This window comes from Corallococcus sp. AB045, from assembly GCF_003668895.1.
Lineage (GTDB): Bacteria > Myxococcota > Myxococcia > Myxococcales > Myxococcaceae > Corallococcus > Corallococcus coralloides.
On the sequence record NZ_RAWN01000061.1, the window covers coordinates 1 to 48,830 of the forward strand.

The 48,830-nt window shown below is 70.4% G+C and carries 27 protein-coding genes; 16 read left to right on the forward strand and 11 right to left on the reverse strand.

Annotated elements, in window-relative coordinates; genetic code table 11:
- Nucleotides 1–188: 188 nt before the first annotated feature.
- The 10 genes from D7Y21_RS16830 to D7Y21_RS16875 all read left to right on the forward strand — a co-directional run bounded on the left by D7Y21_RS16830 (nt 189) and on the right by D7Y21_RS16875 (nt 19,447).
- Nucleotides 189–3,980, forward strand: a complete 3,792-nt coding sequence (locus tag D7Y21_RS16830) for a phage tail protein (protein ID WP_121714346.1) — start codon at nt 189–191, stop codon at nt 3,978–3,980.
- Nucleotides 3,977–11,590 (forward strand): hypothetical protein, encoded by a 7,614-nt coding sequence (locus D7Y21_RS41795; protein WP_158627301.1) that lies wholly within the window; start codon nt 3,977–3,979, stop codon nt 11,588–11,590. Before D7Y21_RS16830 ends, D7Y21_RS41795 begins: the two co-directional genes overlap by 4 nt.
- A 31-nt stretch (nt 11,591–11,621) precedes the next feature.
- The gene (locus tag D7Y21_RS16840; protein ID WP_121714348.1) at nt 11,622–11,963 is read left to right on the forward strand and encodes a hypothetical protein; all 342 of its coding nucleotides are present in this window, start codon (nt 11,622–11,624) and stop codon (nt 11,961–11,963) included.
- On the forward strand, nt 11,963–12,172 hold the full coding sequence (locus D7Y21_RS16845) for a hypothetical protein (protein ID WP_120565664.1): 210 nt from the start codon (nt 11,963–11,965) through the stop codon (nt 12,170–12,172). The genes D7Y21_RS16840 and D7Y21_RS16845 overlap by 1 nt, the downstream gene beginning before the upstream one ends.
- Nucleotides 12,169–13,356, forward strand: a complete 1,188-nt coding sequence (locus tag D7Y21_RS16850) for a phage baseplate assembly protein V (RefSeq protein WP_121714350.1) — start codon at nt 12,169–12,171, stop codon at nt 13,354–13,356. Before D7Y21_RS16845 ends, D7Y21_RS16850 begins: the two co-directional genes overlap by 4 nt.
- A 4-nt stretch (nt 13,357–13,360) precedes the next feature.
- Complete coding sequence (locus D7Y21_RS41800; RefSeq protein WP_120565662.1) at nt 13,361–13,555, forward strand: hypothetical protein; 195 nt, start codon at nt 13,361–13,363, stop codon at nt 13,553–13,555.
- Nucleotides 13,524–15,134, forward strand: a complete 1,611-nt coding sequence (locus D7Y21_RS16860) for a hypothetical protein (protein ID WP_147469309.1) — start codon at nt 13,524–13,526, stop codon at nt 15,132–15,134. Before D7Y21_RS41800 ends, D7Y21_RS16860 begins: the two co-directional genes overlap by 32 nt.
- Nucleotides 15,131–17,293 (forward strand): hypothetical protein, encoded by a 2,163-nt coding sequence (locus tag D7Y21_RS16865; protein WP_121714356.1) that lies wholly within the window; start codon nt 15,131–15,133, stop codon nt 17,291–17,293. The genes D7Y21_RS16860 and D7Y21_RS16865 overlap by 4 nt, the downstream gene beginning before the upstream one ends.
- 1,204 nt (nt 17,294–18,497) lie before the next feature.
- Nucleotides 18,498–19,229 (forward strand): hypothetical protein, encoded by a 732-nt coding sequence (locus tag D7Y21_RS16870; protein WP_147469310.1) that lies wholly within the window; start codon nt 18,498–18,500, stop codon nt 19,227–19,229.
- Nucleotides 19,226–19,447, forward strand: a complete 222-nt coding sequence (locus D7Y21_RS16875) for a hypothetical protein (protein ID WP_120565658.1) — start codon at nt 19,226–19,228, stop codon at nt 19,445–19,447. The genes D7Y21_RS16870 and D7Y21_RS16875 overlap by 4 nt, the downstream gene beginning before the upstream one ends.
- A 431-nt stretch (nt 19,448–19,878) precedes the next feature.
- Here the strand turns inward: D7Y21_RS16875 and D7Y21_RS43475 are convergent, their stop codons facing one another.
- Genes D7Y21_RS43475 through D7Y21_RS16900 form a run of 5 tightly spaced genes read right to left on the reverse strand, consistent with a single transcriptional unit; the run spans nt 19,879 to nt 33,236 of the window.
- Complete coding sequence (locus D7Y21_RS43475) at nt 19,879–21,393, reverse strand: formylglycine-generating enzyme family protein (protein ID WP_199735430.1); 1,515 nt, start codon at nt 21,391–21,393, stop codon at nt 19,879–19,881.
- Nucleotides 21,393–22,178: a hypothetical protein gene (locus D7Y21_RS16885; protein ID WP_121714360.1), complete on the reverse strand. Its 786-nt coding sequence runs from the start codon at nt 22,176–22,178 to the stop codon at nt 21,393–21,395. Before D7Y21_RS16885 ends, D7Y21_RS43475 begins: the two co-directional genes overlap by 1 nt.
- Nucleotides 22,175–22,702 (reverse strand): hypothetical protein, encoded by a 528-nt coding sequence (locus tag D7Y21_RS16890; RefSeq protein ID WP_120565657.1) that lies wholly within the window; start codon nt 22,700–22,702, stop codon nt 22,175–22,177. The genes D7Y21_RS16885 and D7Y21_RS16890 overlap by 4 nt, the downstream gene beginning before the upstream one ends.
- Before the next feature lie 12 nt (nt 22,703–22,714).
- Nucleotides 22,715–30,856 (reverse strand): hypothetical protein, encoded by an 8,142-nt coding sequence (locus D7Y21_RS16895; RefSeq protein ID WP_121714364.1) that lies wholly within the window; start codon nt 30,854–30,856, stop codon nt 22,715–22,717.
- A 31-nt stretch (nt 30,857–30,887) separates the two neighbouring features.
- Nucleotides 30,888–33,236, reverse strand: coding sequence for an AAA family ATPase (locus D7Y21_RS16900; RefSeq protein ID WP_121714366.1), 2,349 nt, complete (start codon nt 33,234–33,236; stop codon nt 30,888–30,890).
- Nucleotides 33,237–33,382: 146 nt separating this feature from the next.
- On the opposite strand from D7Y21_RS16900, the gene D7Y21_RS16905 reads away from it, so the two are divergent.
- Together D7Y21_RS16905 and D7Y21_RS16910 are read left to right on the forward strand one after the other, a co-directional pair.
- Nucleotides 33,383–33,883: a flavin reductase family protein gene (locus D7Y21_RS16905; protein WP_121714368.1), complete on the forward strand. Its 501-nt coding sequence runs from the start codon at nt 33,383–33,385 to the stop codon at nt 33,881–33,883.
- Between the two features lie 45 nt (nt 33,884–33,928).
- Nucleotides 33,929–34,513 carry a superoxide dismutase gene (locus tag D7Y21_RS16910; protein ID WP_120565653.1) on the forward strand — a complete coding sequence of 195 codons (585 nt, stop codon included), beginning with the start codon at nt 33,929–33,931 and terminating at the stop codon, nt 34,511–34,513.
- 72 nt (nt 34,514–34,585) lie between these two features.
- Here the strand turns inward: D7Y21_RS16910 and D7Y21_RS16915 are convergent, their stop codons facing one another.
- The 3 genes from D7Y21_RS16915 to D7Y21_RS16925 all read right to left on the reverse strand — a co-directional run bounded on the left by D7Y21_RS16915 (nt 34,586) and on the right by D7Y21_RS16925 (nt 39,285).
- Nucleotides 34,586–37,309 carry a serine/threonine-protein kinase gene (locus tag D7Y21_RS16915; RefSeq protein ID WP_121714370.1) on the reverse strand — a complete coding sequence of 908 codons (2,724 nt, stop codon included), beginning with the start codon at nt 37,307–37,309 and terminating at the stop codon, nt 34,586–34,588.
- A 30-nt stretch (nt 37,310–37,339) separates the two neighbouring features.
- On the reverse strand, nt 37,340–38,302 hold the full coding sequence (locus D7Y21_RS16920) for an SMP-30/gluconolactonase/LRE family protein (RefSeq protein ID WP_121714372.1): 963 nt from the start codon (nt 38,300–38,302) through the stop codon (nt 37,340–37,342).
- A gap of 77 nt (nt 38,303–38,379) precedes the next feature.
- Nucleotides 38,380–39,285: a sigma-70 family RNA polymerase sigma factor gene (locus tag D7Y21_RS16925; protein ID WP_158619381.1), complete on the reverse strand. Its 906-nt coding sequence runs from the start codon at nt 39,283–39,285 to the stop codon at nt 38,380–38,382.
- A 127-nt stretch (nt 39,286–39,412) separates the two neighbouring features.
- Here D7Y21_RS16925 and serC point away from each other — a divergent pair, with 127 nt between their 5' ends.
- On the forward strand, nt 39,413–40,501 hold the full coding sequence (gene serC, locus D7Y21_RS16930) for a 3-phosphoserine/phosphohydroxythreonine transaminase (protein ID WP_121714374.1): 1,089 nt from the start codon (nt 39,413–39,415) through the stop codon (nt 40,499–40,501).
- A gap of 239 nt (nt 40,502–40,740) precedes the next feature.
- Here serC and D7Y21_RS16935 read toward each other — a convergent pair whose 3' ends face one another.
- Complete coding sequence (locus D7Y21_RS16935) at nt 40,741–40,971, reverse strand: hypothetical protein (RefSeq protein ID WP_120565648.1); 231 nt, start codon at nt 40,969–40,971, stop codon at nt 40,741–40,743.
- Nucleotides 40,972–41,213: 242 nt separating this feature from the next.
- On the opposite strand from D7Y21_RS16935, the gene D7Y21_RS16940 reads away from it, so the two are divergent.
- Both D7Y21_RS16940 and D7Y21_RS43660 read left to right on the forward strand, forming a co-directional pair.
- On the forward strand, nt 41,214–43,490 hold the full coding sequence (locus D7Y21_RS16940) for a hypothetical protein (RefSeq protein ID WP_121714376.1): 2,277 nt from the start codon (nt 41,214–41,216) through the stop codon (nt 43,488–43,490).
- 94 nt (nt 43,491–43,584) lie between these two features.
- The gene (locus D7Y21_RS43660; RefSeq protein WP_199735431.1) at nt 43,585–44,061 is read left to right on the forward strand and encodes a hypothetical protein; all 477 of its coding nucleotides are present in this window, start codon (nt 43,585–43,587) and stop codon (nt 44,059–44,061) included.
- On the opposite strand, the gene D7Y21_RS16950 is transcribed toward D7Y21_RS43660, so the two are convergent.
- A complete protein-coding gene (locus tag D7Y21_RS16950) occupies nt 44,058–45,062 on the reverse strand; it encodes a hypothetical protein (RefSeq protein ID WP_233591786.1) in 1,005 nt (334 codons plus the stop codon). The two genes, D7Y21_RS43660 and D7Y21_RS16950, sit on opposite strands and share 4 nt — an antisense overlap.
- Nucleotides 45,063–45,285: 223 nt before the next feature.
- Here D7Y21_RS16950 and D7Y21_RS16955 point away from each other — a divergent pair, with 223 nt between their 5' ends.
- On the forward strand, nt 45,286–46,887 hold the full coding sequence (locus D7Y21_RS16955) for a LysM peptidoglycan-binding domain-containing protein (protein WP_121714380.1): 1,602 nt from the start codon (nt 45,286–45,288) through the stop codon (nt 46,885–46,887).
- A 103-nt stretch (nt 46,888–46,990) separates the two neighbouring features.
- Here the strand turns inward: D7Y21_RS16955 and D7Y21_RS16960 are convergent, their stop codons facing one another.
- Nucleotides 46,991–48,586, reverse strand: a complete 1,596-nt coding sequence (locus D7Y21_RS16960; protein WP_121714384.1) for an aromatic amino acid hydroxylase — start codon at nt 48,584–48,586, stop codon at nt 46,991–46,993.
- Between the last annotated feature and the right edge of the window lie 244 nt (nt 48,587–48,830).

Below are 48,830 nucleotides of genomic sequence, written 5' to 3' on the forward strand. Positions count from 1 at the left end.
GAGGGGGACCGCCTTGAGGTCCGGGGGCTTGGCGCGGGACGCCATGGCGGGGATGACGCGCTGAGCTGTCCGACAGGAAGTTCGGGACCTCCGAGCCATGCCTCGCCGTGGTGGGCCGACGGCCACCGCGTCAGGGCGGGCTCCCGTGGCCGCGACGCAAGGCTGTTCCTCGTGGAGGTGCGGACCCCATGAGCCGGCCCTCCCAGCGACTGATCCAGCTCCTCCCCGGCCTCTACACGGCGCGGGACTCCACGCTCGCGGACCAGCCGCTCCTCAAGCTGCTCGCCGTGCTGGGCATGGAACTGGACGCGTTCGCGAGCGCGGTGGACCAGCTCTGGGATGATCACTTCGTGGAGCGTGCGGGCCCGCAGGCGCTGCCGTTGCTCGCGGAGTTGATGGGCGCACGGCTGATCACCGACGACCCTCGCGTGCAGCGCGGCGTGGTGGCTCGCGCGGTGGCGTGGCGCAGACGGAAGGGCACGCTCGCGTCGCTGGAGGAGGTGCTCTCCGTCACCAGCCTCTGGGACGCGGAGGTCGACGAGTCCTTCCGTTCGCTGCTGGAGACCCAGGACCTCAATGACCTGCTGCCCTGGCGCGGTCGCAGCGCGGTGATGTGGGATCCCATCGGCCTCGCGGATCCGCTCACCCGCCGCTCACCTGGCATCGAGCGTCCCCGCGACGGTGTCCCGGAGCGTGGCCCCTTCATTGGCATCGCGCCGGGAGAGACGCTGGATCAGGCCTTGCGCCGGTTGGGGAGCGCGGATGCGGGCCGTGTCGCCGCGACGCCGCGCACGCTGGACCTGCTGGGCTGGGCACGTCCGGACGTCGCCCTCATCCGCACCGCGCGCCTGACGCCCGTGGAGTTGGAGGACGTCACCCCAGCCACCGTGCAAGCGCTGCCCAACGGCTACCGGGGTTTCCGCGTGGATCCCCTGGACCGCGATGGTCCCCTGGTGTGGCTCAAGCCCCTGGAGCGCGCGGACCTCACCGGAGGCCTCACCGCGCGCCATGAGCCCGCGCCTCCGTCGCTCGCCACGGGACGCACGGCGGCGATGCTGCTCACCCCCACCGCGCTGGCCGAGGACGCCGACGCCGCCGAACGCGCGGATGCCATCACCGTCTCCGTCGACGGCATTCCGCTGGTGGGGCCGGAAGCCCTGCCGCTCCTGCGCGGACCGCTGCCCACCGCGCCCGTGGGGCCCGCGCCCACGCTGCGGTTCGCGGACCGGGGCAGGCCTTCGCCCGGAGACACCTGGCGACTGACGCTGCTCGCCGCGCGTGAGAACTCGGACACGGTGCTCCTGTCCACCGAGCTGGTGTCGGACGCCCTGAACACCGTCACCGTCACGCCGGAGGCGAACCAGCTCCTGGGCGGCACCACGGCGGCGCTGCTCGTCGAACGCGTGAGCGGTGAGCCGCGCCTGCGCGATGTGGACGGTACGTGGCGCACCCTCGCCGTGGGCCTGCGCCAGGGGCCTCCTCGCAGCAACGCCGTCCGTGTGGACCTGGCCGGTGCGCCATGGGTCGCGCGCATCGAGCAACACCTCGCGGACGGCAGCCTGCGCCTTGCCCGCTTCGACGCGAGCGCCGACGGTGCGCCATGGCAGGTGGTGGAGCTCAGCGGCGCGTTGCCTCCGGAGGGTCCCGGCATGTCCCTGGCCGCGGCTGGCGACTCGCTGTTGCTGGTGGCACCTGACGGTACGGGGAAGCTGGGCGTGTGGTCGGTGACAGGCGTGGACACCGCGACTCCGACGGGGACGCGGCTGGACACCGCGAGCCCTCGGCAGCCCGCGGCGCGACTGGCCCCCAGCCTGTGCGTGCGCGGCGGCCGGCTCTTCGTCTTCGGCGGTGACCTGGGTGGCGCGCCCACCGGAGACCTCTGGTCGCTGCCGGTCACGGGCGGACCGTGGCGTCCCCATGCGGTGCGCAACCGCCAGGAGCGCAAGGCCGCGACGCTGCTGAGCACGGCGCAAGGACTGATGCTCCTGGGCGGCGAGGCCGTGACGGGAGAACTGGCCGTGCCGGTGATGTCCTGCGACCCGGCCTCCGCGAGCCCTGTCTGGCGTTCCCTGGCCCCGCTGCCCATCACCGCGAACCTGCCCGGCACGCTCGTGGCCACCACCACCGCCGACGGCGTGGAGGCGCTCGTCTGGGCGGACACGACGCGTCCTCAATGGATGACGCTGAAGGCAGGCGAGGGTGCCTGGGTCGCGGGACTGCTGGAGCCCTCGGGCTCGAACCCGCCGGTTCCGGGTGAAGCGCTGTACGTCGATGGTCGCGTGCTCCTCGTGGATCCGGCGCCGCTGCCCGCGTCGGAGGTCGTCTTCTCACTGGGTGGGCGCGGCTACCTGGCGTTCCTGCCAGAGCTGGCCCTGCTCCCGGATGAGCTCCTGCGCTTCAACGTCGCCAACGACGGCGCCGCGTTCATCGAGCCTCGCGAGGGCCAGCCGCTCCCGCTCGATTCCCGGCCCGGTGGCGCGTACCACTCGCGGGATGCCTCCGTCGCAGGTGGCGCGCGGCGCTACTCGGTGCCAGGACGGCTGCGGCGCCATCCGTTCCAGTTGCGCCAGCGAAGCCTGGGCCCGTGGACGACGCTCGCTCCGAGCATCGCCTCCGGCATCGTCGCGGTGGATCCGCGCCTGGGCCGCGTCGTGCTCCAGGACGACGCGCCCGTGGGCCGCGTCACCCTCTCCGCGCGGGTAGGGCGGGGCGCCTCATTGGGAGCGGGGCTGCTTCCGCCGGACCGCCGTCCGCCCGCGGCGTGGGCGGAGCCGGACTTCCCATTCATCGACCCACCGGACCGTCCTGGCGACCGCTCCAGCACCGGCCTTCCTGTCACCGCGTGGATCTCCCCGGAGCGCGCGGGCGGAGTGCTGGCGGCCGGAGGCCAGGAGCGGCCCATCGTCGCGACCATCGAGCAAGGTCTCGACTCCGGCGCGTCCGTGGTGCTGGCGACTGGAGGCCAGGCGCGACCCATCGGCTCGGTCGGCGCACAAGGTCTCGACTCCGGCGCGTCCGTGGTGCTGGCGACTGAAGGTCAGGTGCCGCCGGATATCGCGAACCTCGCAGAAGAGAGCCCATCCGGATCGCCGCCGATTCTGGGCCTCATCGGTTCGCCGCGTCTGGCTCCGGAGCGCCTGTCACAGGGGCTGGACTACGGGCTGTCCCTCTTCGCCGCGGACACGGGCGCGGTGCCCTGCATCGGCGCGGACGAGCACGGCCTCTCGCTGGCGCTCTACCCGGGCTTCGGAGGCAGCGCGGCCACGCGTGTGTGGCTCGCGGGCCTGTGGCTCGCGGGACGGCTGGACCTGGTGCTCGCTCGGGGACAAGCGGACCTGCGCTGGTGCAACCTGGGCGCGCCCGGACAGGTGGGACTGTGGATGCCCGGCGGTGGGCACCAGGACATCAGCGCGCGGCGCTCCCTGCCTCCCGCTGATGTGGAGCTGCGCCTCTACGGCTGCATGGTGGGCGCCATCGAGCTGCCGCCCTGGGTGCACCTCATCGCCGCGGGCTGCACCTTCGACGCGGGGGACCGTGACGCCGTCGCCATCCGCGCGGCGGGCGCGAGCGTTCGGCTGCGGCACTGCACGGTGCTGGGCGCCACGGAGGCGGGCGTGCTGGAGGCGTCCTCCTGCGCCTTCGCGGGCGAGGTGCGCACGGACAGGCCGGACCTGGGCTGGCTGCGCTACAGCCTTCTCGCGCGCGGTGGACAGCCTCCGGTGTCGCACCAGTCGCGGGTGCACACCGTGTCCTTCCAGTCGAACCGCCAGACGGACCCGAGCTACCTCGTCCTGGGCGACAACAACGGCCCCGAAGCGCTCCACGCCTCCGAGCGCGGCGGAGTCCCCGGTGCCCACGACGAGCGCTCCAACCACGAGCGCGAACTCCAGGCGCGCACCGACGACAGCATGCCCATTGGCATCACGCCCTTCCACGCCGACCGCAGCCAGGACGACCTCGTCCGGATGAGCCGACCATGACCGTGAAAGCGTACACCTCCAGGTCCCGCTTCGACGAAGCCCGGCGATTCTCCGGCGTCTATCAGCAGATGGGGCGCATGAGCCTCGACGCCGACTGGAACGAGGAGGTGCGGCTGCGCACCGTGGACGCGCGCCGCCGCTCCGCCGATGTCGCCGAGGGCTCGCCTGATGACGGCTTCCGCATCGTCGACACGTACCTCGTGGACCCCATCCGCAACGTGCTCGGCTGGACAGGGCAGGGCCTGCCCGCGGACGACGAGCGCACCATCCCGCGCGAGCTGCGCCTGGACCGCTACGACACGGAGACGCTGCCCTTCGTGGTGCGCAGCCGGGGCCACGTCGCGCTGCGCCGCACGCTGCCCGCGCCGTTGGATCTCACGGCCGTGCCGCGCTCGGACGGCACCGCCTTCACCGCCTCCGCGCTCGTCATCAGCTTGCGCTTCGAACGGCCGCCCACCGACGATGAGTTCATCGACCTGCAAGTGGTCGTCGCGGACACGGAAGGGAACGAGACGGTCCTCTCCGCCGGTCTGGGCCAGCGACCCACGGGCTGGAACGACGTGCGCTTCCCCGTCGCCGCGTTCGCGAGCGTGGACCCGGCGAAGCTGAGCTCCTGGGGAGTGCTGGGCCTGCCGCCCGTGGCCCGCACGTGGGTGGCCGCGCTGCGCGTGGAGGACGCGGCGCTGGGCGCCGATATCATTATAAGAGGCGGTGACGGGACGCTGCCGGGCGCGGGCCGCATGCTGCTCGACGGCGTGCGCGTCTTCCTGGAGCAGGACCTGCGCTACTCCGCGCAGCCGGACCTGCCAGAGGCGCCTCCGCTGGCGGCGCTGCCCACGGACGGCTCGCGGCACCACTTCTTCTTCCTCGACTGCTGGGAGCAGACCACCACCCAGTACGACGACGCGTTCCTGGAGGAGCCCGCGCTGGACGGCCAGGACACCACCGTACGCCTGCGGCTCGTCACCCAGGTGCGCGCGCTCCAGGGGCTGGCCGCAACCGACGCGGAAGACCTGCCCACGCCCACCAGCGGCGCACGCCTCACCACCAACATCCCGAAGGGCGCGCTACCGGACCGCTTCCCACCGGAGCCGCTGGACCCCTGCCGCGACCGCTGCCTGTCCACGGAGAACGCCTCCACGGGCGAGGGCTACACGGGCTCCGACAACCTCCACTTCCGCGTGGAGTTCTTCCGGGGCGGCGCGCAGCCGGTGGTGCTGTGGTCGCGAGACAACGGCTCCATGGTGCTCCCGCTCACCGCAGCCGCGGCGGCGGACGCGATGACGCTCCAGGTCTCCCCCGCGAGCGCCGCGAAGCTGCGCGCGGGTGACCTCGTCGTCATCGAGGACAGCGTCACCCGACTCCAGCCGGAAGGCCCATCACTGCCAGTGCTGCGGAGGCTGCGAGGCGTCCAGGCGGACACGGGCACGCTGGAGCTGGCGGACGCGAGCGCCGTGCTCACCACCGACCCCGTGCCGCTCCCCGTGGGAGGCACGCTGGGCCGGGCCTTCAGTCCGGAGCAGGGCGCGGTGGTGCGCCGGTGGGACGGCGGCGACCTGCTGGTGCCCGGCGTGCGCTACCGCTTCGACGACGGCATCACCCTGGCCTTCGCCAACACGGAAGGGCGCGCGACCGAATACTGGTCCTTCACCGTGCGAGTGCGCGCGGCGGACGGCGCGGCCCGGGGGGAAGTCGAGCAGCTCACGGACGCGCCCGTGCACGGCCCGGTGCACCATTGCGTGCCACTGGCGCGCGTAACAGGCGGCGCGACGCGGAGCTTCGAGGACCTGCGCCCGCGCTACCTGCCGCTCGCCCAGGTGCGAGACAGATTGGTGGAGCTCTCCGAGCGTGTCATCGGCCCGGGTGTCTTCACGGTGGTGGTGGGCGACGGCGTGCGCAGCTTCGGCGACGTGGACCAGGACCTGCTCGAAGGCATCACCGGCGACGAGGCGCTCCAGGCCGCGGTGGACAGCATGGGCGGGCAGGGCGGCTCCATCTTCGTGCGAGCCGGCCGCTACAAGTTGGAGCACCCGGTGCTGCTGCGCAACCTGTCCTCCGTGCACCTCCTGGGCGACGGCGAGGCCACCGAGCTGCGCACCCAGGGCTCCGGCGGAGCCTTCTTCGTGGACCGCTGCGGCCTGGAAGGCGACCTGCGCATCGAGGACTTCAAGCTGGTGGAGGCGCCCTTCGAGGACGTGGTGATTGGCGGCGGCCTCCAGCCCGTGGTGAAGGCCGTGAAGGCGAGCGTGGCCTTGACGAACGGCCAGCGCTTCGTGCCGCTGGCGGAGGTGGACGACGACCGGGTGCTGGAGGAGGACGACGTGAAACACCCGTCCGCCGAAGCCGACTTCGTGGACGTGGTCGTCGACCGCATCAAGGCCATCGTCCCGGGCCAGGGCCGCGCGGCGGGCTCCGTGGTGGCCACGCTGGTGCAGTTGCGCAAGCTTCAACGCCAGCATCCAGGCCAGCCACTGGAGGACGTGCCGGAGGCGAAGCCGCTGCTCGACGCGCTGGCGGCGCTGCCGCACGGCGTGGTGACGCTGGCGGACTCCAGCGGCGTGACGCTGCGCCGCTGCCACATCCAGGCGAACCAGGCCGGCTCGGAGGCGACAGGCGTGCTGGTGACGGGCACCTGCGAGCGCATCGTCATCGACGAGAACCGCGTCGGCGCGGCGACAGGCATCGCGGTGGCGCCGTATGCCCCGTATCTCGCGGAGCGCTTCCTCGCGTCCTTCCCGCGCGCGGGCCTGTTCGTGGACGCGCTGGCCATCACCAACAACCGGCTTGAGCCGCTGGGAGACGCGACCACGGGCATCCACGTGGCGGACGGGCTCCTCGCGGGCGTGGAGGTGCGCGGCAACCGCATCCAGGGCTTCCTCGTGGGCATCCTGGTGCAGGACCTGGCGGAAGGGGGGCTCGCGGGGCCGGTGGACCGCGTGGTGGTGGCGGAGAATCAGATCCTCGGCTCCGCGGCCGTGGGCATCCAGGTCGCGGGCGACGGCGTGGACATCGTGGGCAACGAGATCCGCAACGCCGTGTCGGACAGCCTGTTCCAGGTGGGCATCCAGCTGGCGGGCCGGGCGCTGCGCGTGCGCGAGTCGTGGATCTCCCTGCCGGCCGTGCCCGCCGCGTCCGTGCTGGGCGTGGTGGCCGGCATCGTCGTGGGCGACGGCCTGGATGACGGCGCGTCCAACGGCCGCCCCGCCTCGGACGTGGAGGTGGTGGACAACCGCATCGAGGGAGACGGCGAGTCCACACCGGGCTTTGGCATCCTGCTGGGCGGTCCGCAGCCGGTGTTCGACGTGCGCATCCGAGGCAACGTGGTGCGCGCGCTGGGGGACTCGGCCGTGCGCACCTGGGGCACGGGCGGCGCGGTGGGGCGCCTGCGCGTGGAGGACAACCGCTTCGAACAGGTGGCGCTCGCGGACGTGCCGTCGCAGGAGGACAACACGCTGGCGCTGTCCCGCCTGGACCCGGGCCTGGAGGCAGTGCTGAGCGCGGACGCGAAGGCCCGTCCCCGCCCACTCGTGGAAGCGCTCCTCGCCAACGCCACGACCCGCGTGCGCGCCCCCCTGGACGCTGCGCTGCGCTGGCTGGAGAGGCTGACGCTCCGGGGCGCGGTGGTGCTCTCGGGCGTGGACGAGGCGCAGGTGCGCGGCAACCGGCTGCTCCAGGTGGGGCGGACGGAGGCCTACGGCGCGCCCGGGCTCCCGGACGCGGAGGTGCGCGCGGCGGGCATCGCGGTGGTGTCCGGCTCCGGCATCACCGTGGAGGGCAACGAGGTGGACGGCGTGCACGCGCCGGTGACGACGACGCAGCCGCCGCCGGTGCCAGGGCCCGTGAAGCTGCCGCCCATCACCGTGGTGCTCCAGCAACTCAGTGTCACGAGCACCACCGTCCGCCCGGAGCGCGCGGACGTGCACGGCGCCGTGGTGGGCATGTACGGCACCCTCTTGCAGTACACGGGCGCGAACGTGGACGGGCGCCAGAAGATCGGCCGGGGCCTGTACGGCCCGCTCGACACCCTGGTGGTGGAGCTGGAGGACCTGGGGACCGTGCCCGACTCCGTCCTCAATGCGCTGGTGACGGACGTGGCGGATCTGCGTACCGCCCAGGGCTTCAACGATCACACCCAGACCTCGCACGCGGTGCGCTCGTCGCTGGCGCGCGCCTCCAGCTTCACCGCCCCGGAGCCTGTGTCCCAGGAGGCGTGGGACATGGTGGCGCAGTTCGACCTGGCCACCGTGTCCGGCAAGGACGCCGTGGCGAGCACCGCGGACCGCATCAAGGGCGCCTTCGACTCGCTGGTGCAGGGGCTGCCCTCCGACACGCAGGATTTCCTCCTCAAGGCCCTGGCCCGGGTGCAGGGCGGGCCGGGTGACCTGGCCGCGATCGTCATGCTGGCGGGGGCGTTGAGCCAGGTGGCTCTGCTGCGCGAGGCGCAGGCGCAGCGCGCGCGGCAGCCCGTCATCGGCCAGGCGGTGGGCCCCAAGAAGACCATCATCGGCACCTTCGCCCAGGCCGCGTTGCAACAGCTGCCGCTCCAGCCGGGCACCCGGGGCGCGACGGCCAACACGGACGTGCTCGTGCAGCTGCGCACGTCCAAGGACGCCCTGACGGATCAACTCCAGGAGCTCCACCCCGCGCTGGCCTCGCAGGTGGAGGCGGACTACCGCGACGTGGAGCGCACGGGCGGCCAGCTGCAGCCGGTGGTGGACCGCATGCGCGCCACGCTCCAGCAGGTGCTGGACTTCACCACCGGCGTCCTGCCCTCGTCGGACGTCACGCCGGAGGACGGCGCGCGCGTCGCGGCGCAGGGGCTCACCGCCACCATCGGCCTGTACGCCACGAATCTGGACCGGCAGGCGGCGGGCCTCGTCACCGAGTCCGACGACACGGTGGAGAAGCAGCTGCGCGCCTTCGGCACCGCGGTGGGACAGCTGGGCGAGCTGGTGAGCGGCGACGCGGAGCTGTCCGCGCTCTCGTTGCAGGCGCACCAGGCGGTGATCAACGCCATCGCCCAGCCGCAGAATCGGTTGGAGCAGGTGTCCATCGCCCGGGGACTGCTGGACCGCATCCGGGTGCAGACGCTGGACGTGCTCCCGGTGCCCACGCCCCTGCCGCCCGTGCCGGTGCAGGCGGAGCCGCTGGAGCGCTGGGTCTCCGCCCTGGGCGCGTTGGTGCTGGCGGTGCGCGGCATGGCGCCGGGGCCGGTGCTCAGCGGCTCGTTGCAGCTCTACCTCTCCCAGTACGACCGCGTGCTGGACATCGCGGGCGTCCAGGGGAAGCTCCGCACGCTGGCGCTCCAGCGCGTGAACGACGCCATCACCGCGCTCACCAGCGGCAACGGCGACGTGCCCGCGCGTCAGGCCCTGCACCTGCTGGTGGACGAGCCCGCCACCACCGCCGCGGAGGCCGTCGCCAGATCCAGCGCGGTGACGGCCGAACTGGACGCCGCCGCGGTCCTGCTGCGCGCCGTGGAGCAGGCCCTGGACCCCGCCGAGGACGACGCGTCGCGAGTCGCGAGGCTCCAGGAGTACCTGCGCCAGCGCGCCGACAAGGTCTCCGCGTCGCTCGTCGCCGTCGTCACCGGCATGCAGGCGCTGGACGCCATCCTGGACATGCTGCGCAAGTCGCTGGAGCAGCTGGCGCGCGGCGAGGCGCCGGACCCCGGAGACCTGGTGGACCCCGTCTTCGACACCTTCCCGTCGCCCGCGGACGGCCTCTTCGTGTCCGGCGTGCAGGGCCGCGTGCGGCTGGCGGACAACACCGTGCGCGACACCGCCACCGGCATCACCGCCCTGGGCGCGGCGGGCCACCTGCTGACGGAGGCACCGACGGATCCTGGCTCGCTGCTGGACGTGGATGGCAACCGGCTGGAGGGCTGCGCGGTGGCGGGCCTGCGGCTCTTGCCGGACCTGTCCGTGACGGTGGTCTCCGACAACCACCTCTTCGCCTGCGCGGGCCTGCCCACGGCGGGCGAGCCCGGACTGGGCCAGGCGGTGGCCTCCTTCGTGGGCTCCGGCGAGCTGGTGGTGAAGGGCAACGTCTTCCTGGAGAGCGGCAACACGCTGCCGCAGGCGGTGCTCCACGAGGTGGCCATCGACTGGCGAGGCGAGACGGTGGTGCGCGGCAACACCGTGCGCCACGCGGGCGGCGGGGGCGGAGGCGCGGGCGTCCTCGTCGTCACGGACACGCTGCCTCCGGGCCTGGTGGCGAAGCTGTCGCGCGTGCCCTTCCTCGCCACGGATCCGGTGCCCAAGCCGAGCACGGACGGCCGCGCGGTCCTCGGTAAGCCCGCGCCGTCCGCCGTGGCCACGCTGGCCTCGGTGCCTCGCGTGGAGGACCTGGTGCAGCTGGGTTCGCTGAAGCAGAAGTTCGCCTCGGGGCCGGTGCTCAACCGCGCGCTCACGGTGACGGCCGCGGACTTCGCGCCCAGCCTGAGCGCCAGCGCGGCGGCCTCGCGCTACCTCTCGGCGACGACGGCGCTGGTGCAGCCCGCGCTGGTGGACTTCCTCGTCAAGCCCATCCCCATCCTCCCGAGCCCGGTGGTGAAGGAGAAGAGGGGCGTGCAGGTGGAGGGCAACGACATCACCGCGCGAGGCCCGGCGCTGCTCCTGCTGGGCAACGGCGGCGCGGTCATCTCCGCCGCCGTGTCCGGCAACGAGCTGCGCAGCGAGGGCGCCGTGGGCGCGGTGTACCTGCGCCGCGCGGACTCCACCGTCTTCAGCGGCAACCGGTGCCAGTGCCTGGACGCGGTGAACGTCGTCGTCCTGCGCGTGGAGCGCGCGCCGGTGACCTTCACCGGCAACGTGGTGCTGGGCGCGGAGACGGTGACGCCGCCCCGCCCGGTGCTGCGCCCCCAGTGGCTGATGCCCTCGGACACGCTCACGCTCCAGATTCCCGTGGGCGGAGGCTCCACCCTGGGCGTGCCCCTGGACCAGGAGCTGCTCCTGGGCGGCCTCCAGCGCCGCCGCGACGTGGCGAGCGATGCCTTCTCCACGCTGCTCGCGGAGCTCGTCACCCAACCCGTTCCCCTCCCGCCCCAGGCCGGGCCGGAGTTCCCCTCCAAGGGCGTGCTGGACCTCCCCACCATGCAAGACGTCCGCTCGAAGCTGCCCGCGACCATGGACGTGACCATGGCGGCCCGGACGCTCTACGGCATCGCGGTGACGAAGGACGACTCACCCACGAGCGCGCTGCGGGACCTGGTGGACCGCGTCGCGATGCACGCGGACAGGCCCGAGGACGTGCAGGGCCAGGTGCGCTCCGTGCTGGCCGCGGCGGAGGGCGACCCGAAGAAGGCGCTCCAGTTGGTGGACAAGAGCGTGCTCGGCATCGACTCGGCGGCGTCCACGGTGAAGGAGAGCATCCTCAACGTCTCCGTGCTGCACGAGGTGCTGGCGGACTCGTTCTACACGGGCGACACCTCCGGCCCCAAGCCGGTGCAGGACGCGGGCATCCGGCCCCTCCCGCCGGAGCCGCCGCCGGATCCGTATGCCCACTCCGTCATCATCCTGGGCGGCTCGCGCGTGGCCGCCGTCGGCAACGCGACCACCTCCGGCGTGCACGTCCAGGAAGCCGACGCCGTGGTGGAGCTCAACCCGTAGCGCTGGAAGCCCCTTTCGCGAGGACACCCCCATGCCCGACCCCTTCGCCCTCAGTGGCCGCGTCGCCCTCCAGCGCACAGCGCTGCCCGAAGTCACGCTCTCCGCCACGCCGGACGCGCCCGACGCGAAGGCCGCGGCGCTGGAGAACCTGTCCGGCACGCGCGCGAAGCTGGACCTGGACACCACGGTGCTCCGAGCGCTGGACGTGCGCATCTCCCGCCTGCCGCCGGTGCCCGCGGTGCCCGTGACGCTCCAGGACCTGGTGCGCGCCGCGCGCCGCAGGCTCGCCTCCGAGCGCCAGCGCGACGTGGGCGTCTGGGTGGACACGCGCGTGAAGCTGGCCACGCGGCTGGTGCAGAAGCTGGAGGAGTGATGCGCAAGCTGCTCGAAGCCAGCATGGGGCAGCGCTGCTACCTCTTCACCACGCTGGGCCAGGTGTACGTGGGCCTGGTGGTGGAGCTCATCGACGACGTCGTCCACCTCACCGGGCCGGATGGCGCCACACCCGTCTACATCAACCTGTCGGACGTCTCTGGCGTGCGCCAGTACGACGAGGACGACGACCTGGGGAGCGCGCGATGATCGAACAACTGCTGCAGCAGCTCATCGAACGCACAGAGAGCCGCTACTTCGGCAAGTACCGGGGCTACGTGACGAACGTCTCGGATCCCCTCAACCTGGGGCGCATCCAGTGCGTGGTGCCGCGCCTGATGGGAGACGTGGCCACGGGCTGGGCCATGCCGTGCACGCCGTACGCGGGGCCGGATCAGGGTCTCTTCGTGGTGCCGGACGTGGGCGCGGGTGTCTGGGTGGAGTTCGAGGGCGGAGACCTGACCCAGCCCATCTGGAGCGGCATGTGGTGGGGGCAGCCCGCGCTCGCGGACCTGGGCCAGCCGGACTCCACCGCGCGCGTGGCCCCGGACGTCAGTGAGATTCCCAAGCACGACTATCCGCCCCAGTCCGCGGTGCCGGGCGTGCGGATGCTCAAGTCCGCCACGGGCCACTACATCGTCCTGGACGACCGGCCGGAGACAGCACGCGTGGAGATCCACGACCGGCAGGGCAACCGCGTCATCCTGTCCGCGGAAGGCCTGGACCGGCTCATCAGCAACGAGCGCACGGTGAACGAGGGCAACCGCTCCGCGGAGGTGGACGGCGACGACCACCTGGAGGTGGCGGGCAACCAGGACGAGACGGTGGACGGCAGCCACACCCGCGACGTGGGCGGGGACGTGTCGCTGCACGTGACGGGGTCGCTGACGGAGAAGGTGGACGTGGCGGGCTACTCGCGCACGGTGGGCGGCAGTGGCCTGAAGGAGATCGTCGGCGGTCCGCGTGAGGACCGCATCCAGGGCAGCCACACGCGCATCGTCTCCGGCGCGTCGCAGGAGACGGCGGTAGGGGGCTTTGGCGTCACGTCCGGGGGCAACATGAACCTGGCAGCGGGCAAGGCGGTGAAGGTGGCCGCGGCGATGCCGGACCTGCCGGGACCGTCGCTCAACGCCGTCTCCATTGACGCGCTGGCGGGCAACGTGTCCATCAACACGATGCTGGGCGTGTGCCAGGTGGGAGGCCTCTCCGCCATCTCGCCCATGGTGCTGGGGGACGGGCTGGCCATCCACTTCACGATGCTGGCGCAGATCCTCAAGGCGGTGAACCCGCTGACGGTGGCCGCGTACGGGCCGCTCCTGGATGTCTGGGCGGCGATGACGCCGATGCTGGACTGGTCCTACTTCGGCTTCGTCAAGCGCATGCCGGTGGGGTGACGCGATGAAGGAGCCCGGCTGGAAGCCACTGGAAGCTTCGGTGCTGCGCGAGCGGCTGGAAGAGGTGAAGGCCTTGCTGCTCCAGGCGGCGGCGGTGGGCGTGGCCCAGGACGCCGAGCGGCTGGAGAAGCTGATGGAGCTGGAACAACGCACCCGGGAGGACGCGCGTGGCCGAGTTCAACGACGCCGCTATCGCTGAGCTCCACGGCGCGCTGGAGGTCTGCTGCGAGGAGCTGGCGAAGGCGCTGGAGGATGCGGAAGGCACGGACACCACCGGCGCTGACGCCGGGGCCGGGCCTGCGTGGCGGCCGCTGCTGATCGGCGTGCCGCCGGGGCTGGAGCAGCTGGTGGGCATCGTCAAGCCGCCGCTGCAGATCATCATCGCGGTGCTCCAGTTCGTGCAGGCGCTGCTCCAGGCGCTGGCGGCCATCCTCCTGGGGCTGCCGGATCCGTTCCGGGCGCTCATCCTCGCGGCCTACGAACTGCTCAAGGACATCATCAACGACCTGCTCAACGCGGGTGCGTACCTCTACGCGGACGCGCCGGGCATCAGTCCCACGGAGACGAACCTGGCGGAGACGGGCTTCATCCCGAACATCCCCAAGGACTTCAAGGCGGGCTTCGCGCTGGAGCGCCCGCCGGTGACGCCGGATGGCTTCGCGCGCTGGGCGGGGCGGTTCGTCGCGTCCTTCGATGATCCGGGGGACGACTCGCGCCCGACGGTGACGGATGGCGCGCCGGTGCAGGCGGTGTTCATCGTGATGGCGGCGCCGTCGCTGGATGCGCTCCGGCAGGCGCTGTACCTGCTGGGCAAGCTGCTCAACATCAGCGCGTTCAAGAAGGCGTTCGAGAAGTACCCCAAGGGCGCGTTGGATCCGCGCCGCAGCCGGGCGCGTGGCCGGCCGGTGAAGCCGGATTGGAAGTCCGCGCGCATGCGCGACCTGTTCCCGGACCTGGAGAAGCTGCTCATCCTCCCGGAGGCGCTCAGGGCGCTGCTCCTGTCGGTGGACAACCTGGCGACGCTCCTGCGGAGCCTCGCCGCCGCGATGCAGGACAAGGTGCAGGTGTTGATGAAGCTGGCGCAGGCGGTGCAAGCCATCATCGACCTGCTGAACGCGCTCAAGTCCGCGGGCATGTACGCGCTGCCGGTGTCCACGACGGGCGGCGTGGCGGGGTTGAAGCAGGCCTTCCTCACTGCGACGAACCGGCCGCCGGGCGGCTACGTGGGAGGCATCTGCCTGCTGGCGGCGGGGCCCAACCTGGCGAAGGCCGCGATGCTCTGGGAGCTGCTGGGCCTGTCCGCCGCGATGGAGCTGGCGTCGGGAGACCTCACGCTCCAGGACGTGAAGAAGGCCCTGGAGGAGAGCCAGGCGGCGCAGGTGCTGGAGGCGAACACGGACGAGGTGAAGGACGCCTGGGGCAACCTGAAGACGACGGCCCAGAAGCAGGCGGACAAGTTCGTGAACGCGGTGGAGAAGGCGCCTGAGAGGTTCGTGAAGGCGGTGGGGCGCACGCCAGATGAACTGAAGGCCGCCGCCGAGCGAGGCCGCTCCACGCTGGTGGAGGTGCTGGACCAGTCGAAGGAGCACGTGGAGGAACAGAAGGAGATCCTGGAGGGCATGCTGTCCACGAAGCACTCCCAGCGTCGGGGAGGGCGTTCGCTGGCGATCGGCTTCGGAGGTCCCGGCGCGTCCGAGCGCCCGCCGAGTCCGCAGCCCCCCGCGGCTGACACGTCCACGCCGACACCGACCCCGCCGAAGAAGGGAAGCGGCCCGTGAGCGCGGTGACACGCCTGAGCATGGAGCTGGACGGCTGGCAGGCGGCCTGGAAGCAGCTGGAGGCGTTCCTGGACCGCATGGACGGGGTGGCGGAGCAGGACGCGCCGCACGTCCAGACCGTGTGCGCGCTCCTGCCCGTGTTCAATGTCATCGAACGGGCCCGCCGACGCGCGGTGGGCATCGCGTTAGCGCCAGCCCTGGCCGCCGCGCCTCGGGGTGAAGGACTGCCGACGGTGTCCGCCGGTTCGCTCGTGGGGAGTGAGAGCCGGCTGCCGGGAGTGGAGGAGCTGGAGTTCGCGGTGGGCACCATCGGAGCGGATGGAGACGGAAAGCTCACGGGGTCGGCGTTGCTCGCGGGCACGGTGACGCTGTTCGCGTTCCGCGACGAGAAGCACGGCGGCGAAGTGGCGGTGCGCGTGCCCACGTATGACTTCGGGCCCCTGTCGGAGAGCGGCAGCGTGGAGGACGCCATCGACGCGGGGCTCTTCACCACGGGCCAGCGGAAGGACGCGGCGGAGAGCGGAGTCGCGGAGCTGGGGACCTGGACGGGCCTGCGCACCACGAGGCGTGCGGAGCTGAAGACGACGTCGGAGACGGTGTCCCTGAGCAGCGTGCTGGATGGGTTGAGCGTCTCGTCGGCGTCCAGCGCGTTCGGCCCCGTGGCGTCAGGCGCCGCGACGCGCCAGGGGGAGTGCCTGGCGGACCGGAACGTGCTGCTCCAGGCGAAGGCCACGTTGGAGGAGCAGGGTGCGGCCCCGGAGCTGACGGATGCGCTCCAGCGCGCGGCGGATTCTCTACAGGCGTCGGCAACGGACTACGGAGCGGTGGCCACGGCGCTCCAGCCGCCACGCACGGTGATTGCGTCCGTGCCGGGGCTGGCGTCGTTGAAGACCACGCTGAGGCGGGCGGATTCACCCGGCATCCCCGGGCAGCTGTCCAACGAGCTGACGACGTTGGACATCGAGGCGGGGAAGGGAATGGACGAAGCGGTGGCGTCGCGGCTGGCGTATCCGGACGGTTCGTTGCGGATGCTCCGGACGCTGGAGTGGTCGCTGCGCTTCCACTGGGTGTTCCGTCAGCGATGGTTCGACGCACGCAACCGGGCCGCGCTGGCACCGCTGCTGAAGCTCGTGCTCAAGCCGTTCTGCGACAGCCTGACGCGGCTGCTCGCGGGACAGTCCACGGGAATCCCGCTGGTGGGAGCGGTGGCCCTGGTGAAGGACACGCTCACGCAAGCGACGGCGCTGTCAGTGACGCCCACGGTGGACCTGGGACAGGTGCAGCCGGGCCACGTGGCGCACGTGGGAGGGGACCGGCCCACGCTGGCGCTCGTGCTGGGCTGGGAGGTGAAAGGGGCCGAGAAGCGTCTGCGAATCGCACCGCTGAATGTGTCCATCGCGACGGACGCGAAGCTGCCGGGTGTCGCCGGACTGGTGAGGAGTGGCTCGCCCGTGGACGGGAGCGCGGTGTCGGTGTCGTCACAGGAGCTGATGGACGGGCACGCGGCGGCAGGGCCGCAAGCGGACGGCGTGGTGCAGGAGATCATCGCCCTGGGCGCGAAGCTGAACCTGATCCTGGGGCAAGGCGGAGGCGCGCTGGGATTGGTGCCTCCGGCGGTGGCCGCGCCGTATGCAGGCCAGACGTTCCAGTTGCTGCCGCCGGTGGAGGTGGGAGCGACACGACTGTTCCTGGATGGCATCCCGCTGACGAGTACGTCTGGAACGAGCAAGCCGGTGCAGGTGGCGAGGCCGGGGGAACTGCTGCTCGTGCGCGGAGCGGACGACGAAGGCACCTGGTGGCAGGGCGTGGCCACCGTGGACACGGTGGACGTGCGCACAGGCGCGGCGGCCCGAGCGGACGACGAGGTAACGGCGACGCCCACGCCACTGTGCTGCGAGGACGACGAGGAGGTCGTGGTCATCACGCTGCGCGACCTGCAGCTGCCCAAGGCGCTGGTGCGCGACGTAACGCTGCGGCGCGACTTCAAGGGCTTCGGAGGCCCGAGCCTCGCCACGGGAGTGATGCTCCCCATCGAGCTGGACTCAGGCACGGCGAACCTCACGGTGCAGGACGGCGGCGTGACGAAGACGGTGCTGAGGGACCCGGAGTTGAGGGCCGCGACCACGGTCCTCAAGTCCTGGCTGGGAGTGCCGACATGAGCGAAGCAAGAGACGACCTCTTCGTGGTGGCCGCGCTGCTCACGGAGCTGGACCGGGTGCTCCATCCCCTGGAGCGGGGAGAGCGCGGAGACTTCAAGGTGGATCCGCCGCTGCCACCGTCCCTGCCAACGCCGGGTGCGCGGAGGCGGGAAGGGGAGTCAGGCCGAGCGGTGAAGACCGCGTCGCCCCCGTCGGGCCCCAGGTCCATGGGGTTCACCGAGCCAGAGGACGTGACGCCACCCGTGCTCAAGCGCCCTGTGCGGGTCGAAGCCCCGGCCGTAACGGACCCCATCGCCCCCATCCGCCGTCGCGTTCCCCGGCCTGGCGGTACGTCGGCGCAGCCAGGGGAATCACGGCCGTCGGTCGAACCCGTGACCCGGATCCAGGACGGGCAACCGCCTCCCACACTCGCGCTCCCCATTGTCCCCGGCGCCCCAGAGCTGCCGTCGGAGGTCGCGGAGCCACGACCCCCTCGTGCTCGCACCCAAGCCCTGGAGGTCCCTTCACAACAAGGCGACCATCCCGAACCTCAAAGCCAGAAGGCCGCTGAGGCCCCTCCCGTTGTCGAAGCACGCGTGAAGGCTCCAAGTCCGCGAAGGAGCAGGGTGCCTGGACCCGCCGTGGAGAAGAACACCGAACCCCCACGGATCCGCGCACGGGTCCCGGAGTCCCCAACACGTCGCCATCGTGTCGCGCGCGCCACCACACAAGCGCCACCACAGGATTCCCCAGTGGAGCCAAGGGAGACGTCCGCACAGGCATCGCCACGGAGGAGAAGCTCACCCCGAGCCCTTGCCCTACCGCCGGCACCGGGCACCCGAAAAGCACCACCGTTCCAGGAGGAGTTCGGGCCACGTCGTCACGACAGCCCTGAATCACGGACTCCGCGTCCTTCCCAATCGGAGGAACGGGGAGAGTCCATGCTCGCCCCAGCACGGGGCACGAAGCACACCGCACCAGGGCCGGTGCACATCGAAGTGAAGACGTTGCTTCCTCCGCCGCGAGTCGAAGCACCGCCACGAGCCGGAGCCCCGGATGAAGAACCTGTGTGGGAAGAAGCACCGGGATACGAACTGGAAACCATTACACGGGCCTTCTTCGTGAACGGCCGCCGCCTCACGGCGAAGGACTCCGAAGCGCTCCAGCAAGCAGAACAGCGACTGCGGCGCCGGATGACCGGCCGCTCGCTGTGGAGGAGGCGAGGATGAGCGCACTTCCTCCAAGACAGCGATTGGGCCACCTGGTGCGTTCCCTCTCGAAACACCTCCCGGGCCAGCTCGACGGCCTGTTGGAGAACGCTCGGTTCCAGGACGGCGCCGCGGCGCTCCAACGGCTGGCGGACCCGGCGCACGTGGAGAAGGCCCTGGCACGCATGTCGCCAGAAGAAGCCGGCTGGCTCGCGGACCTGCTTGCCGAGCGCTGGTCATGGATCGCGGACGTCCAACTGGATCCCGAAGTGGCCATCGTCGCGCCGGACGAACTCTGGGTAGGCGCGGAGCCCATCCGCCTGCCGTTGTCGCTCGCGGCGGTGGGACTGGACGAAGGGTTCGAAGCCGTCTGGGAAGGCGCGGTGCTCCCAGGTCCACCCGCGTCCAGTGCCACGCTCCTCGCGAGGCCTCCCGAAGGCAAGGCCCCCGGAATCGCCCGGGTTCGGGCCCAGGTCCGCGCGAGCGTGAAGGGCCAGCGCTGCGTGCTCATCGCGCAGGCGCAGGTCGCGCTGAGGAGACCGTCGGTGGTGGTGAGCGACGACCGGCGCAGGCTCCTGGCCCAGGACCACACGGGGCGCCCGGCGGTGGGCTGCCGTCTGGAGATCGGCCCGGACACCCACGTGACCGGCACGGGAGGCCTGGTCGAGCTGGAAGTCCCAGCCCAGCCCGGCGCATCGCTCAAGCTGGAAGGCATCCCCGCCGGCCGCATTCCAGGAGGCAATCCATGAAGACAATGACGCCCCAGACGCGGAAGACGCCCGACCGCAAGCCCGCCATGAACAAGGCCATCGCGCCCTCGCAGCAGCCCAAGACGGACACAGCCAGGGCCCAGCTGGGAGCCGCGGCCAAGGGGCCCACGATGAAGGCCGCGGCCGGTGGCAGCTTCAAGGCGAAGAGCGCGCCCCGGGTCGCGGCGAACCCCAGCATCCGGATGCCGAAGAAGTAGCGCGACCGACTCGACGGACGAGACCGGTGGTCGGTGGCACCGAGGGGGAGGGGGCCCTGCCGGCTGCGGCCGCGGGAAACCTGTCCGACAGTCGGACAGGTTTGAGGAGCTTCGTCCCCGGAGGTGGCTGCCAGCCTGAAACTCCTCGACTTGGGGTGAGGGGGCCCTGCCGGTTGCGGCCTCGGGAAACCTGTCCGACAGTCGGACAGGTTTGAGGAGCTTCGTCCCCGGAGGTGGCTGCCAGCCTGAAGCTCCTCGACTTGGGGTGAGGGGGCCCTGCCGGTTGCGGCCTCGGGAAACCTGTCCGACAGTCGGACAGGTTTGAGGAGCTTCGTCCCCGGAGGTGGCTGCCAGCCTGAAGCTCCCCGACTTCCCAGGGGGCCCCAGCTTCGTGAGCGGCAGACCTGGCGTCCTCGAGCTGCCAGTCAGCTTCAAGAGGCCATCACCCATCGGACGGCGCCCACCGCCGCCGCCACCTCGCGGCGCGAAGCGCACAGCGGCTGTTCCCGTCCCCCGCACAGCAGGCCTTCCCGCGCCCACTGCGGAAGCGAAGCCACGAGCTTCTCCACGCCCCAGGGCGAAGCCCGCGAAGCCCCATCGTCCCGCATCGAATTGCCCCACGGGAACAGCCGCCCGTCCGGCCCGCGGGCAGCCATCTCCCATTCCTCGCTGGAAGGCAGCCGCAGCTCCACGCCCTCAATGCGCGACAGCGCCGAGCACACCTGCTCCGCCTCCACGAGAGTGCAGGGCAGCGGCTCCTCCGCGTCCGGCCCCGCCGTACCCACCGGCCCCTGCGAAGCCGCCATCGCCCAGGCCGCCGCGGCCCGGCTCACGGGCACCCGAGCGACGAAGAACCCCGGTGACGTCACGCGCCGCAGCGTCGGCTCCGTCCCCAGCCAGTGCTCCACCGGAGGCACCCAGCGCGCCTCCAACCCGGAGCGGCGCAGCCGGTATGTGCCTTCCCGCTCCACCACCGCTTCGGGCAGCCCCACCGGACGCGGCCCCGGATCCACCGGCGTCGTGAGCGCATGCAGCAGCAGCGTGGGATCGTCCCGCACGTCCGCGGGACCCGACAGCGCGCGCAAGAGCGGAGCCATCCGCTCACGCTTCGGTGAACCCTCCGGAGGCAGCGGCCGGCCCGCGAGCACCTGGGCCACCAGGTCCCGCAGGTTCGAATAGAACTGCCGGTCCCTCGGGTCCGCGCCCTCCCGTGTCGACGTGGGCATCCGGGCCGCGCGCAGCGCCGGCAGCACCTCCCTCGCCTGGAGCCGTGCCGCCGCCATCACCGCCGTCACCCGCACCTCCGCGTCCGTGTCCACCAGCGCGGAGCGCAGCACCGCGTCGATGTCCGGATTCGACGCCGCCTGATCCTGGATGAGCCAGCGCAACACCTGCCGCCGCTGCTCCTCCCCCGGCAGGTGCGCGAACAGCACGGAGCGATCCGGATGCGCCTCCTTCTCCGCCTTCAGCCGCGCGAACGCCTCCTCCGTCCCGTCCGGCACCAGCGACGCCAGCACGCGCTCCGCGGTCCGCGACACGCTGAACTCCGGATGGAAGCGCAGCGCCGCCACGCGCTCCATCGACGAGCGCTCCCGCAGCGCCTCCGTGGCCAGCAACCCCAGCAGCACCTCCCGCGTCTCCGACGACGTCAGCAGCGCCGCGAGCGCCGGGGCCTCCAGCACCGGCACCACCTTGCGCACGGCCACCCATTCCCCCACCGCGTCAGGTCCGGAGAACTCGAGCACCCGCAGCCGGAGCACCGGGTTGAACGTGTAGTGGAGCGCCAGGTCCGTCGCGCGCTTCACATACACCGCGGACTCCGGCTCGCCGGGGATGAGCGGAGGCGTCTGGCTTTCGGACTGGAGGAACCAGCCCAACGCGGACAGCACCCGGTCCATCGCCTCGAAGGAAACCTCCGGCCGCGCGACGAGGGCAGGGGAGTGCATCAGGCCGGCTTCACGCGCGCATGCAGGGACTCACCCACCCGCGCCACCGGCCGCCCCTCCAGGCCCGCGAAGTACGCGCGCGCCGCCCAGAGGAGGTCCTTCCACTCCAGCGTGCTCGCCGCCGCCTTCAGGGGAAAGGCCTCCACGAACGTCTCCCACGCCGGGCGCACGTCCCGGGCCGGGGCCTTCCGCAGCCGCGCCGTCGCCAGGTAGCGCACGAAGCCCTGGACGTTGAACCCGAACGTCTGCCCCGGCGTGAAGTCCTGGGTCAGCTTCCCGCCGCCCACGAACCGGGCCGCCAGCTCCGGCGGCCCCAGCGCCAGCGCCACCAGTCCACACCGGTACGCCAGCTCCTCGTGCAGCGTCCGGCGCACCTTCATCAGCGCCTCCAGCCACGCCTCCACGGGCGAGCTCGCCAGCAGTCCCTCCAGCACGCCCGCGCACTCCTGTGCGTTCACGAACGACAGCACGTTGACGACCTCTTCGGGCCGCAGGTCGTCGAAGTCCTCCGCGACCTGCTGGAGCGCGGGCCCGGCCAGCCGCGACAGGGGCTCCGCCAGCGCCCGGCTCTCCGTGGGGTCGCACAGCACCAGCGCCACGCCGAGCGTGTTGCACAGGGACCCCGCCTCGCGCGCGGGGAGGTTCACGTTCTTCAGCGCGGAGGGCGTCACGAGCGTCAGGAACTCCTTCGCGTCCGCGCCTTCACGGCCGCCCGCGAAGAGCGCGCTCCAGGTGGTGGGGGGATTGTCCGGTTGATCCGCCATGCGTCCTCCGTCGCCCGTCATCGCTGCTTCTGGCGCTTCTCGAAGATCGCGAGGTGGCGCTCCCGCCGCGCGCGGTACACATCCTTGACGTGCTCCGCGGCCTGCCGCAACCGCTCAGGAAGCTCACCGTTCTCCATCCGTGCCTGGAGCTTCGGCAGGAAGCGGGACACGGCCTGCACGCGCGGGTTCTTGCGCCGCGCCAGCCGCTCCGCGTTGTCCTTTTCCCACGCCGCGAAGTCCAGCCCTTGCGCCAGCTCCACCAGCGCGTCGACGTCCTTCTCCGTCAGCGTGAACTCCTCCAGATAGTCCTCGGGCTTCCCGTAGGCCTTCACCTCATCCGGAAAGCCCGCGGCGAGCAGCACCAGGCCCTTGGCCTCGCCCTCACCCAGCGCGCCAATCGTCTTGAGCGGCGTGTCGCAGTACGGGCACGCGTCCGGGTCGGGCTGCACGACCGTGTCGCGCTTCGTGACCACCAGCTTCTGGTGCACGGTGAACTTCGAGCCGCACACGTAGCAGGTGACTGTCCTCGACGGAGCACCACGCATGGCTTCTCTTCCTCAAGGGGGCCATCGCCCCGGGAGCAGATCGATGAGACGGCGGCCAAAGGTCTCCGCGTCCACCTCGATGGGTTGTGAATAGTAGCGCGGGCCCGCGATGTGGTACGTGCCGCCGGAGCCGGGAAGGTTGCCCGCCCACAGCGCCGCGAGCGGATGCGCCTGGCGCCGGAGCGACAGCTGGTAGGCCTGATAGGCCTGATAGTAGTGCCGGGTCTCGTGGACGATGGTGCCTACCGCTTCGCCCACCGTCAGCCCCTTCGCGATGACCAGCTGGCCCCGCTTCCGGTACGGCTTCAGCCGTCCGCCCTTGAGGCGCCGGAAGTTCCAGCTCATGTAGCCATAGTCCCCGCGCAGGCGCTTGAAGAGGACCTCCGGCCGCCGCGACTTCGGGATGCCCAGCGCCTCCATGGTGGCCTCCGCCGCCTCGCGCAGCGCCAGCTCCTTTTCCAGGGGCGGCAGCGCGTTGAAGCGCTTGGGGTCGAGTTCTGGAATCTGCACGAGCCGGTCGCGGATGTCGCGCAGCTGCGCGCGCTCGAAGGCCTGGAGCTTCCGCGTCTTCCATTGGAGGGACTCGGTGATGTCGAAGTCTCCCCACCCCAGCACCCGGCCGCCCGCGATCCGATTGCGGACCCGTTTGGTTTCGTCCAGCCCCGTGACGACATCCACCACGTCTTCGACCGAGGCGGTCTTGACGGGGGGAGGGGGCATGAACTTCTCGTCGATCCGGACGATGGTGCCCGCGACCTCGTTGGGATCCAGGCCGCGCATCATGGGAGGCCGGGGGTCGAGCTCGATGCCATGCTTCGCGAAGAGCCCCTCGCCGGGCGTGGCGCCGTTCACGATGGCCTCGATCCGGTCGAAGGCCCGGTCCGCGATGTCGACGTTCCCCGACTTGAGCGCCGTCCTGAGGTCGGCCTTGAGCCGCTTGACGAGCGCCAGGTCCTCCGCGCCCGGTGGCAGATGCTGGGTGAGCAGGTCCAGCTCGCGCCAGGCGCTCGCCGCCCGCTCGATGCGCTTGGACAGCAGCTGGGGGGGCATCTCCGTCTTGGGCCCGATGCGCACCTCGATTCTCACCCGCCACGCGTCCAGGGCGTCCCTGACCACCGCGGCGTGCCTCGGGCTCAGCTGTTGGCTGCGCCTCCAGTTGGGGTCGTCCAGCGCAGCGCGAAGCTGCTTCAGGTTGCCGGGCAGGTTCTCGCCGGTGGAGGTGAACTTGCGGAACCGGGGTTCGTCCTTGCCCCCCTTGACCTCCATGATGTGGACGTCCGCCTTGGTGGGATTGACGCCATCGTCGAACTGGAAGAGCAGCTCGTCGAAGCCGCTGTCCTGCTTGCCCTTGGGCTTGAAGGTGACGCGCTGGAACTCCTTGCCCGGCCCCAGCCGGTCGCCCAGGTTCGCCTCGGTCATCCGCAGGGAGGCGACCTTCTCCAGTTCGTTTCCCTCCCTCCGGGCGAATTCGCCGCGCGTCTCCCAGCGGTTGCCCGAGCGGGCGGAGAGGATCTCCTCGAAGAGGTGCTTCTCGCCGTTCGTGTCGGTCTTCTCGACCAGGCGGTAGTAGCGCCGTTCGTACACGCGGCCCTTCTTGACGAACTTCAGCTCCTCCCAGGCTGGTCCCACCTGGGCCAGCGTCTCCCCCGGGTTGAGCTTCTGGGTGGTGCGCTTGAGCAGCTTCCCCGTCAGCGGCGTGCGCTCCACCAGGCCAATCCTCGGGTCATTCAGGTCGGGACGCTGGAGGGAGAACGGGCCCACGTCTTCGTTCGGGTGCACGTCGAACGTCTGGGGCCAGTCGCCCTCGGCCAGCGCGCCCTTCGGCACCTCGGGTTCGCCGGTGGGCTTGGGCGCCTCCACCGCTGGCGGCTTCGTCTCCGGAACGACCACCTCCGGTGGCTTCTCCGCGGGGAACCCCATCTCCAGCTGCCTGGGCGTCGGAACCTCCGGCTCCGGCGGCTTCACCGGCTTCGCCGCATGGAACTCCATCTCCAGCTGCCGGGCCCCCTCCACCTCCGGCGGCTTTCCCTCCGGAGCCAGCGGAGCCTCGGGCGGCTTCTTCTTGCCGAACAGCCGCGGCGGCTCATTCAGGTACTGAGGCTTCGAGCGCACGCCCTGGCCGAACTCCGCCATCTCCACCGGCGTGAACGCATCCACCTCCTTCATCCGCTGGCGCAGGTTCGCCAGCGTCTTCTCTCCCTGCCGGATCCGGCGCGTGGCCTCCGCGGGCTCCAGGGTCACGCCGCGCTTGCCCTCCAGCGACGTGAGCAGCGACTCCTGAGCCGCGATCTCCAGGCGCAGCTTCTTGCGATAGAGCTCGAACTGCTTCTCGATGGGCAGCTGGTCCCAGTGTCGCAGCGCCGTTTCGTCCAGCGACCTGACCAGCTCGCGCGTCGCCTTGTCGTGGCGCTGGAGCAGGTGCAGGCCCTCCTCACCCAGGTCGGACAGGTCCGCGCCCGCCTTGATGATGATGGTGGGCTTGCCGCGCCGGAACATCGTGACGGCCTGCGCGGACTTGCTGCCGGTGAGCGACTCGAAGTCACCCTCGGAGAGCATCTCGATGGGCGTGTTCGCGAACGCTTTGCGCTGCGCGGGCGGGATGTGCTCGAGCAGCTCCTTGCGCATCGCGCGCTGGAGCTGCTGCCGGTCGAAGTCGCCCGACATCTGCTTGAGCAGGCCGTCGTCGAACTCGCGCAGGAACTCCTTCATGTCCCCGGCGGGGTTCTCCGCCTTCCACTTCTTGAAGAGGGTCAGCCGCTCCTTGGGCGTGCCCCGGAAGTGGAGCAGGTCCTGGGTTCGAGGTGGCACGTGGGGCTTGGAGATGCCGCCCAGCGCGCCCAGCCCTCCGGCCATCACCGCGCCCGGCGCCGCCTGCATCGCGGTGCCGGCCAGCACGTTGAAGAGCGCGTTGCCGCCCTTGTAGTTCTCGTCGTTGAGGACGTTGCCCAGGAACGCGGAGGGCACCGCCTGCGCCAGGCCTTCCGCGCCCTGGGCCAGGCCGTGCGCCGTCATGCGCGCCAGCACGCCGCCTTCCTCCGCCATGCGCGCCAGGAACCCCAGCTTGAGCAGCTTCGTGCCCATGCCCGCGGTGGCCACGGAGGCGAGCGCATCCACGGCGCCCACGCCCGCGTCGGTGGCGGCCTCCTCCCAGCCGTAGGCGCTGCCCTTCAGGGCGGCCTTGGTCAGCATCGTCACCGCGGCCGTCGCCACCGCCGTGCCCACCAGCACCGGCGTGCTGGCCATGAACGCGCCGAACGCGGCCCAGAACCCCGCGCCCGCGGGGGGGAAGAAGATGCTGACGATGACGCCGATGATGACCACCACCGCCATCACCACCACGGAGAGGATGGTCACCAGCCGGTCGGTGATGAAGTCCACCTGCTCGCGGTGCATCTGCACCGCCTCGTCCGCGTAGTCCCCCTGGCGCTGCACGCGCTCGGACTTCTTCTCCCAGTCGTCCTGCCACGTGCGCAGCCCGTCGACGGTGTAGTTCTTGTCCCCGGGCTTGGGGCGCATCCGCTCGTGCAGCTCCAGCGCGCTCACCTCGGCGTCGAGCGCGGACGCCTGGTCCAGCACCAGCTGGTACTCCGACGACGCCATGCTGTTGGTGGAGCGCGCCTCGAAGTGCACCCGGCGCCAGGCCCGGTCCGCCTTCTCCCGGGGCGTGACGGGCTCGCCGTAGTCCACCATGTCCATGATGTCGAACTCTTCGCGCCCGCTCAGCTCCTCGTCGATGCGATCGCGGAAGCGCTCGAAGGGCGTGCGCGTGTCACCAGGATCGGCGGGGTGGTCCTTGGCCCACTCCTCGGCCATGGCTTGAATCTCCGCCTTTGTCTTTCCTGCGAAGACCTCCTTGAGCGCGTCCTCGTCCGTGCCTACGCCCTGCACGGCGTACTGAACGATTTCGGCGTCGGTGAGGTAGCCCTTCTGCAGCATCGCCGCGACGGCGTCGCGGTCCGCGCCGGAGGTGTCCATCAGGACGGCCTGCTCGAAGCCCGCCTGCAGGTGTGTGCCTTCCACGTAGGCGCTGTCGTACTCGGCCGCCAGCGCCTTCATGTTCGCCTGGGCGTCAGCCTGGGCCTGGGCCTTCGCCTTGTCGTCCACCTCCTTGCGTTCCTTCGTGACGCGGGCCTGGACCTTCTCCGGGCTCCACTTCTCCAGGAACTCCAGCTCGCTGATGCGGCCCTTGCGGCGGTCCTCCTCCGTGAGCGGGCCCTCGCTGGCGGGTTTGACCTTCGCCTCGTCCAGGCTGCGCTCGATGTCCAGCCGCTCCTGGACGTCCAGGTATCCGTCGCGGCGCGCGTCGGCGATCTGCCGCTTGCCCTGCGCGGACATGGCGTCGCGGATGATCTTGTCGTCCGCGTAGAGGATGCTGGTGTGCTCGATGCGGATGCGCGCGGCATCCACCTGGAGTCCCTTGTCGTCGCGCAGGCCCTCGATGAGCTTGAGGTCCTCGCCCTTCATCTCGTCGTGGAACGCGGCGCTGAGCGCGCTCTCGCCCGCGGTGCGCTGGGTCCAATCCGTGCCGTATTGCTGCTCATACGACGCGTCGATGGCCTGGTTGCGCTTGAGCAGCTCCGCGCGGAATGTCTTGGTGTCCCAGCCGTACTGCTGCGCGTCTGCTTCCGTCTCCTTGCGGATGCGGTCGTAGACGCCCTCCATGGCCTTGCGGTCGGTGCCCAGGCCAAAGAACCACCCGCCGCGCATGGCGCGGTCCATCTCGATGGCGCGCGCGTCCTCGGTGCGGCCCTCCACCAGGGCGTGCATCTCGTCCGCGTCGTGCGTCGTGCGCGCGCCGCTGCGCAGCTCGTCGTCCATCTGGGCGACGAGGTCCTTGCCGTATTTCTGCTGGTAGGCCTTCTTGATGACTTCGATCTGCTCCGGCGTCTTGCCGCGAAGCAGGTTGAAGATGGCGTCCTCGTCCGTGCCCCAGCCGGTCCCGAGGAAGGTGCCCTCCATGGCGTCGTTCAGCTCGACGGCGGCGGCCTTGGCGGCGTTGCCGGAGAGCAGGGCTTCCGCCCTGTCCCAGTCATGCGTGGTGGTGCTGAAGAAGTCGTCCAGCTCGCTCTTGAGCCGCTCGCGCAGGTTCTCGTCGTGCTCCTGCTGGTAGAGGAGCTCGATGTAGTGGCCCTGCAGCGGGTTGAGGTTGGCGAGCGCGTCGAAGATCTTCTTCTCGTCCGTGCCCCACTGGTCCACGCCCTCCCAGACCTTGAGGGAGATGTTGCGGGCGCGGTTGCTGAAGAGGGGCTCCTGCTGGTCGACGACGACCTTCAACCGCTCCAGGTCGGTGGACGCGAGCAGCTCCTTCTCCAGGGCCTCCATCAGCGGCTTGCGGCGCTGGCCGATGATGCGCACGGCAAGGCCCTCCGCGAGCGCCTGCACCGCGTCCTTGCCACCCTTGCCGTAGTAGGAGAGCAGGATGGCCTGCTGCTCCTCGCTGAGGGCGTGGTTGCCCTTGATGGTCTCCGCGTCCAGCTCCTCGCCCTGGCGCAGGCGCACCTCCGCGAGGAACAGCATGTTCTGATCCAACGACGTCTTGTTCTCCGCCGCGCGAGCGGCCTCCCACGCGCGGCTCTCGTCGTGGGCGACGTCCAGCCAGTCGATGATCCACCCGAGCAGCCGGTCCCAGAATCCGCGCTCGTAGCCGATCTGCTTCGCATGCCAGTCGCGGATGACCTCCCGGGCCTCCTTGCCGGCGTCGCGCAGCTCCTGCTGGTAGCGCTCCACGCTCTGGTCGATGTCGCGCTTCGCCTTCGCGACGACAGCGCCAATCTCCTTGCGGCGGTCGTCCAGCCACTTCTTGGTGGGGCGGTACGCCTCCGTGGCCGCCTTGAGCTTCACCGGATCATCGCCGGCGTCCTTCTTGAGTTCCCACTCGTCCTGGAGCGCGGCGAGCTCGTAGGCGTGCATCTGGTCGGTCGCGGCCTTAGCGAAGGCTTCCTTGAAGCGCTTGCCGTTCTGGTCGTACCGGACGACCCAGTTGCTCACCTTGGTGTCCACGGCCGCGATGAGCGCGTCGCGCTTGCGTCGGGCCTCGGTCAGGTCGACGCCGCCCTTGATGGCGGCGGCCTTGGCCTCGGACTGCGCGTCGAGCGAGGCGCGCATGCGCGACAGGGCGTCGGCGAAGGACTTGCCGCCCTCCTCCAGACTCTTCTTCGCCTCCTCGTGGGCCTTGCTGAGCGAGCCGGTGGTGGCGGCGTGCGAGTCCACCAGTTGCTTGCGGCGGGCCTCCACCTTCGCGTCCAGGTCCGCCTTCTTGATCTGCGCGGCGTCCGCGACGCGCTGGAGCTCCGCGGCGAAGATAGGCCGTTCGGCGGCGATGAGCGGCACGCCCCAGGACGCATCCAGGCCGCCCGGGACATAGGCCTCGCGGGCCTTCTGGACGGAGGCATCGGCGTACTTGTCCGGAGCGGCGAGCAGCCGCGCCAGCACGTCGCCAATGTCCACGCGAGCGAAGTCGGGGACGTTGATGGGCGCGGGGGCGGCCTGTTCGAGGACGGTGATGCCCTTCGCGGGTTCCTTGGGTTGGACCTTCGCCTTCTTCTGCTTGTCGGCCTCGGCGGTGATCTTCTTCTGGAGGCGCGTCCAGTCCTTGAGCTTCTCCGGGTCGGTGGGCTTGGGGCCGCCGGGCTTGTAGACGATGTCGCCGAGCGGGCCCTTGATGAGCGTGTGCCCGCCGTCGTCGCGCATGAGCTGCGCGCCAATCTCCGGCACATGGCCCAGCGGGCTCTTCAGCAGGTCGGGGAGCCTGGCGTCCTTGACCTCCAGCTTCCGTTCGCACTTCGCATCCACCAGGGAGGAGGCCTTGCCGGTGGGGTCGTCCGGGATGGCCGGAAGGTCCTTCGGCTGCTTCGCCGGGGTGATGGCCTTCTTGCCTTCGTCCTCCAGTTGCTTGAGGCGCGCGGCGCGGACCGCGTTGGGGTCCACGGCGGCCTGGATGATCTTGAACGTGTAGCGGGGCGCCGGAGGAAGCTGGGGCTCCGGGACCCGAGCCGTGCTGCTGGCGATGCGGCCCTTCCATGCGGCGACCGGATCCGCGTCCGTGCCCATCACCGGGGCAGTGGGGATGGGCCCTGCCGTGACAGGTGCGGCCGGAGCAGGAGGCGGAGCGGGAAGGCGGGCAGGGGGCTCCACCGCCGCGACGGCGCCCGTCGGATCCGGTGCGGTTTCGAGACCGTGATTGATGCCCTGGACGCCCTGCGCGTGGGCCGCGGCCAGTTGCTTCTGCCAGTCCATCGCGGCCGGAGGTGCGGGCACCATCGGGCGCGCTTCGGGGAGGCCCGTGTCGACCGTGGCATCCGTCTGGATGGAAGGAGGCTCCCGGGGCCCTGTGCCAGGGGATGCCTGACGGACGACGATGTGGACATCGCTCTCGCTGGACAGAGCGGTCACCAGCGTGTCGATGCGCGCGGCGTCGTCCATGCCGCCGGGAGCCGTCCCCGTGGGGATGGATGCGGGCGCGGGAGCTTGATCCGGCGTTGCCAGTTCGCCGCCCGCGCTGGGCGCATCGACGGTGGTCGCCGCGATGTCCTCGGGCGCAGGAGAAGTGCTGCCCCCAAGTCCCGCCGCTTCCGCCTCTTCAGTGTCCGCAGCGGGTGCGAGGTCTGAAGCACGGGCCTCGGCGAGCCGAGCGGCGGTGTCTCCGAGCTGTTCAGCGGAGCCCGGAGGCAGGACGGCCATGCGTGCCGCATCACGCCGTCGAGCGTCCTCCTCCTGCTGCGCAAGGGTCGCGGGCTGGGACGCGCCAGCCGCCTGCGCGAGCCCGGTGTTCGGCTGGGGTGAGAGTCCGTGGATGCCCAGCTCCGCCTCGATGGCGCCGGGCGTGGAGAGCAGCGCGACCTCCGGCGGGTGGACCGGGCACGGCTCGAAGAGGTGCGAGCGCGGACCGCCCAGCGTGCGCCACGCCGGGTCGCTCCAGCGGCGCTCCAGGTCGCGCGCGGCATCGCGAAGCACGGGCCCATGGAGGGCAGGCGCCGCGCCCTTCAGTGACGCGAGCCGTGCCGCCAGCTCACGCGCGGGATTGGACGAGGAGGGGCCCCGGGGAACGACACCCGGAGCACGGGGAAGGGCCGCGGAGGACGAGGGAGTGCGCCCGGAGCTCTTCCGGAGCATGGCCTTGGCGGAGGCCTTCGGGCCCTGATCACGGATGCGCACGGTCCCCCCCGCACCATCAGTGCCGGGGACGCTAGGTCATCTCCACATCGAGGACCAGCGAGGCCCGGATGGGATGTCCATGACTGCTCCAGAATCGGTGGAGCAGGTCGAAGTCATAACTCTCCTGGACGCGAGGTGTGAGCTTGCGACCATCCAGCTCGTGCGGAAGGCCACGTGAGAGCAGCCCATGCAGCACGCCGAGCAGCTCATGTTCCTCCTCCGCGCGGTGGGACCACGCGGAGACGATGAGCCCCAGCCGCAGCGCACCGTTCTGGGTGACCGCCAGCCGGTAGAGCGCGAGCGACACAGCGGGCCGCTTCCCCGCGAGCGCCTCCCGGGTGGGAGAGCCGTGGAGGATGTGGACCTCCTTGAGGAAGTGTTGTCTGAGCTGCGAATCCAGTGCCTCCTGGAACACTTCCGCCACGCGCCGCAAGCGTGTGCCCGCATCCGAGGGAGCATCCGCCTCCGGACGCCGCGAGAGCCGGCCCAGCTCATACAACTCCAGCGCGACGGCGCGCTCCAGGTGCTCCTGGGCCAGCGGTGCGCCGGCCTGTTCAGCGAGGAAGATGGCCTTGAGTGCGGCGTTGCGGATGTCACCGCCCGCCAGCCGGTGCCGCTGCGCCAGGCCCGCCAGATCGAGCGTCCCCGAGCGAGGAACGCCCTCCGGAAGCATCAGCTCCCAGATGCGGCGGCGCTCCTCGACCTCGGGGAAGGGGAACTCGATGCGTGCGTGGAAGCGGCGCAGGAACGCTTCGTCGATGGCCGTCTGAAGATTGGTGGCGAGGATGATCAGCCCGTCGTGGCGTTCGATGCGCTGGAGGAGGAAGCCGACCTCCAGGTTGGCGAAGCGATCATTGGCGTTGCTGACCTCCGTGCGCGCGGAGAACAGCGAGTCCGCCTCGTCGAAGAACAGCACGGCGCCGGAGCGCTCGCCGTGGGACAGCACCTCATCGATGTTCTTCTCCGTCTCGCCCACGTACTTGCTGACGAGCCGGGACAGGTCGATGACGTACAGAGGCCGGCCCACCGCATGGGCGATGACCTCCGCGGCCAGGGTCTTGCCGGTGCCGGAGCGTCCGGAGAACAGCGCCACTGGGCCGGTGTGCAGCCGGAAGCGGCGAGACAGGCCCCGCTCCTCGGCGACGCGGTCGCGCTGCGCCACGTAGAACAGCAAACGCTCCAAGGCCGCGCGAGTGGTGTCACGCACCACGAGCTCCGCGAACGTCCGCGACGCCTCCAGCCGGTAGCCATGGCGAAGAGGCACCTGGACGAGCCTCAAGCCAGCGGCACGAAGCGCCTCCGCGCCCCCGCCCGGAGCCGAGTCGAACACGCGGCGGATCTCCTGAAGCCCGCCCCGAAAGCCAGACGCCAGCCGTCCCGCCTCCGCCTCCGTCAATGACAGTCCCCGAGCCCGGGCTTCCTCCATCCACAGGGTCCGCCGCTGCACGAAGCCCAGAGCGGGAGCCTCATGGTGCGGCACGGCGACAGGCTGCGCGGAGTCCGCGAGCACCAGGGCCTGCCCGCCAAACCGCTGGCACAGCCCGGACAGCGTCTCCGTGACGGAGAGAGCCAGCCCCGGCTCAGCACCGGACATGTCCACGGCCAACAGCGCGCCGCGCACGGACGCCAGACGCCAAAGGGCCCGGGCCATGGGAACCGGCTCCGGAGCCCCCGCCCACCGAGCGACGACCAGCGGCACACCGGCTTCGCCAGCGAGTCCCAGCGCCACGCCCAGCCGTTCGCCCTCGCCATGCACGACGGCGAATGTCCCGCGCGAGGAGGAAGGCAGCACCTCCGGTCCATGCCATTCCAAAGAAAGCTCACCCATCACGGACGGACGGGGCAACTCCAGCAGGGCCTCGCGGACCTCCGGAGCCAGGTCCACGGGCCGGAGCATGGGAGGAAAAGCACCGGCGCCCGTCTGCAACAATCCACCGCCCACCAGGAGGCCGCTGTCGGTCAGTGACGCCAGCAACCGCTGCGCGCGAGCAGGCGTACGTCCCAGGACGGTGAGCAGCAACCGCTCCACGTTCCAGCCCTGCGCGGTCTCGTCCTGGAGCACGGCGAACAGGCGCGAATACCGAGGCTCCAGCCACGTCGCGAGCAGGAGCAGCAACGCCTCCTCCTCCACGGTGTCCACGCGAAGCGAAGCCCGCAGGCGGGCGAAGGGAAGGGGAGGCGAAGTCCCCAGGAGCGGTGTCTCCGCGAGCGTCGAGCTGAAGGCGAGCTCCGCGGTGGAGGGGCGCACGGTGGTGCGCACGGCATCCCAGCCCGCTTCCTGTTCCCCCCGGAGCTTCGACGCGCGGGCCTCCTCCAGGTCACACACCTGGACGAGCAGCGCATCCAGACGCCTCAGCGTCTCCCCCCACAACGGATCCATGGGCGCCTCCAGCCGGCCAGCATACGGAGGGCGGGTGGATCCGGCCATGGACGGGCCCGGAGGGCAGGTGCCACTGCGTTGGTATTCCGCCAATGGATTGGAGGAAGTGCTGACCGGGTGGCGGGGCGGGTGGTAGAGACCGGCACATGACTCAGAGCGGTACTGAAGGGGTGTCGGCCCTGGACTTCCGGGAGGCGATGTCCCGGTGGGCGAGCGGGGTGGCGGTGGTCTCCGTCCGTGATACGGACGGGATCGCGGCGACGACGGTCAGCTCCTTCAGCTCCCTCTCCCTGACGCCTCCGCTCATCGTCCTGGCGCTGCAGCAGTCCTCCCGCACGCTCAAGCGCGTGGAGGCCGCCCGCCGCTTCAGTGTGAGCGTGCTGTCCACCATCCAACGCGACGTGTCGGTCCGCTGCGCGACGGGGGAGGCCGAAGGCCGGATGTTCGACGAAGGCGCCTTCGTGCAGGACAGCCTGGTGGGTCTGGCGTGCGCTCTGTTGGATGTGCACCGTTACGGCGATCACCTCTTGCTGGTGGGCCGTGTGGAGCGCATCCAGCGGGGAGTAGACGGAGAACCGTTGCTCTACTGGAACCGGGCGTATCGCGCGCTGACAGCGCACCCGGAGCCAGGGCCCGCCCCGAAGTAGCGAACGAGTAGCCGAATCTCACTGAACCCGGAAAGGACGCACCCGATGCCCTTCACGCTGCCCGAGCTCCCGTACAAGAAGGACGCGCTGGCCCCTCACATGAGCCAGGAGACGCTGGAGTTCCACCACGACAAGCACCACGCGGCCTACGTCAACAAGCTCAACGAGCTGACCGCGGGCAAGACCGAGGCCACCAAGTCGCTGGAGGACGTCATCCTCAGCAGCGACGGCCCCGTGTTCAACAACGCGGCCCAGGTGTGGAACCACACCTTCTTCTGGAACTGCATGAAGCCGGCCGGCGGAGGCAAGCCGACGGGTGACATCGCGGCCGCCATCGACCGCGACTTCGGCTCCTACGACGAGTTCAAGAGGCAGTTCACCGAGGCCGCCATCACGCAGTTCGGCTCCGGCTGGGCCTGGCTGGTGAAGGACGGCAACAAGCTGGCCATCATGAAGACGTCCAACGCGGACCTGCCGATGAAGCACGGCAAGAAGGCCCTGCTCACCGTCGACGTCTGGGAGCACGCCTACTACATCGACTACCGCAACCTGCGCGCCAAGTTCGTCGAGGTCTTCCTCAACAGCCTCGTGAACTGGGACTTCGTGAACGAGAACCTGAAGAACGCCTGACGTGAAGTGAAGTGACGGGAACCGCGCGGCCCGGCTCGGCACGGTCCGGAGCGGCGCGGTTCTCGGATGTGTTCAGTGCCGCTCCGGGGCAGACCGGGCTTGCGCCAGTCCCTCCACCAGGAACAGCCGCGAAAGCGCTTCGTTGTAGCTGTATGCGTAGGACCTTCCGTCCTCGGAGATCGCCAGCGTCATCACGGAGATGAGGCCCGGCTTGATGCCTCCCGCTGGAAGGGTCAGGTGCGGTGTGCTTACGCCGGTTCTCACGTCGACCCTGGAGACGCGCACCGGGAGCGAGACGCTTCGCAGATAGAGCGCCGTTCCGCTCGCGTCCCAGCCCGCCACCCATTGATCCGTGAACCGGCCGGGGACGGTGCCTTGCGCCTCACCCGTCTGGGAGAACAGGCGGAGGCTTCCCTCCGCGTCCACGGTCGCGAGGCGGAGGCCATCGGGTGAGATGACCGTGTGGAAGCCCGTGCCTTCCTCCGTGATGGGCCTGGGGGCTCCGGCGCCGGGTTCGAAGACCCAGAGCCGGGCAGGACGTCCCTCTTCGTGCGCGCGCAGGAGCAACCGCTTCCCATCCGGGAACCAGCGCGCCGTGAGCACCGTGGTGACAGGAGCGAGCGACAGCGACCGAGGCTCGCCCGCGCCCGTGGGCAGCAGCAGGAACTCCATCTGTTCGCCGTAGCGCACCAGCAGCACCTGCTTGCCGTCCGGAGACAGCGCCATGGGGATGCCGTCGCCCAGGCGGATCGGTGGGGCGCCATCGGAGGTGCGCAGATAGGCGCCGTAGGTGGGGCCCTCCACCTCCGCGCCCTCGGTGAAGAGGAAGGTCCGGCCATCGCGGGACATGTCCGTCATGAACGACGAGTCCGACCACGTCAGGTCCCGCTCCGTGCCCGCGTGCCCGAACGCCAGCCCCGTGCGGATCACCGGGTGATCCACCAGGACGGAGCCGTCCTGGGAGATGTCATGCAGCACCATCCGCCCGGCGATCCGATCCACCGGCCGCGTCGTGCCGCGCAGGTCGACCGCGAACAGCTCGGAGTCCGCGCCTGTACGCGAGGCGGTGAACCACACCTCGCTTCCATCGGGAGACCACGCCAGGCCCCGGATGCTCGCCCAGTCCGACGAAAGCTCGCGGGGCGGACCGTCCTTCTCCAGCACCCAGACCCCGCCCCGGTCGTCCTTGGGATGCGCATGGAACAGGAAGGCAATGCGCGCTCCGTCGGGGGAGACGCGTGCGTGGCTGATCCATCCCTGGGACTCGAAGCGCACCGTGCCGGGGGGCTGCTCCAGCCGGAAGTTCTCGCCCACGCGGCGCACCACCGCGAGCGGTCCATCCGCACGTCCCCAGTCCGCCTCCAGCACACCATCGAGCACGGCCCGGGGCGCGCCGCCCGCGAGCGGCATCAAGCCGAGCGTCCCGCTGCCATGCTCGGCGTCGAAGAACCGGGGCTCGAGCAGCACCGCCAGCTCCCCCTTCGAGGACGCGGCGAGCACATCCGCGTGCTGCCCCAGCGGTTGTGACAGCGGACGCTCCGTGCGCGCGCTGTAGAGCTCCGCGGGTCCTCCCTCCCACGCCGCGCCATAGAGCAACGTGTGTCCGTCCGCGGAGAACCGGGCGTTGAGCACGTGGCCCCGGCGGAACGTGACGGGGCGGTACGTCGGGCGTGAGGACTGCGCCGTCGGCACCGCCGGCCTGTGTCCGAACGCCAGGAAGCCACCCACGACAGACAGCAGCACGGCCGCCGCGGCCACCCACAGGGCAGGGCGTGGGAACACTCCGCGCCGCAAGGCCAGGGGCGCACCACGAGCCGCGATGGACTCCAGGGCGAAGGCCAGGTCCTGCGCGGACTGGAACCGTTCGCCTGGATCCTTCGCCAGACAGCGAGCAATCACCGTCCCCAGCTCTCCCGGCAGCACGGGAGGCGCATCGCGGAGCGCGGCGCTCATCCGCTCCACCGGGCTGTCACCGCCAAAGGGAGCACGGCCGCTCACGGCCTCGTAGAGCACCGCGCCGAGCGAGAACACATCCGCGCGAGCATCCACGCCCTGGCCGCGGATCTGCTCCGGAGCCATGTACCCGGCGGTGCCCACCACCGCGCCGCTCTGGGTGAGCGAGGCGTCCTCGATGCGCTCGGTGAGCCGGGCCAGCCCGAAGTCGAGGACCCGCGCGCTGCCGTTCGAGCACAGGAAGATGTTCGCGGGCTTGAGGTCGCGGTGGATGACGCCACGCGCGTGAGCGGCCGCGAGCCCCTGTGACAACTGGATGCCCAGCCGCAGCGCCTGCTCCGGCGGCAGCGGCCCACGCATCAGCCGCGCCCGCAGGGTGCCCCCCTCCAGCCACTCGGTGACGAGGTACGGCACGTCCTCGTGGGTGCCCACGTCGAACAGGGTGAGCAGGTGGGGATGGGACAGCGCGCCCGCCGCGCGGGCCTCCTGTCGGAAGCGGGCCAGGCGCTCCGCGTCCTGCGCGAACCGGAGCGGGAGCACCTTCAAGGCCACGTCCCGTCCCAGCCGCCCATCGCGAGCCCGGTACACGTCCCCCATCGCGCCACTGCCCGCATGGTCGACGATGACGTACGGCCCCACCTGCTCCCCAGGAGCGAACGAGCGGGGTGCAGGAGCCGCTTCCGCGAGCCGGCCCTCCGCGTGCCACGTCGCCGCGACGGCCGCGAGCAGCGACCCGCAGGAATCGCAGCGGGACAGGTGCGCCTCCGCGAGGACGCGCTGCTCATGCGGCAGGCGGTCCTCCACGAAGGCGAGAATCGTTTCCTCGGAGGGACATCCCGACATGGTGGGACGCGACTCTAGGATTGTTCGCGCTCAGGGCAGAAGAGGGGGGACGGCGACCCGGTACGCGCGGAAGGGCAGGGCCGGGGTCCCCGGCGTGCCGAAGAAGAACCCCATCTGCGACTCCAGCACCCACGCGCCGTCCTTCGTGATCGCGGCGGCGGTCGGCTCCACGAAGCCGTTGGCGAGCACCTCCTTCGCGCCAGCGCCTTCACCCAGCGTCACCAGCGAAGCCCGCCCCACCGTGTTCTCCACGACGAACAGCCGGCCCGAATCCACCCACTCGACTCCGTCCGGCGTCTCCAGCGCCGGCGTCACCGGGATGTTCACGGGCGCCGCCGCGCTGCCATCCGGCTGGATATCGATGGAGAACAGCGCACCCGTGTCGCTCTTCACGACGTAGAGCCGGTTCGCCCCGTCGTAGGCGATGCCGTTGAGCGTGATGAGGCCCGGCTCGGAGGGCTCGTACGCGGCATCCGAGGACCACGTGTCGAGCGCCGTCCCACCCACGGCCAGCCGGAAGACCGCGTTCCCGAACGAGTCCGTCACGTACACGTTGCCCGCGGCATCGACGGCGACGTCGTTGCAGAAGCTGACCTGGCTGGGCATGGCATGGCTGGCCTTCAGGGCACCCGTGGAGAGCGCATACCCGTTCAGGTACGAGGCCTGCGCGGGCAGCAGCAGGTCGTCGTAGGTGCAGGCCCAGAGCGTGTCGTGGGCCTCATCCACCTCGAGCCCGTAGACGCCGAATGAGGCCCGGCCCGGGACGAAGACCTCGGCCCCCAGCGAGCCCGGCTTGACGCGCGCGATGGCACCGGTGCCCAGGCTGCCCGCGTAGAGCGTGCCGTCCTTCGAGGCCGCGATACCCTCTGGAAAGAAGGCCTCGCCGGGCCACTGCACCTCGGTGGGGATGGAGGGGGCATCGTCGGGGAACGGCTCGCAGGCGGAGACGGTGGCGGCGAGGGTGACGACGGACAGCCAGGAAGAGACGCGCATGGGGCTTTCCTCGGTGAGGCCCGGAAGGGGCCTTTCGACGCCCTGACACCGGCCGGGAAATCCCTTGCAGCGAAAGTTCAGCCCCCCGGACCGAGCAGCCGCGTCAGGCTGAGGTCCACCTGGCTCACGACCAGCGCCGCGATGCTGTCCACCGAGGACGCGCCCACCCCCAGGCGTTCGCAGAGCCGCCGCGTCGTGGCCTCCGCCACCTGCTCCCGCGCGCGGCTGAGCCACCGCGACACCGTGGACATGTGGACGCGGTAGAGCGCCGCGATGGCGTCCAGCGACAGCGACTCCACGTGGTACAGGCGCATCAGCGTGCGGTCCCGGTCGGACATCTCACCCAGCGCCGTGCGCACGGCCTCCGTGAAGGCCTCGCGGTACCGCGAGCGCAGGTGTTCGAGCTCTGGCCCCAGTTGCTCGCCGAACGCGGACTCGACGGAGTCCTGCGCGGCGGAGTCGGCCCGGGCTTCGGAGCGCTTCAGGTTGAGCGCGATGCGCAGCGCAGCGACCCGCACCCAGCCGCCCAGCGCGCCGCCGCCGGTGAACTCTGAAAGCTTCGGCTCACAGCCGGCCGCCGCCGTGAACAGCTTCTCCCGGAGCGCCTGCCGCACCTCCGCCACGAACGCGGGCGAGCGGTCCACGCCGGACACGAACGCACCGACGTCGCGGAGATAGCCGTCCTCGAAGAACTGGAGCGCGGCGCGGTCATGCCGCAGGCACCCGGAGGCCAGGTACAGCTCCGAGAAGGCAGGCGAGGCCCCTTCGAGCGCCTCCAGGAGCGCCGTCTGGGACGTCAGCCGCTGCGCGACGAACGCCACGAAGGCGAGCGGCTCCAGCTCCACCCCGGGCCAGCGCGACCGGGCGCGGTCGAGCGACGCACGGAGCAGCTCCTCCAGGCGCGAGGGCTCCGGAAGCGGAGCGGGCGCGCGGCCAGGAGCCGCGAGAAAGGCGGAGGCCAAAGGAGTGGGCGCGGGGGACACGCCCGGGACGCTACCACCCCCACCGGGCGGACGAAGGCCACCGTCCGCCCGAGCCCACGTTGCTGGTGACCCCCGGAGTTCCACCGGCGAGAATGCCGGCGCGGTTCACTTGCCAGAGGACACTGCCATGCGCGTCATCAACTTCAATCCCGGCCCGGCCGGTCTCCCCACGGCAGCGCTGGAGCGGGCCCGGGACGAGCTGCTCGACTTCCAGGGCACGGGGATGTCGATCATCGAGCACAGCCACCGGGGCAAGGCGTTCGAGGCTGTCCACAACGAGACCATCGCCCTCGTGAAGGAGCTGCTGGCCGTTCCGGACACCCACGAGGTCCTCTTCCTCCAGGGCGGCGCCTCGCAGCAGTTCGCGCAGGTGCCGATGAACTTCCTGCCCCAGGGCGGCTCCGCGGACTACGTGGTGACGGGAGGCTGGAGCGAGAAGGCGGTGGACGAGGCGCGCTACTACGGCACGCCGCGCATCGCCGCGAACACGGTGGACAAGGACAAGCGCTTCACGCGAGTCCCCACCCAGGCCGAGCTCCAGTTGGATCCGAAGGCCGCCTACGTCCACATGACGAGCAACAACACGCTCTTCGGGACGCAATGGCATACATTCCCGGAAGTGGGGCAGGTGCCGCTGGTGGCGGACATGAGCTCCGACATCCTGTGGAAGCCCATCGACGTCAGCCGCTTCGCGCTCATCTACGCGGGAGCCCAGAAGAACATCGGGCCCTCGGGCATCGTCCTGGTGCTGGTGAACAAGGAGTTCATGGCGAAGGGCCGCAAGGACATCCCGAAGATCTTCCGCTACACGACCTACGCGGAGAACAACTCGCTCTACAACACGCCGCCGACCTTCTCCATCTACCTCTGCCGCAACGTGCTCGCGTGGATCAAGGGGGTGGGCGGCCTGAAGCAGGTGGAGGCCTGGAACCGAGAGAAGGGAGAGCTGCTGTACGCGGCCATCGACCGCAACGCGGGCTTCTACCGGGCCCCGGTGGAGAAGGCGTCGCGTTCGTACATGAACGTCGTGTTCCGCCTGCCAGACGAAAAGCGGGAAGAGGCCTTCGTGGCCGAAGGAGCCAAGGCCGGCATGGTGGGCATGAAGGGCCACCGCATCACAGGCGGCATCCGCGTGTCCCTGTACAACGCGGTGACCGTGGAGCACGTGAAGACGCTGGTGTCCTTCATGGACGACTTCGCGAAGCGGAACGGTTAGTCATCCCTGGCCCCACTCTCCGACCGCGATTGGCTGTTACAAAACAAAGTGGGCCTCATGGAATGCTTTGAGTGGCTCGCGAACGTTCTCGCTCGAATCGACAGCTGCCCGATTCGAGCTCGTGCGCTTTACGTCCAAGCTGTACCGCACCGGAGCTCGTTGGAGTCTGGGGCGTGGCTCCAATGAAAAGCCTCCGGGCCTTGGGACCCGGAGGCAGGTGGGGCGCTTCCTTCAGGTGTCTACTGCGGGTTGGTGCAGCGCCAGACCCCGCATGAACCCCCGTTCGTTCCACACTCAAACTGGGTCGAGCACGGCTTGCAGGTGCGAGAACAGATCATCTGGACAGCAGACGTCTGGTTCTCGGTCGTCTCCGGCGTCGAACCGGGAACCATGGCCAGGGCCGTGCCCGCCATGATGCCGATGATCAGCGCGAATCCAGGAATCATCTGCTTCAGTCGCGATGCCTTCATGCTTCCTCCGGGGTGGGTGCCATCGGGCCAGAGCATCCTGGCCCGCGCACAAGATGCATTCGAACAGACGCCGAGCAGCGCTCCAAGTTCGACGGCGCTCCAGTCTGGAACACCGCGCGCCGGAATGGAGCGAGCGTCCGTGCCAGTCCGGCGCGGCGCGGGGCAGTTCCAGGGCGGAGCGGTGACGGCATGGGGCTCGCAATGACTCGCGGCCGAACCCCACCACCGCGAGCAGGTGAGCCATGCCGTCCGCCCCCAGCACCGAAGCCATCCAGCGCATCTCCCTGAAGAACCGCGAGTACGCATACATCGAGGACGCCAACCGCGGCGTCGTGCTGATGGAGGTGGGCCCTCGCGTGCTCACGCTGGAAGCGCACCTGACGCTCGTGGCGAAGGAGCGGATGGTGGAGGTGGGCGCCGGCAGCTGGTGCGTGGTGCGCAACCCCGTGGTGCGCGTGGACGGCCAGGTGGCGCTGGACGACTTCGGCCAGGCCCGCGTCGCGGTGGGCGACCGCGAGGTCCGCGTGGGCCCGAAGGTGTTCCCGCTCTATCCCGGCGAGGAGCTGGAGGGCGACATCGTCCCGGAATACGTCCTGGGCGTGTCCGAAGCGCTGCGGCTGCGTGCGCTCACCGCGTTCACGGACACCCATGTCCCGGACGCGCCCCGCCGCCGCGAAGCCGGTGACGAGTGGCTGGTGCGCGGCCCCGGCCGCTACGTGCCCGGCGAGTCCGTCACCGTCGTGTCGCTGGAGAAGGCCCGCGTCCTCAAGGAGACCGAATACTGCGTCATCCTCAATCCCGTGGACCGCGCCACCGGCCGCGTCCAGGAGGGCCGCCGCAAGGTCGTCTCCGGCCCGGATGTCTTCTTCCTCGAACCCGGCGAGGCGCTGGAAGGAGACGTGCGCCGCAAGCACGTCCTGTCGGAACTGCAGGGCCTGAAGCTCCAGGCCCTGGACGACCTCTCCGAGAACGAGGGCGGCGAGCCTCGCGCGCGCAAGGCCGGTGACACGTGGATCGTCCGCGGTCCGCGCACCTACGTGCCCAGCGAGAAGGTGCTCATCCACCGGGAGATTGCCGCGCTGTCCTTGGGGCAGGGGGAGGGCCTGTACGTGCGCGACCTGCGCTCGGGCAAGGTGTCGCTCGTCCAGGGGCCCTGCCAGTTCATGCCGGAGGCACACCAGGAGCTGCACGAGAAGCGCCTGTCCCCGGACGCGGAGGCCCTGCTGGGACTCACTCCGCCGCTGCCGCCCGCGGAGGCGAAGGATGCCCGCGCGCCGCGGCCCACAAGCGCGACGGAGAAGGGGGACCGCACGCGCGCCATCGTGCTGCGCATCGAGGACAACACGGCGGTCCTCATCAACGACTTCGAGACCAACCACGCGCGCGTGGAGTTCGGCCCCGCGAAGGTGATGTTGCGCCCGTACGAGGACGTCACCGTCCTGGATTTGTCCGGCAGCACGCCCAAGCGCCCGCGCCAGCTCAAGGTGCTGATGCTGCGGCTGGGGCCGGACTTCGCCACGGACCTGTTCGAGGTGGCCACGCGCGACCACGCGCGGCTGCGCATCAAGCTCTCATACAAGTGGCAGTTCGACGTGCAGGGTGACGCGGAGAAGGACAAGGCCATCTTCCGGGTGAACGACTTCATCGGGTACGTGTGTGAGAACCTCGCGTCGCGCATCCGCCAGGTCGCCGCGGAGAACGAGTTCGAGACCTTTCACAAGAACGCCAGCGTGCTCATCCGCCGCGCCATCTTCGGCATGGACGACGCGGGCCGCGCGCGCAAGGACCGCCTCTTCTCCGAGAACCAGCTGCGCATCATCGACATCGACATCAAGGACATCGCCCCCGTCGATGAGAAGACGGCCCTGAAGCTGCGCGAGGCCATCGACACCAACATCCAGATCCAACTGGACGCCTCACGCCAGGAGGCCCAGGCCGCCGCGGAGTTGAAGCGCATCCGCAGCGAGGAGGAGAAGCAGCTCGCGGACATCGCCAGCCACCGCAAGTCGGAGGCGGAGCGCCAATCCCTCATCGAATTGCAGAACCGCAACCACCAGCTGGAGACGCTCAGCCGCGCCAAGGTGGAGGCCGAGGCCCAACTGGAACGCGCCCGCGTGGAGAGCGAAGAGGCCCTGGCCCGCGCCGAGTCCGACGCTCGTGCCTCGCGCATCCGCTCCGAGGCGGAGGCCGAGCGCGAACGGCTCACCACCCAGGTGACCCTGGAGCGTCAGCAGCGCCTCAACGCGCTGGAGGTGGAGCGCCAGTCGCGCCTCGCCGAAGTGGAAGCCGGCCAGTTCCGCCAGCGCGTGGAATCCCTGGGGGGAGGGGAGAACTTCGTGAAGGCCGTGGCCGCGCAGGCCCAGGCCGCCGTCGTCGGAGGCCTGGACAAGGTCGTCTTCCTCCCCAGCGGCTCCAACCTCAACCTCTTCGACGCCATGCAGGGACTCCTGGGCCCCGGCGGACAACCCCGCCTGTCCGCCCACAACACCCCGAAGCCGCCCGGCGACACTTCGGCCTGAAAACGGACTATCGATATTAAAAATAATAATCGTTATCGAATAGAAATCGTCTCCATCGAACGGCGGCGGGTCTCCGCGGCGAAAGGTGACGACGATGAGCAACCCCGGAGGGGTGGTCCGGGAGAGCGGTGCACGGTGGTTCGGCATGGGGGCCCTGGCGGCCCTCGCGCTGGCGGTGGTGGCGCCGGGATGCAGCGGCGACGAGTGCGTGGATGCGTTCGACTGCCGCGATGAGGGCGCGGCCCCCGCGGGCCAGGCCTGGACCTGCAACGCGGACAAGAAGTGCGAGCTGCGCACCCTGACGACGGACGAGCAGGAGGAGCCCGAGACGGACGCGGGCACGGGCACCGACGCGGGCACGGGTGGCGAGACGGACGCGGGCACCGCCGATGCGGGCACCCAGGACGCGGGGACCGTCGACGCGGGCAGGCCCGTGGATCCCATCGAGGATCCGCGCACGCCCTCGGATGACGGTGGCTGCCAGGCCGTGGGGGGCCCCCTGTCCGGTGCGCTCGTCGCGCTGTTGCTCGGCGGGGGCCTGCGGGCCCGGCGTCGCTCACGGGCGCGTTAGCGCTCGTACTCGTCGCACCCCGTCTCCTGCTTGGACGGGAAGGCGGACTTCTTCTCCTGGCGCACGTAGTCGTGGCTCTGGGAGAAGAGGTCCGGGCTGCTCACGGACACGGTGCCCTTCGCGGCGTCGGCCGTCTTCCACTGGAGCGCCTCCGGCTTGCCGTCCGCGGCCGTGAGCCCCAGCACCCAGGCCCCGGCGCCCTTGCCGGGCTCCACGGACGTCACCTTCAGCGTCGTGGCCTCCTGACCCAGCTGCACCTCCACCTCGCCCGTCGCGGGCTTGACGGTGAAGCTGCGCGTCGCGGCCGAGCAGGGCTTGAGCACCACGAAGCCCTTGCCCTGCCGCGTCAGCTCCACCCACGTCCCCGCGAAGGGCTGGAGCTTGTCCGCGGCCACCGTTGCCTTGGCGGCCGTGGGCGCCGACTCCGCCGTACAGTCCAGATCCTCGCGCTTGAGCAGCCCCGCCGTGGCCTTCTGCGGCCCCTGGAAGCGCGCGGCGAGGAAGTCCGGCTCCACCGGGTCGACGTAGGCCTCCACCGCGTCGCCGGACACCACGAACGCCTTGCGCGGCGTGTTGGCCGCGTCCGACGCGTGGAAGCCCGCCTTGGACACCTTCACCTTGCAGATGCCCAGCGGCTTGGCGGTGCTCCGGGCGAACGTGTCCTTGCCCGGGTAGCCGGCTCCGCAACAGGACGGTGACGGACCCGACTCCAGCACGAACTGCTTGGGATTGACGCGCAGCGTCCAGGCGCCCTCCTCACCGGCCTGCCGAAGTGACCAATTCGTGACTGTCTTCTTCTGGACGACCAGGGCGCAATCACAGGTGCCCGCGCTGCTGCCCTGCGGGAACGAACCCGAGAAGTGCACGAGCGTCTCGTTGCTGCCCTCGACGATGGCCAGCGTCCCGCCCTTGTTCGAATAGACCCCTGTGAGTCCCTCGGACCCCTGAGCCGAGGCCTCCGGGACCGCGCTCGTGACGCAAATGGCAAACAGCAATGCCACACTTTTGAATTCCGGTTGGATCCTGAACATCCGATTGGTCCTCCTGGGCAGCTTCTTCAGTCTCAACGGATCGATCCGCTGAAACTGAAGTTGCCGGAATCACTGGTTTCACAGGATTGCGACTGGGAATGCGAAACTGATCGCATTGCCTTTCGATAATCGCTGCAATCCAAGCACGTCCGCGACGCCTCTGTTCGCGGCCAGACATAGAGGGGTCTTCTCCGTGACCGTCTCCAATATCCGCATCAAGTCGGGTGACACGCTTACCGGCCTCGCGAAGCGTTACAACACGACCGTCGACGCGCTGGCCAAGGCGAACAACATCAAGGATCCGAACAAGATCCAGGCCGGCAAGTCGCTGAAGGTGCAGGACGGCTTCGACACGAAGGGCACCACCAAGTCGAGCGCCGGGACGAAGACCTCGGGTGACAGCTTCACGCAGTCCACGGACGGCGCGAAGGCGACGACGCCCGCGACGAACACGTCCTCCAGCAGCGCGACCAGCGGGGAGCTGGGTGGGCTGAGCCGCAAGTACGAGGCTCGTGGCCCCGGCACTGTGTCCACGGGCAAGGGCGACAAGGGCGGCGTGTCCTATGGCTCCTACCAGTTCGCCTCCGCGAACGGGTCCGCGCAGTCGTTCGTCAACTCGCTGAAGAAGACGAACCCGGATTTCCACAAGGCGCTGTCGGGCAGCAAGCCGGGCTCCGCGGAGTTCTCCGCCGCGTGGAAGCAGCTGGCGGCGAAGGACCCGAAGGGCTTCGACAAGGCGCAGCACGACTACATCAAGGCCACGCACTACGACAAGGGCGCCGCCAACATCAAGAATGCGACGGGCATCGACCTGGACAAGCGCTCCGCGGCGCTGCGGGACGTGGCCTGGTCCACCTCCGTGCAGCACGGCCCGGGCAAGGCGGATGACATCTTCAAGAAGGCGCTGGCCGGGCGCGACCCCGCGAAGGTGAGCGACGAGCAGCTCATCAAGGACATCTACGCCGAGCGCGGCCGCACCAACGGCAACGGCACCCTGGTGCACTTCTCCGGCAGCTCCAAGGACGTGCAGAAGGGCGTGGCCAACCGCTTCAAGTCGGAGGCGAAGGACGCCCTCGCGATGCTGAAGCAGGAGAAGTCGGGCGCCACGACGAAGCCTGCCAACACCAACACGGGCGTGGTTCCCCCGTCCGTGAACAACGACTCGAAGCCGGGCCGCACGGAAGGCCAGGGCACGAACACCTCCAAGCCGACCACGGAGGCGGCCCCCGCGAACACGGAGCAGGTGGCCCCGTCCAAGGACAAGCCTGCGGTGCACGTGAAGGTGCCGTACTACAGCCAGTTCGAGAACGGCCACGGCTACACCGCGAGCGACACGGCGTGCTTCAAGGCCGCGACGGCCATGTCGCGCGACGCGGGCGCGACCGTGCTGGGCCCCGACCGCCGCATCCAGGTGGGCACGAGCGAGAACGGCGTCGGCGCGCTGAAGGTGGACTCGAAGAAGGCCGCCGAGGGCCGCAACTACATCGACAAGCAGCTGGAGGCCGGCAAGCCGGTGGTGGTGGGCGTCAGCCACAAGGACGCGAGCTACAACGCGGACGGCCTCACGGACCACTTCGTGACCATCACGGGCCGCGGCGTCGACGACAAGGGCCGCACCTACTACACGTTCCACGACCCGGGCACGAAGAACGCCAGCACGGGCAAGGACACGAACCCGAACAACCGCTTCTACGTGGATGACAAGACCGGGAACATGTACCGCCCCGGCAAGGCCGCGAACGGCTACGTGACGGAGCGCCACTACGACGTGGCCATGGTGCGCCGCAACGCGTAGTCCCCGGCGGCGAAAGCCCCTGGAAGTGATTCGGCCCGGCGACCTCGTGAAGAGGTCGACCGGGCCGTTGCACGTCATCCGTCTGTCATTCGAAGCGCCGGCCCTACGCTTGCGCCGCCTCGCGCCGAGCGGGCACCTCGCCGCGCAGCTCCGCGACCTCTGCGCGCAGGAGCCAGTCGGTCGGGAAGTCCGTGCTCGCCCGGGCGATCTGCTCCAGCCGCTCGGGGGCCAGCTGCCCCGTCTCGCGGATGCGGCGCACCTCCGTGTAGAGGGCGGCCAGCGACGGGGGCAGGGCCTGCGCCTTGCGCTCGCGCGCCTGGGCCTCGCCGTCGCCCGCGGTGAAGGCGTCCAGCTCCCCGAACCACTCGTCCCACGTGCCCGGGTCGGCGGGGCCGCCCGCCACGGACGGCAGCTGCTCCGTCAGGTACAGGCGCGCCATGGACGGCAGCGTCAGCTCCTGGCCGGCCAGCGTGCCACGCAGGGCAATCACCTCACCGCCGCCTACCGCGAAGCCCTCCAGCACCAGCCCGCTGTCGAGCGTGAGCGTGAAGCTCCCGCGCTCCGGCAGGGTGCCCTGGCCAAAGGCGACCAGCGCCGCGCCGCTGAACGGCTTGTCCACGGCGTGCCCGTTCACGGACGTGAGGATGGGGCCCTCCAGCCGGGCCAGCGCGGTGGACAGGCCCGGGGCCACGTCCTTCGCGGCGGGCAGCAGCTCCACCACCTTGCCCGTCACCTCGCGGCCGTCCGCGAGCACCAGGTGGTTCACCGTGCGCGCGCGCAGCGCCTCGTTCAGGCCCAGGTCGCCGCCGCGCTTCCACGCGAGCGTGGACTCGAACTCGGCCAGGACTTCGAAGAGGTGTTCAAAGTCGCGCGCCACGAAGAGCTGCGGCTGCATGCGGGTGATGTCGTAGTCCGTGTCCGCGCACGCCACGCCCAGCGGCAGCTTGTGCACGGCGGACGTCAGGCAGTGCCGGGCCTCGCCGATGCTGGACAGCAGGCCCGCGCCGTAGATGCGCGGGTGCTTCAGGTCACCAATCAGCCCGTACTCCGCGGTCCACCAGTACAGGCGGCTCGCGCGCGTGCTCTCGCTGATGTAGCGGTGGCTGGCGTTGGCGGCCTCCAGGCGGGCCTGGGCGTGGGCGATTTCTTCTTCCGTCGCGGTGGGGTCCTCCTTCACCACGGACAGGTTGCGGATGGCCTCGAAGACGGCCTGGTCCTCCACGCTGGCAATGGCCTTGAATCCCACCAGCCCCACGGCCTTGAGGTACTGCGCATAGCGCGCGTTGGCGATGATGGGCGCGTGGCCCGCGCTCTCATGGACGATGTCCGGCGCGGGCGTGTACTGGATGTGCTCGTGCGTGCGGATGTCCGCCGCGATGGCCAGCACGCCCAGCGCCTGCAGCTCCGTGAAGACGGCCGGCGGGATGAAGCCGCGCACCGCCACGCAGGCCCAGCCCAGCTTGGACAGCTTCTCGTTCATCTCGTCCAGGCTGGGGATGGCCTCCGCGCCAATGCCCGTGGCCTCCAGGCCCTCCAGGTAGACGGGGTGCGCCTTGTCGCTCAGGTGCTCGCGCAGCTGCCCCAGGATGTGCCGCCACACCGCCTGATCCCGGGGCGTGTACGCCGCGTAGTCCTGGCCCACCACGTAGCGGCGCAGGTGGGCGGGAAGACGGGCAATGGTCCGTTCCGTGGGCGTCATCGCGAGCGGCTCCTTCAAGAGAAACAGGACTCCTGAAGAATACGCACCGCACTGCAAGACGGAAATCCGGCAGAATTCGACGTCTTCGTCGGATTATCGCCGTTTGTTCAGGCGGCGACGCACCCCGTCAAGGATGGCTTGGACGGCGGGGCTGAGGCCGCCCGAGGGCCACAGGGCCACCACCTCCACGACCTGGGGCTCCTGTTCTCGCAGGGGCCAGACGTGGAGGTCGGGGGGGAACGGC

Bases quoted from the DNA above. Each gene is read 5' to 3' on its own strand.
- D7Y21_RS43660 (WP_199735431.1), top strand. From the start codon at position 43,585: ATGAGCAACCCCGGAGGGGTGGTCCGGGAGAGCGGTGCACGGTGGTTC.
- D7Y21_RS16960 (WP_121714384.1), bottom strand. From the start codon at position 48,586: ATGACGCCCACGGAACGGACCATTGCCCGTCTTCCCGCCCACCTGCGC.
- D7Y21_RS16920 (WP_121714372.1), bottom strand. From the start codon at position 38,302: ATGCGCGTCTCTTCCTGGCTGTCCGTCGTCACCCTCGCCGCCACCGTC.
- D7Y21_RS16830 (WP_121714346.1), top strand. From the start codon at position 189: ATGAGCCGGCCCTCCCAGCGACTGATCCAGCTCCTCCCCGGCCTCTAC.
- D7Y21_RS16890 (WP_120565657.1), bottom strand. From the start codon at position 22,702: ATGCGTGGTGCTCCGTCGAGGACAGTCACCTGCTACGTGTGCGGCTCG.
- D7Y21_RS16915 (WP_121714370.1), bottom strand. From the start codon at position 37,309: ATGTCGGGATGTCCCTCCGAGGAAACGATTCTCGCCTTCGTGGAGGAC.
- D7Y21_RS16870 (WP_147469310.1), top strand. From the start codon at position 18,498: ATGAGCGCACTTCCTCCAAGACAGCGATTGGGCCACCTGGTGCGTTCC.
- D7Y21_RS43475 (WP_199735430.1), bottom strand. From the start codon at position 21,393: ATGCACTCCCCTGCCCTCGTCGCGCGGCCGGAGGTTTCCTTCGAGGCG.
- D7Y21_RS16935 (WP_120565648.1), bottom strand. From the start codon at position 40,971: ATGAAGGCATCGCGACTGAAGCAGATGATTCCTGGATTCGCGCTGATC.
- D7Y21_RS16850 (WP_121714350.1), top strand. From the start codon at position 12,169: ATGATCGAACAACTGCTGCAGCAGCTCATCGAACGCACAGAGAGCCGC.
- D7Y21_RS16840 (WP_121714348.1), top strand. From the start codon at position 11,622: ATGCCCGACCCCTTCGCCCTCAGTGGCCGCGTCGCCCTCCAGCGCACA.
- D7Y21_RS41795 (WP_158627301.1), top strand. From the start codon at position 3,977: ATGACCGTGAAAGCGTACACCTCCAGGTCCCGCTTCGACGAAGCCCGG.
- D7Y21_RS16905 (WP_121714368.1), top strand. From the start codon at position 33,383: ATGACTCAGAGCGGTACTGAAGGGGTGTCGGCCCTGGACTTCCGGGAG.
- D7Y21_RS16900 (WP_121714366.1), bottom strand. From the start codon at position 33,236: ATGGATCCGTTGTGGGGGGAGACGCTGAGGCGTCTGGATGCGCTGCTC.
- D7Y21_RS16940 (WP_121714376.1), top strand. From the start codon at position 41,214: ATGCCGTCCGCCCCCAGCACCGAAGCCATCCAGCGCATCTCCCTGAAG.
- D7Y21_RS16875 (WP_120565658.1), top strand. From the start codon at position 19,226: ATGAAGACAATGACGCCCCAGACGCGGAAGACGCCCGACCGCAAGCCC.
- serC (WP_121714374.1), top strand. From the start codon at position 39,413: ATGCGCGTCATCAACTTCAATCCCGGCCCGGCCGGTCTCCCCACGGCA.
- D7Y21_RS16885 (WP_121714360.1), bottom strand. From the start codon at position 22,178: ATGACGGGCGACGGAGGACGCATGGCGGATCAACCGGACAATCCCCCC.
- D7Y21_RS16845 (WP_120565664.1), top strand. From the start codon at position 11,963: ATGCGCAAGCTGCTCGAAGCCAGCATGGGGCAGCGCTGCTACCTCTTC.
- D7Y21_RS16910 (WP_120565653.1), top strand. From the start codon at position 33,929: ATGCCCTTCACGCTGCCCGAGCTCCCGTACAAGAAGGACGCGCTGGCC.
- D7Y21_RS41800 (WP_120565662.1), top strand. From the start codon at position 13,361: ATGAAGGAGCCCGGCTGGAAGCCACTGGAAGCTTCGGTGCTGCGCGAG.